Consider the following 57,278-nt stretch of genomic DNA (forward strand, 5'->3'; position numbering starts at 1 on the left):
CCTGCCCAGGGCCGTCCGGCAGATATCCAAGGACCACAAGAACAACGACGACGACATCCGCGACCGCCTCGCCCGCGAACGCAAACAGGACGACGGCACCGGCGGCAAGGACGGCAAGGGCGGGCCGAACAGCAAGGGTCCGCGCACCGACGGACACGGCAAACCGGACTCCCTGAAGGACACCAAGTCCGACGCGCGCGGCAAGGGCGTCGAGATGGGCGACCGTACCTGCGAAGGCGACCCCGTCGACATCGCCTCCGGCGAGATGACGCTGGAGCAGGTCGACCTGTCCCTCGCGGGTGTCCTGCCCCTGGTCCTTCGCCGGACCCACCTCTCGACGTACCGCTACGGTCATTGGTTCGGGCCCAGTTGGGCCTCCACCCTCGACGAGAGGATGGAGCTCGACCCTTCGGGCCAGGGCGTCTTCTGGGCCCGCGAGGACGGATCGATCCTCTGGTTCCCGACGCTTCCCGGCCCCGGCGCCGTGGATCCGGTCCTGGCCGTGGAGGGTCCCCGGTTCGCCCTCCGCCACGGCGGCGAGGAGAACGGGGTGATCACCTACCTCGTCACCGACCCGCGCACCGGTACGACCCGTACCTTCACCGGCAGCCCGTACCGCGAGTCCTCCGCGTACTGGCTCACCGCGATCGAGGACCGTACCCGGAACCGGATCACCGTCTCCCGCCACGGCGACGGCACCCCCACGGCGGTGTCCCACTCCGGCGGCTACCTGGCGACGATCGCCGCCGAGGACGGAAGGCTGCGCGAGCTGACCCTGCGTGCTCCCGAGGGTCCGGTGAGGGTGATGCGGTACGGCTACGACGAGCACGGGCGACTCACCGACGTCGTCAACTCCTCCGACCTGCCGCTGCGCTTCACCTACGACCCGGACGGCCGCATCACCTCGTGGACCGACCGGAAGGGCTCCACGTTCCGTTACGTGTACGACGCCGACGGCCGCGTCGCCCGCACGATCGGCCCGGACGGCTATCTGTCGTCGACGTTCTCCTACGACGTCCATCCCGCCACCGGCGACCGGATGACCCGCTTCACGGACTCCACCGGCGCGTCCAAGGTGTACGTCCTCAACAGCCACCTCCAGGTCCTGTCCGTGACGGACCCGCTGGGCAACACGGTCCGTCAGACGTGGGACCGCTACGACCGGCTGCTGACCCGCACCGATCCGGCCGGGCGGACCACCACGTACACCTACGACGAGCGCGGCAACCTCACGGACATCGCGCACCCGGACGGCACCTCGGCCGGTGTCGAGTACAACGAGTTGAACCAGATCACGGTCGTCACCGGTCCGGACGGCTCGGTGTCCAGGCAGGAGTACGACGAGGACGGAAACCCCGTCCTCTTCACCCGCCCCAACGGGAGCACGACCCGGCTCACCTACGACACACGGGGCCGACTCACCGGCGTGGACGACTCGCTGGGCGCCGTCGACCGGGTGGAGAACGACCCGGCGGGCCTCCCGCTCGCGGTACGCGGCCAGCACGGCGGGGTCACCCGATACGTCCGTGACGCCTTCGGCCGGCCCGTGCGGATCACCGATCCACGGGGCCACAGCACCGAACTCGAGTGGACCGTCGAGGGCCTGCTCGCCCGCCGGACCGACCCCGACGGGGCAACCCAGTCCTGGGCGTACGACGGCGAGGGCAACTGCGTCCTGCACACCGACGCCATGGGCGGCGAGACCCGCTTCGAGTACACCCACTTCGACCTGGTCACCGCTCGGACGACACCGGACGGGGCGCGCCACGAATTCGCGCACGACACCGAACTGCGCATCACGCGCGTCACGAACCCGCAGGGGCTCACCTGGTCCTACACCTACGACCGGGCCGGCCTGCTGACCGCCGAGACCGACTTCGACGGACGCTCGCTCAGCTACACCCACGACGTCCTCGGGCGGCTCGCGTCACGGACCAACGGGGTGGGGCAGACGGTCCGTTACGAGCGGGACGCCGACGGACGGCTGGTCCTGAAGGACGCCGACGGTGCGATCACCCGCTTCGCCTACGACGCCCACGGCCACCTGGCCGGTGCCCATGGCCCCGACACGGAGCTGACCTACCTCCGCGACATCTCGGGCCGGGTGCTCCAGGAGACGGTCGACGGCCGGAGCCTCACTCACACGTACGACGAAGCCGGCCGCCGCGTCCGCCGCATCACGCCCTCCGGAGCGGTCAGCTCCTGGTCGTACCCGGCGGACGCCCACGCCCGTCTGGACACCTCGGGGTACGAGGTCGACTTCGAGTTCGACGAGACCGGCCGGGAGATCACCCGGCGCGTCGGCACGACCCTCACCATGGACCACGTCTACGACGCCGTGGGCCGACTCACCGGCCAGCACATCCGGGGCGCCGGAGCCCGGACCGTCCAGCAGCGCACGTACGCCTATCGCCCGGACGGACACCTCACCTCCGTCGACGACCGGCTGGCCGGCCGCCGGCAGCTCGAACTGACCGGAGAGGGACGGGTCACCGGCGTCACGGCCGAGAACTGGACCGAGCGGTACGCCTACGACGAGGCCGGCAACCAGACCCATGCCTCCTGGCCCGGCGCCGGGACGGCGGAAGGCTCCCGGGAGTACGCGGGCACCCGCATCGGCCGGGCCGGCGCGATCCGCTACGAGCACGACGCACAGGGCCGCGTGGTGCTGCGCCAGAAGGCCCGGCTCTCCCGCAAGCCGGACACCTGGCGCTACGACTGGGACGCCGAGGACCGGCTGATCGCGGTCACCACCCCGGACGGCACCCGCTGGCGGTACCTGTACGACGCGCTGGGCCGCCGGGTCGCCAAACGGCGCCTCGCGGACGACGGGGTCACGGTCGTCGAGGAGACCCTCTTCACCTGGGAAGGCGACGCCCTCTGCGAGCAGACGACCCGCACCCCGGGCACGCCGGAGAGCGTCGCACTCACCTGGGACCACGACGGCCCCAAGCCGATCGCCCAGGTCGAGCGCCGGTTCCTGGACAGCGCGGAGGTGGACCGCCGCTTCTTCGCGATCGTCACGGACCTGGTCGGCACCCCGCGCGAACTCGTCGACGAGTCCGGCGACATCGCCTGGCGCACCCGCGCCACGCTCTGGGGCACCACCACCTGGAACCGCGACGCCACCGCGTACACACCGCTGCGCTTCCCCGGCCAGTACTTCGACCCCGAGTCCCAGCTCCACTACAACCGCCACCGCCACTACGACCCCGCCTCGGGCCGCTACGTCTCCCCGGACCCCTTGGGCCTGATCCCGGCACCGAACTCGGTGACGTACGTGGAGAACCCGACGCGGTGGATCGACCCGCTGGGGCTCGCGGTCGACAACTACGAGACGGGGTGCCCGCACCGTCGCCGCGGCGAACACCGCCACAGCGTGGTTCTGGGCCCGAACCAGAGGCCGGCGACACCGTCCAACGCGTTGGCGCGCTACCTGCGCAACGATCCCGACGACCCCAGGCATGACCCGGACCGCCCTCAGGACCCGGGTGCCCACACCTACAACGGTGAGGACTACAAGTACGGGACACCGCCGACGTGGATGACGAACGTGGCTTCCTCGGTCAGCGACCGCAACACCACCTTGTCGATCACCCTGGACGGCATGCCGAACAGGAACGGCGAAGAGAGGAACTGGGACACTCCCGAAAGCATCGTCGAGGCCTTCCAGAAGGCGGCCGCGTTCGGCGCCGACTTCGACATGGGGCACCGCGACAACTACCCTCCCGCCGGAGTAGGAGGCACGGCCTGGGAGATGAGCCTTGTCGCGGCCGCCGTGAAGAGCCACGACGGCGCCGCCGCCTGGGGCGATCCCGACGAAGAACGCCCCGGACGCCCCTGGGAAGAGATCCACTGGTACACCCGTGACGGGGAGGATTCGTTCAAGAGGATCGACGTTCCCAAGCCGGACATCCCCGAGATCAAGCCCGACCTGTCCAAATTGCCGAAACACCTGAGGTAGCCATCCCATGACCTCCGACGAATCCTCCGCAGCGGCCGACCTCGTGGCCGCGGAGTGGCGCTTCTACACCGAGGAGACCCAGGACCTGGTCGACCCGGCCATGGCGCGTGCCGCGTACGCCCGACCTCGGCTGCGGGAGCTCTTCCCGAGGGTCAGCCACGGTGTCATGTACTTCAGCCGCTGCACCGGCCTGCCCGCCGCCCGCGTCGGGGGCCAGGTGTACACCTCCGCTCCCGGGCAGTACTGGGTCCGGAACCCCGAGGGGAAGAGCATCGGCGACACCGACTCGCTCGACGTGGCCTTCGACCTCGTCGTCCGGACCCTGCCCGAGGACAGCGGTCCCGCCGTTCTCGGAACGGCCAAGGACCTCTGACCGACGGCGGTCGCGACGCCCCCGTGCGCCCGGCGGTCATTCCGCGGCCGGGACTGGCCAGCAGGCCTCCGAGAACGAGCAGCGAGGTCACGGCGTCGTCGGAGAAGCCGCCGAGGTTGGCGGCGATGCCGTGGGCACCGAACGCGGTGGTGAACCCGGCCGCGTACAGGGGCCACATGGACCTCTTCGGCGCGGGGGCGGCCGGGCCGGTGGCGCGGGAGGCGGTGCTCATGTGCGGTCCTCCTGGCTGCTGTGCAGGGCGGGCGGATCGTCGACGGTCACGCGGGGGAATGTAGCGGGTGCCGCATCCGGCGATGTGCGAACCGGCCGGCCTTCCCGTACACCCTCAAGGATGAGCGCCGCCCGGTCCTCGGCTCCGCCTGCGGCCGCGGCGACACCGGTCGGCGGAGAGTGATCGCACCATTCGACGATCACTCCGAGCAGGGAGCCAGATGGGCACTGACCTGGTCCTTCGATGGCGCCGGACGCTGGCCGCACTCGCCCTGACGGCGACCGGCGCGCTGTCGGTGCCGGCCCCGACCCCGTCCATGGCCGCCGATCACCTCTCCACCGGCTCCTCGGCCGCGGCGCCGCCGGCACCCACGAGCCCGCTCGCCGACACCCGCACGAACGCCCTGGCCGACACCCCCGCGAACGCCCTCGCCGGCCCCCGCACGAACACCCCCGCCGGCATCCCAGCGAACGCCTCGGCCGACACCCGCACGAGCACCTCCACCGGCACCCGCACGAACGCCCCCGTCGGCGCCCCCGCCTTCGACCCCGCCCCCGCCCGGGCCGGCCTTGAGCGCCTGCTGGGCTCCCGGGCCGCGCAGTTCACCCTGCTGGCGGTCGAGCGGCCGGCCTCGGGGGACTTCTTCTCGGTCTCCGGGACGCCCGGAGCCGTCCGGGTGCAGGGCACCTCGCCGGCCACGCTGCTCAGGGGAGTCGGCTGGTACCTGGAGCGCATCGCCGGGGTCGACATCGGGTGGCCCGGAGACAGCCTCGGCCGGCTCCCCGCCACGCTCCCCGCGGTCACCGGCACCGTCACCCGCTCGGCGACCGTGCCCCACCGCTACGCCCTGAACGACACCGACGAGGGCTACTCCGGCGCCTACCGCGACTTCGCCTCGTACCGGCACCAGATCGACCTGATGGCCCTGCACGGCGTGAACGAGGTCTTCGTCCCGACCGGGGCCGAGTACCCCTACTACCGGGCGCTCCAGCAGTTCGGCTACAGCGCGGCGGAGTTGCGCGAGTGGATCCCGGGCCCGGCCCATCAGGCCTGGTGGCTGCTGCAGAACGTGTCGGGCTTCGCGGGTCCGGTCTCCACGCAGTTGATCGAGGCCCGGGCCGCGCTGGGGCGCCGGATCGCGGGCCATCTGCGCTCGCTGGGGATGACGCCGGTGCTGCCGGGCTTCTTCGGCACGGTGCCTCCGGACTTCGCCGCCCGGAACCCGGGCGCGGTGACCGTCCCGCAGGGCAGGTGGGTGGGGTTCGACCGCCCCGACTGGCTGGATCCGACCGGACCGGTATTCGACCGGCTGGCCGCCGCCTACTACCGCGCCCAGGAGCGGCAGTTCGGCGACAGCGACATGTTCAAGATGGATCTGCTGCACGAGGGCGGCACGCCGGGCCCCGTCGACGTCCCGAGCGCGGCCGGCGCCGTCCAACGGGCCCTGGAGGCGGCGCATCCCGGCGCCACCTGGGTCATGCTCGGCTGGCAGGCGAACCCGACCGCGACCCTCCTGAGCGGTGTGGACCGCGGCCGGGTGCTGATCGTCGACGGCCTCTCCGACCGCTACGACGGCCTCGACCGCGAGACGCAGTGGGGTGGTACGCCGTACGCCTTCGGTTCGATCCCCAACTTCGGCGGTCACACCAGTCTCGGTGCCAACACCGGCGCGTGGGTGAGCCGTTTCCACGCGTGGCTGGCCAAGCCGAACAGCGCGCTGCGCGGCATCGCCTACCTCCCGGAGGGCACGGGCGGGAACCCCGCCGCCTTCGACCTCTTCACCGAGCTGGCCTGGCAGCCCGAGCCGATCGACCAGCAGGCATGGTTCGCCGCGTACGCGGCCCGCCGCTACGGCGGTGCCGACCCGCATGCGGCCGCCGCGTGGGAGCAACTGCGCCTCGGCCCGTACAGCGCGCGTACCGGTACGTGGAGCGAGCCGCAGGACAGCCTCTTCGCCGCGCGGCCGAGTCTGACGACGACGAAGGCGGCGCGATGGAGCCCGAGCGCCATGCGGTACGGCGCCGCCACGGTGGAGCGGGCGCTCGCGGAGCTGCTGCAGGTGGCACCCGAGCTGCGGACCAACGACGCGTACCGCTTCGACCTCGTGGACGTGGCGCGGCAGGCGCTCACCAACCGCAGCCGGGTGCTCCTGCCGCGCATCAGGTCGGCGTACGAAGCCGAGGATCTGGAGGGTTTCCGGGCTCTGGTGCGCGAGTGGAACGCCGACGAGGAGCTGCTCGGGCGCCTGGTCGGCTCCGATCGTCGCTTCCTGCTCGGTCCGTGGCTCGCCGACGCCCGTTCCTGGGGCGCCGATCCCGCCGAGCGGGACCTGCTGGAGTACGACGCCCGCTCGATCCTGACCACGTGGGGCGACCGGGTGCCGAGTGAGACGGGCGGCCTGCGCGACTACGCCAACCGAGAGTGGGCGGGGCTGGTCCAGGACGTCTACGCGCCGCGCTGGGCTGCGTACTTCGCGAGCCTCGACACCGCGCTGGTGAACGGCACGGATCCGGTCGCGATCGACTGGTTCGCGAGCGACGACGCGTGGGCCCGCGGACACCGGGCCTACCCGACGGCTCCGGCCGGTGACCCCTTCGTTCTGGCGGGCGAGGTACGGGCCGCTCTGGCAATGCCGTCCTACGCTGAACGTTTCGGGGCGCCCGCTCGTACTGACTCCTGACAGGGTGATCGCCTCGATGTGATCGAAAGGCAAGGGGAGCACATGAGTGGAGTGGCACGCCGGACCGTGGTCTCGGCAGCGGGCGGCGCGGGCCTGGTGGCCGTCCTCACCGCATGCGGCGCGGACGCCGACTCGGGCGGCGGCGGCGCGGGCGACGCCGCGAAGGAGGCGGGCGCGCCGTTGGCGAAGACCGCGGACATCCCGGTGGGCGGAGGCAAGGTGCTGGAGGGTCAGGGGGTGGTGATCACCCAGCCGAAGGCCGGTGAGTTCAAGGCGTTCTCGTCCAAGTGCACCCATCAGGGCTGCGCCGTCAGCAAGGTCGCCGACGGGGTCATCACCTGCCCGTGCCACCAGAGTCTGTTCGACGCCTCGGACGGCAGCGTGAAGGGCGGTCCCGCCACGTCCCCGCTGCCGCCGACCCCGATCAAGGTCGACGGGGACTCGATCACGCTCGCGTGACGCGCCGGGGGCTCTTCCAGCAGCCCAGCACCTCCTCGGTGGTGGCGATGGTGGAGACGAGCGCGAGCGTGTGACGGATCATCGCGGGGGTGTAGTCGGCCGGCACCCCCGCGATGGCGTCACCGGGTACGACCACGGTGTAGCCGAGGTTGACCGCGTCGAAGACGGCGTTGGGGATGGCCACGTTGGCGGAGACGCCGGTGACGACGAGTGTGCGGCAGCCGAGGTTGCGCAGCAGCGGGTCGACGTCGGTCCCGGCGAGGGGCGAGAGGCCGTGCAGCCGTCGTACGACCAGGTCCTGGTCGGTGACCTCGATCGGATCGGCGATCCGAACCGCCGTGCTGCCGCTGTGCTGCTGTACGGGGAGCCGGGCGGCGGCGCGGAAGAGCCGGGCGTTGCTGTTGGCGCCGCGGCCGTCCGGCCGGCGCTCGGCGACCGCGTGCAGCACCTGCACATCGGCCTCGTGGGCCGCGGCGACCAGTCGGGCGACGTTCTGGAGCGCGCCCGACGCGCGTGCGGCGGTGGCGAGTTCGGGCAGCGCGCTGCTGCGCCCCACGACGCCCTCCTGGCACTCGACGGTGAGCAGCACCGTGGTTGCCGGGTCGAGCTGCTCCTGGAGCTGTACCCACTGATGTGTGCCGGTCATGGTCCCCCCTGTGTCGCTCTCCGGGCGGGCGAGGTTAGCCACCCTTGCCCCAGGAAGGAAGAGCCTCCATGATTTCTGACACTTCATCAGAATCGTAGAAGGGGGCGGAAGATGACCGTCGCACAGCGCCGGGGACGCCGGATCATGATGACCCCGGCCGAGCTGGACACCTTCCTGACCGAGCAGCGCACCTGCCGGGTGGCGACCGTCTCGGCCGACGGCCGCCCACATGTCGGCGCGCTCTGGTTCGTCTGGGACGGGACCTCGCTCTGGCTCTACTCGATCACCCGGAGCCGCCGCTGGGCCGAGCTGCGCGCGGACCCCCGGATCGCGGTGGTGGTGGACGACGGGGAGGAGTACGGAGAGCTGCGGGGCGCCGAGCTGTCGGGCACGGTGGTCTTCGTCGGCGAAGCCCCGCGCACGGGCGAAGCGTGCCCCGAACTCGACGTTCCCGAACGGCTCTTCGCCGCCAAGAACTTCGGTCTGGACGCGATGCCGCACGACGGCCGCCACGCCTGGCTGAAGCTGACGCCGGACGCGGTGGCCTCGTGGGACTTCCGGAAACTGGCGACACTCTGAGGGGGCGCCTTCCCGCGCTCGGCCCGCTCACCCCGTCTCGGCGCGTCTCGCCCCGGCTCGGCGCGTCCGTCAGCTGCTCAGGGGCTCCCCCGCGCTCCGGAGCGCCTCGACGGCCGCCCGGATCGAGGGCCGCCGGTCGGCGTCGGTGCGCCAGGTCGCGTAGATGTGCCGGCGCATCTTCTGCCGTACGGGGACGAACGCGACCCCCTCCGGAGTCGGGCCCCGCCCGAGCCGTGGCGTGACACAGACGCCGAACCCCGCGGCGACCAGCGCGAGCTGGGTGTGGTGCTCCGCCGCGAAGTGGGCGATGCGCGGCTCCATGCCCTGCGAGCGCAGGGTGAACATCAGCCAGTCGTGACAGAACTCGCCCTCCGGCCAGGAGACCCACTCCTCGTCACCGAAGTCCACGAGGTCCACCTCGTCCCGCGCGGCGAGCGGGTGGTGGGCCGGCATGGCGACGTCCGCGGCGTCGTCGAGGAGATGAGCCCGCTCCAGGCCGCCGGGCACGGGCGCCCGCTTGTTGCTCCAGTCGAGGACGATGGCGAGGTCGGCATCGCCCCGCAGCACCTCGCGGATGCTCTGCTCCGGCTCCAGCTCCGCGGTCCGCACCCGCAGCTCGGGGTGGGCGGTGCGCAGCGCGACGAGGGCGCCGGGCAGCAGCCCGCGCGCGACCGTGGGGAAGGCCGCGATCCGGACCTCGCCCACGACCTGTCCGCGCTGCGCCTCGATGTCGGCCTGCGCGATCTCGACCTGGGAGAGGATGCGCGCGGCATGCTCGGCGAGGAGCAGTCCGGCGTCGGTGAGCCGCACGCCCCGGCCGTTCTTGGCGAGCAGCTGCTGGCCGATCTCCCGCTCCAGCTTGGACAGCTGCTGCGAGACGGCCGAGGTGGTGACGTGCAGTCCGTCGGCGGCTCCGCTGACGGAGCCGTGCCGTGCGACGGCGTCCAGGGTCCGCAAGCGCTCCAGGTTCAACATGTAAGCAATACTAAGCGAACGGATTCAACTAATCTCGCTTGTTCTAAGAGATGCCAGCCGTCACTCTGGATCCCATGACGGTCGATTGGCGGATTCGCTTCGGTGTGCTGGCCCTGATCTGGGGCTTCAGCTTCCTCTTCATCAAGGTCGGTACGGAAGGGTTCGCACCGTTCCAGGTGACCTTCGGCCGTCTCCTGTTCGGTACGGCCGTGCTGGCCGTCGCCATGCTGCTCAAGCGCGAACGGTTGCCGCGCGGCCGCCGGACGTGGCTGCACCTGACGGTCGCCGCGTTCCTGCTGAACGCCCTGCCTTTCTCGCTGTTCTCGTACGCGGAGCTGACGATCCCCTCGACGCTGGCGGGCATCTGCAACGCCACGACGCCGCTGTGGGGCATGCTCCTGTCCCTCGTGGCGCTCTCGGAGGACCGCCCGACGCGAGTACGGGCGGCGGGTCTGGGCATCGGCTTCATCGGCGTGCTGACGGTGCTCGGCGCCTGGCAGGGCTTCTCGGGGCTGGACGTCACGGGCACGATGCTGGCGCTGCTCGCCTCGTTCAGCTACGCGGTGGGCTGGATCTACGTCCGCCGCACGCTGACGGGCACGGGAGCGTCGAACCTCTCCCTCGCCGGGTCCCAGGTGGGCCTGGCGACGCTGCAGCTGGCGGTGGTGACGCCCCTGTTCACCTCGCTTCCGTCGTCGATCGAGATCGTTCCGCTGCTCGCGGTGATCGCCCTGGGGGCGCTGGGCACGGGGTACGCGATGCTGCTCCAGTACGGCGTGGTCTCCGAGGTCGGCCCGACCACGGCGGCGATGGTCACGTACTTCATCCCGGTCATCGCCACGGCGGCGGGCGTCGCCCTCCTCGACGAGCAGCTGAGCTGGAACACCCCGGTGGGCGCCGTCATCGTCCTGGCAGGCGCGGCCCTCACCCAGACCCGCTCCCGTTCCGGCCGCAGCTCCATCCGCGCGGCCGCCACCCCGTCCAAGCCGACCGTTCCCGAGCCGGCGGCCACGGCGGGCCGCCGCCCGTAGGGCACCGCACATGGCCCGGACCGGCGGGGTCCGGGCCGTCCCCCGTCAGCCGTAGCTCCGCGCCGGGGCCGGCCCCGCGGCCCCCGCGACCGCGTCGGCCAGGGACTCGATGTCGGCGGGGGTCAGATCGGAGACGGTCAGCCGGACGGCCGGGCCCGTCGCCAGGCGGAAGCGGGCGCCCGGGGCCGACGCCCAGCCCGCGCCGAGCAGTCGGGTCACCGCGCCCGTCTCGTCCGAGACCGGCACCCATACGTTCATCCCGCTCCGCCCGTGCGCCTCGACGCCCCGCCGCCGCAGCGCGCGCACGAGCCCGTCGCGCCGCTCCGCGTAGGAGCCCGCGACCGTCGCCGCGTCCACGGCGCCCGTCGCCCACAGGTGCGCCACGGTGCGCTGGAGCAGTCTGCTGACCCAACCCGGGCCGAGCCGCTGGCGCCCGAGGACCCGGTCGACGGTCTCCGCGTCGCCGGTGAACGCGGCGATCCGCAGATCCGGGCCGTACGCCTTGGCCACCGAGCGCACGAAGGCCCAGTGGCGGGTCACCCCCGCCAGGGGGTGCAACGGCAGATCGACGATGGCGTGGCCGTGGTCGTCCTCGATGAGCAGCACGTCCGGATGGCCGGCGAGAAGCCTGCGCAAGGCGGCCGCGCGGGTCGCGCCGACGGCCGCACCGGTCGGGTTCTGCGCGCGGTCGGTGACGATCACCGCGCGTACGCCCTCCCGCAGCGCACCCGCCACCGCCTCCGGCGACGGTCCCTCGTCGTCGACCGCGATCGGGACCGCCCGCAGGCCGAGCGCCGGCACCAGGTCGAGCAGGCTCCCCCAGCCCGGATCCTCGACGGCGACGGCGTCCCCCGGCCTGAGGTGGACGGCCAGCACCCGTTCGATGGCGTCGAGCGACCCGGAGGCGACCGCGACGGGCCCGTCGGGAACGCCGTCGGCGTCCAGCGCGGCCCGGGCGAGCCGGGCGAACCCCTCGTCGACGGGGGCTTCCGCGTACATACCGGGCCGCTCCGCCTCGCGCCGCGCCGCCTCGGCGAGCGCCTCGCTCAGCGAGGGCAGCAGCGCCGGGTCCGGATTGCCCCTGCTGACGTCCCGCACGCCTGCCGGGGCCTCCACCCGGATCGACCCACGGGCCGTCGTCGCGGGCCTGGGCCGCACCCGACTGCCCCGCCGCCCGTCCGTCTCGATGACCCCGCGCTCCCGCAGGGTCCGGTACGCGGCCGCGACCGTGTTCGGGTTCACACCGAGCGTGGTCGCCAACTCCCGCATCGGCGGGAGCAGTTGCCCAGGCTCCAGCACCCCGTCCGCCACCCCGCGCTCGACGCTGGCGGCGATCTCCGATGCGCGGCGGCCTTCGATCCGATACTCTCCTAGCACAAAACAGATTATGCACTAGTGCAATGGAGAGCGCAATGACGGATTCCTACGAGCCGACCGAGCGGACCATCCCCACCCGCTCCCGCGACCGCGCCTCGTACGACCGTGCGGCGGTGCACTCGATACTCGACGAGGCGTACGTCTGCCACCTCGGCTTCGTCCGCGACGGCGCCCCCGTCGTACTGCCGACGCTCTACGGCCGGATCGGCGACCGCCTCTACGTCCACGGCTCCACCGGCTCACGCCCGCTCCGCATGGCGGGCACCGGCGGCGAAGCCCCCGGCCTGCCCGTCTGCCTGACGGTGACCCACGTCGACGGCCTGGTCCTGGCCCGGTCCGCCTTCCACCACTCGATCAACTACCGTTCGGTCGTCGTCCACGGCACCGCCCACCAGGTCACCGACCCCGAGGAACTGCGCACCGCCCTCGACGCCCTGGTCGACCACGTCGTGCCCGGCCGCTCCCACGACTCCCGCCCCGCCAACACCAAGGAGCTCGCGGCCACCGCCGTCCTGCGCCTCGACCTCGACGAGGTGTCCGCCAAGGTCCGCACCGGCGGCCCCAACGACGAGCCGGAGGACGCGAACCTCCCGCACTGGAGCGGTGTGATCCCGGTACGGAAGGCGTACGGCACGCCGATCCCGGCCGACGACCACGACCCGGCCGTCGCTCTGCCCGCCTACCTCTCCGCCCTCTGAGGGCCGCGCCATGCTGATCCACCCCTGGGACGCCGCCCACGAGGACGGAGAGTGGCGCGACTGGCTGGCCCTGCACGACTTCGGCCAGCTCGCCGTCAACGGACTGCCCGGCGAGCCGCCGTGGGTGCAGCCGATGCACTTCCGCTACGACTCCGAGCCGGGGCCCCACGGGCAGGTCCTGGCCCACCTCGCCCGCCCCAACCCGCTCTGGCGCGCTCTGGAGCAGAACCCCACGGTCCTGCTCAGCGTGGTCGACGACTACGCCTTCGTGCCCGGCCCATGGGCGGCCCCGGAGGGCGCCCCGGCCGAGCACGGCACCCCCACGTCCTTCTACGCCGCGGTCCAGCTGCGCTGCACGGCGCACGTGGTCGACGACCCGGCGGAGAAGGCGGAGTTGCTGAACCGCCAGGTCGCCCACTTCCAGCCCGGGGGCGGCACTGCCCCGGTCGCCGCGGGCGAGGCCCCCTTCGGCCGGCTCCTGTCGGGGCTGCGGGTGCTGCGCCTCGACGTGACGGAGGTCCGGGCCAAGTTCAAGTACGCGAACCACAAGCCGGAGCCGGTCCAGGACCGCATCGTCGAGGGCCTGACGGCGAGGGCGGGGCGAGGGGACGCCGAAGCGGGGGGGGGCCCCGGGGGCCCCCCCACCCCCTCGCCGCTCTTCCGTCCACCGGTCAGCGCCCGCCGGCCACCCTCAGTACCGTGCCCGTCGCATACGACGCGTCCTCGGACAGCAGCCACGCCACCGCCGCCGCGATCTCCGAGGGGCGGCCCGGGCGGCCCAGGGGGATCGAGGAGGCCGCCTTCGCCGGGCGGTCCGGGTCGCCCATGGCCGCGTGCATGTCGGTCTCGACGATGCCCGGGGCCACGGCGTTGACCCGGATGCCGTCCCGGCCCAGCTCCTTGGACAGGCCCACGGTCAGCGCGTCGGTCGCGGCCTTCGTCGCCGCGTAATGGACGTAGTCGCCGGGGCTGCCGAGCGTCGCGGCGGCGGAGGAGACGTTCACGATCGCGCCCCCGCCGTGCGCGGCCATGTCACGGGCGGCGCGGCGGCAACACAGCAGGTAGCCCAGGAGGTTGACCTCCACCACCCGCCGCAGGTCCTCGGTCGCGGCGTCCGCGAGGCGGCCCAGAGGACCCGTCACGCCCGCGTTGTTGACCAGGCCGGTCACGGGGCCCAGTTCGGCCTCGGCCGTGTCGAAGAGCCGCTCCACGTCCGCCTCGACCGAGGTGTCGGCCCGCACCACGACACATCGCGCGCCCGCCGCCCGCACCGCCCGCGCCGTCTCCCCCGCGGCACCGGCGTCGCGAACGTACCCGAGCACCAGGTCGTGCCCCTCGGTGGCCAGGCGTACACAGGTCGCCGCGCCGATCCCACGGCTTCCGCCGGTGACGACGGTCGTACGGGACATGGTCTTCCACCCTTCTCGCGGTCGCGCCGCCCCCACCGTAATTCGATGGCCGGGGACAAGGCCGCTGGATACTCTCCCGGCCATGGTCGACCTCGTGCGCAGACTCATCGCCGCCCAGTTCCCGCAGTGGGCGGAGCTGCCCGTCGCGCAGGTGGCGTCGGCCGGTACGGACAACGACATGTTCCGGCTCGGCGACGCGATGGTGGTCCGGCTGCCGAAGACCGCCGACAACGCCCGGAGCGTGGTCAAGGAGCAGCGCTGGCTGCCGCACCTCGCCCCGCACCTCCCGCTGCCGGTGCCGGTTCCGTTGGGCGCGGGGGCGCCGGGAGAGGGCTTCGACTCGCCCTGGTCGGTGTACGGCTGGCTGGACGGCGCCAACGCCTTCGACGCGCCGATCGGTGATCTCGCCCATGCCGCCGTGGAGTTGGGCCGGTTCGGCGCCGCGCTGCGCGGCGTGGACGCCGCCGACGGCCCGAAGTCGTTCCGGGGCGGCCACGTCACCGAGTGGACGGGCGACTACATCGACCGCGCCGTCCGCGATCTCGGCGCCGACGGCACGGTCGACGGCGCCGCCGCGGCCGAGGCGTGGGAGTCGGTCCTGCGCCTTCCGCAGTGGGACGGCGCACCTGTCTGGGTCCACGGCGACCTGCTGCCCGGCAACCTGCTCACCCGGGAGGGCCGGCTGAGCGCCGTCATCGACTTCGGCGGCGTCGGCACCGGCGACCCGGCCTGCGACATGATGGCCGGCTGGACGCTCCTCACCGCGGAGACCCGCCCGCTGTACCGCGAGGCCGCCCGCGTCGACGACGCGACCTGGGCGCGCGGCCGGGGCTGGGCGCTGGGCTGGGGCCTGGTGACGGAGCACTACTACCGGGACACCAACCCCGTCCTCGCCGCCGTCGCCCACCGCTCGTGGACCGAGGCGCTCCCGGAGTTCGCATCCGGCGCATGAGGTTCGCGCACGGGGCTGTTCCTCACGACCCGCAGCCCCCGGCGGCGTCCCGCAGGAGACACAAGCAACACGGGCAACACAAACCACACGAGCAACTCGTACAACCTCGTCCCCTCCTCGGGGGTCTGATCGGTCGGTACGCGCTGATGCGCGTACCGCCGGTTCATCAGGAGGAACTTCCTTGGCTTCCGCACGCACCACCCGACGCCGTCTCGGCGCTTCCGTCGCCACCGTTCTCGCCGTGACGGTCGGTGCCGGTGTTCTCACCGCGCCGGGGGCGGTGGCCGTCCCCGCTCCCGCCGCCGTGACCGGAGCCGCCGCCGCCACCGCCGCCGAAGCGGCGAACCTGCCCGTCGACGCCGAGATCGTCAGCACCGGCGACACCGGCTACCTCACGTCCCGGACGGACGAGGCCGGCACCACGGTCCTGGAGTGGCACAAGTACGCCGACGGATCGGTGATCCCGATCGACTCGGGCACCGTGGGTCACGGCAGCAACTCCGACATCGTCGTGACCAGCGACGGGGCCGGCATCGTCGCCCTGCGGGACATGACGCCGGGCGTCACCTGGTCCGCCTCCTTCGACCTCGCGTCCGAGTTCGGCCCCGGGGCGAAGCTCGTCGGCGTGGTCGGCCGGAACCTCTTCGTGAGCGTCCCGACGACCGCCGACTACCACGAGCTGTGGCAGCTCACCCAGGTGGACGGGGTCACCAGGAAGACGATGCGTTCGGCCAACCCCTACAGCCAGAACTTCAAGGTCGTCGCCTCCACGAGCAGCGACCTGCTCGTCCTGCGCAGCAATCGGGTGTTCCCCTCGCCCGCCACGTTCCGGACCGAATTCTGGAACGCGCGCATGGCCCTCGACAGCGACGCGGCCGCCGACGGCGAGGGCGCCTGGTACATGGGCGCCTGGAACCAGGGCTCGACCGGTGCCTACACCGCCGACCACAGGGCGTGGGTCGAGTACAGGGGCGGAGTCACGCACCTTGTCGCGAAGGGCACCGGCTCGAACAAGGACTTCGTCATGGACAGCTCCATGAGCGGCGCCGTCATCGCCGGCATCACCCGGGACACGCTGCTCTACGGGGTCCCCGGCAAGGCGGCCGACGAGACGCCGAGTCCGCTGTACGCCCGGAGCGTCATTTCCGCCGACTCCACGCCGTACAAGCTGCTCGAGCACTTCTCCAGCGTGGCCCAGGCGCCGGACGGCGGTCTGCTCGTGCGCGGCGCCACGGCCGACACCGAGGGCCTGTTCCGGATCTGGGAGGGTGAGGACGGCCGCCCGAGCGCCACGCTCGTGGCGAGCACGGGCCGGGACCTGTCCCTCAAGGTGACCGAGTCGAAGGTCCCCACCGCGGTGGACCTGGAGAAGCCGGGCAGCGCGGTCCCGATGGAGTGGACCCTGTCCCGGGCGAGCGCCACCGTGGACCTCACGCTCACGCACACGGCCACCGGCGCGAAGCTCACCAAGCACCTGCCCCAGCCGATCTCCGACACCCGCTTCGCCTTCGCCTGGGACGGTGTCCTGGACGGCATCAGCGCCCCGAACGGCGCCTACACCTGGGAGATCACCGCCACGCCGGCCAACGGCGGCAGCCCGGCGACCACGTCGGGGAACTTCCAGGTCTCGCGCCAGGCCGACCCGCACGACTTCAACGACAACGGCTCGACGGACGTCCTCGCGCGGGACGCCTCGGGTGCGCTGTGGCGCGACGACCTCTTCGACTGGCCGGGCAGCCAGGTCGCCACCGCCAAGCGGACGGCGATCGGCACCGGCTGGGGCATCTACAACCAGATCGAGGCCACCGGCAACATCGGCGGAGCGCCCGTCGGAGACGTCGTCGCGCGCGATACGGCCGGCGTCCTCTGGCTCCACCTCGGCAAGGGCGACGGCACCTTCGCCAACCGGTACAAGATCGGTTCGGACTGGGGGAGCTACAACAAGATCGCCGGGGGAAGCGACTTCACCGGCGACGGGAAGCCCGACCTCCTGGCCGTCGACACCGCCGGCGCCCCGTGGCTCTTCAAGGGCACCGGCAGTTGGAGCGCCCCCTTCGCCTCCCGGGTGAGTCTCGGCACGGGCTGGGGCGTCTACAACCAGATCACCGCCACCGGCAACATCGCCGGAGGTGCCGCAGGAGACCTCGTCGCCCGCGACAGCGCCGGCGTCCTCTGGCTCCACCTCGGCAACGGCGACGGCACCTTCGCCAACCGCGTCAGGATCGGGACCGGCTGGGGCGGTTACACGCACCTCGTCGGCGCCGGCGACGTCACCGGCGACGGCCGCCCCGATCTGATCGCCTACGGCCCGAACGGCACGCACGTCCACCGCGCCACCGGCTCGTGGTCGGCCCCGTTCAGCCAGCAGTCGACCAGCCTGTACGCGGGTGAGGGAACCAAGTTCAACCACGTCGCCTAGGACGCGCGCGGCCGATCGTGCCGCCGGCCAGGGTGCGAGCGCTCCCAGGAGGAGCGTGAGCACGGACGCCGGCGGCATGATCGGCCCGGGGACGGCACGCCCGCAGTGGGCCCTCAGGCCGCCAACTGGTCGGGCAGCGGCGAGGAATGAAGGATCGTCAGCCCCGACACCGCACGCGTCAGCGCCACGTACAGACGCCGCAGGCCCGTGCGCTCGTCCGGTTCGCCGTCCACCAGGGCCGTCGGGTCGTCCAGGACCACGTAGTCGTACTCCAGGCCCTTGGCCAGCGAGGCCGGGACCAGGGTCAGCCGGGAGTCGGCCGTCGTCTCCTCGCCGGGGGAGAGGTACGCGAGTCCCGCCGCGGTCAGTGCCTCCGCGAGCGGGGCGATCCGGGCGTCGGCGGCGATCAGGCCGATCGAGCCCTCGTGCCGGAGGGACTCGACGCAGGCCGCCACCACCGCCGCGTCGAGCTCCGTCGCCTCCGCCGGGCGGACCGTCAGTGAGCCGGGGTTCTCACGCACCGACTCGACGGCCGCCAGGCCGGGGGACATGTGCGGCAGCAGCCGGGACGCGTACGCGATGACCTCGCGCGGCACACGGAAGCCGGCGGTCAGCTCCTCCACCACGGCCTCCGGCTTCCCCAGGTGCCCCAGCGCCTGGGCCCAGCTCTCCGTCGCCCACGGGGTCGTGCCCTGCGCCAGGTCGCCCAGGATCGTCGCCGAGCCGGTCGTGCAGCGGCGGCCGACGGCGCGGTACTGCATCGGGGACAGGTCCTGCGCCTCGTCCAGGACCACGTGGCCGAGCGAGTGCGTGCGCTCCACCAGGTCCTTCGCCTCGTCGATCAGGACCGCGTCCGCCGCCGACCACTTCGCCGACTTCACCGAGCGCCCCGGCTTCGTCCACAGCAGCAGCTTCTGCTCGTCCGCCGACAGCAGCCCCTCCGCGTGCTCCGCAAGGAAGTCGGCGTCGCCCAGCAGCCGCAGCACCAGCTTCGCCGGGTCGACCGCGGGCCAGACCGCCTTCACGACCGCCTTCACCGCCGCGTTGCGCGCCACCGCGTTCTGCACGCGGTCGTCCGGAGCCTCGCCCGCCTGCTCCATCCGCACCAGGACCAGATGGGCGATGCGCTGCGGGAGAGCCTCGTGCGCGGCGCCGTAGCGGATGTCCCGGTCCAGCAACTCGCGGACGATCTCCTCCAGTTCGTACGCGGGCACCCGCCAGCGGCGGGAGCCGCGCACCACCATCAGCGGCTCGGTGGGCAGCGTGACGTGCGAGCGCACCGCGCGCCGCAGCACCTCCGCCATCCGGGCGTCGCCCTTGACGACCGCCGTCGCCGCCTCGTCCGACCCCCGCACCTCGACATGGGCCACGAGGTCGTCGACGGTCGCCTGCTTGACCTCCAACTCGCCCAGCGCGGGCAGGACCTGCTCGATGTAGTGCAGGAAGGACCGGTTCGGACCGATGACCAGCGTGCCGGTGCGGGCCAGCCGCTCCCGGTGGGCGTAGAGGAGGTACGCGACCCGGTGCAGACCCACGGCCGTCTTGCCGGTGCCCGGGCCCCCCTGCACACAGACCGTGCCGGAGAGCCCGGACCGGACGATCTCGTCCTGCTCGGGCTGGATGGTGGCGACGATGTCCCGCATCGGACCCACGCGCGGCCGCTCGATCTCCGCCTGGAGCAGCCTGCTCGTCCGCTGCAGCTCGCCGGGGTCGGAGAGGTGCTCGTCCTCGTACGCGGTGAGCTCGCCGCCCGTGTATCCGAACCGGCGCCGCAGCCCGACGTCCTGCGGGTCCTGCTTCGACGCCCGGTAGAACGGCTGGGAGACCGGCGCGCGCCAGTCGATCACCATCGGGTCGCCCTGGGCGTCGTGGACGTGCCGTCGGCCGATGTAGAAGCGCTGGCCCTCCTGCGTGGTGTGCAGGTAGTCGAGCCGGCCGAAGAACAGCGGGGTGTGGGAGAGGTCCGCCAGTGCCTTGATCCGCTCGTCGATCTGCGCCTGCAGCACGACGGCGTTGACCCAGTTCGCGGTGACGTCCCTGATGTCGAGCGCCTCGGCGTCCTCGCGCATCGCGCGCAGCGCGGCGCGGGAGCCGGCGAGATGGGCGCGCTCACGCGCGAGCGGGTCCAGCTGGTCGAGAGGGGCGTCCTGAGCGGACATGGCGGTGCCTCCGAGTGCGCGTACAGACATGACCGGGCGGCCGCCGGTTTCCGGCCGGGCGGAACCAGGGAACTGCCCGAAGGGCATCGATTGAGGGTGGTGGCGGGAGACGGGCGGGCGCTCCACTCCACGGAGGGAGGCGGGGAAGTCGGAGATTGTAGCTTCCGGCCGCGGTCGCGGGCCAATGGATTTCCCGGAGGACCGACGGAGGAGGGACCCGTAGGGGACGAGGTCCGACCGGAGGGGGACCCAGGTTCCACCCTCGGGCCGATGTGTTCGGAATGTCCGAAATCCATGATGGATGCATGACCACAGCGACCCTCACCCCCAGCATCCCGCACTCCCGCCGCCTCACCCTCGCCGCACGCGCGATACGCGCCTTCGGCGGCGCCGCGGTGAACGTCGTCCTGCTCGGCGTGTACGAGGAGGAGGCGGGCGTACGCAACCCGCGTCCCCAGTACGCGGGAAGGGCGGGCTGAGCGTCCGGACACCCCCCTCGCGGCGTACAACTTTCACCCGCCCCCGTCGGTCTCCTCTTCGCACCGCCGTCTCCCCACGGAGCACAGAGGAACAGAGGAGATCATGAGAATGCCTTCCGCCGGCCGCTTCGCCCGGCTCGGCGCGGCCGTCACCGCAGCGGGTCTGGTCACGGTCGGGATGGCCGCCACCCCGGCCCTCGCCGACAGCGACACGCTGTGGATCGCGGCACCGTACGAACTCGCGCTGCCCAAGGGCCTCGACGGCGGGCAGGGCCCTGCCGCCACCGTCGCCCTCGGCCTGTACCACGACAACGCCGACCACCGCGTGACCGACGGCCGCCTCACCGTCGACGCCTCCGCGCTGACCGGCATCGCCGAGATCACCTGGCCCGAGAACTGCGCGCCGGCCGGCGCCACCGCCGTCTGCTCCTTCCCCGAGGTGCCGCTGACCGGTGGGACGGTGGAGCTGAAGATCCGTGCCGCTTCCGGGGCGGAAGCCGGTGTCACCGGCCGGATCACCTACCAGGCGACGGCCACGACGGACGCGGGCGGCGCTCTCGGCGGGCCCGAGAGCTCGACCGACATCCGGGTCGTCTCCGGTCCCGACCTCGTCCTGAACCAGCCCGCGCCCGTGACCGGCGTGAAGCCGCTCAGCACCGTGCCCGTGCCGTTCTCCGTCGTCAACAACGGCAACGAACCCGCGAACGGCGTCCAGGTCACCTTCTACGTCACGCGCGGGCTCGACATCGGCACCGTCGCGCCGCAGTGCACCAGCACGCCGCTGGGCGAGGGCGCGATCAAGCCGTTCACCCAGGTGGACTGCGCCTTCGACGACGTCGTCGAGCCGGGCGGTTCCTTCACGCTGCCGTCGCCGCTGCGGGCGAAGGTGGCCCCCTACGCGCTCGGCGAGCGCATCGACATCGGCGTGGCGACCCGCGGCGGCGTCGAGGACGTGTCGCCGGAGAGCAACGGCGCCGTCGCCTCGATAGGCGTCAGGAACACGGCGGACTTCGCGGTCCGCGGCGCTCGGGTGAGCGGCGCCGCCGGTGAGACCGTGAAGGCCGAGCTGACGTTCCGCAACCGGGGCCCTGCCTGGGTCGCCAACCTCGGCTCCGGCGACCCCGTCGCCGCCGTCGACCTGACCGTCCCCGCGGGCGCCACCGTCACGACCGTCCCGGAGAACTGCGAGCCCCGTACCCTGGACGGCGGCTGGTGGGAGAACGAGGTCCGCACCGGTGCTCCGCGGTACCTGTGCCAGCTCCCGATGTGGGTGGCCGAGAAGCAGACCGTGACGTTCCCCTTCGAGCTGCGGATCGACACCGTCGTCCGTGGCGCCAAGGGCGCGGTGACGCTGAAGCCCCCGTACGGCGACGCGCCCTTCGCGTTCGACCCGAACGTCGCGAACAACGACGCGAAGCTGGTCCTGAACCCGGCCGCCTGACGGCGCACCGGCCCGACGGCACACCTCTGGGGCCCCGTCCGTATCGGACGGGGCCCCAGGGCGTTCGGACGGCCCGGTTACGCCGGCGGAGCCTCGCCCGCCATCAGCTCGTCGGCGTCGATGATCCGGTACGCGTACCCCTGCTCGGCCAGGAACCGCTGGCGGTGCGCCGCGAAGTCCTGGTCGATGGTGTCCCGCGCGACCACCGAGTAGAAGTGCGCCTGGTGGCCGTCGGCCTTCGGCCGCAGCACCCGGCCGAGGCGCTGCGCCTCCTCCTGGCGCGAGCCGAACGTGCCCGAGACCTGGATGGCGACCGTCGCCTCGGGCAGGTCGATCGAGAAGTTCGCGACCTTCGAGACGACCAGCACGCTGATCTCGCCCTCACGGAACGCGTCGAAGAGCTTCTCGCGCTGCGCGTTCGACGTCTCGCCCTTGATGACCGGCGCGTTCAGATGTTCGCCGAGCTCGTCGAGCTGGTCGATGTACTGGCCGATGACGAGGATCTGCTGCCCGGCGAACTTCTTCACCAGGGCCTCCGTCACCTTCCGCTTCGTCGCCGTCGTGGCGCAGAAGCGGTACTTCTCCTCCGGCTCCGCCGTCGCGTACGCGAGCCGCTCGGAGTCCGTGAGGTTGACCCGGACCTCGACGCAGTCGGCGGGCGCGATGTACCCCTGCGCCTCGATCTCCTTCCACGGAGCGTCGAACCGCTTCGGGCCGATCAGCGAGAACACGTCCGACTCGCGCCCGTCCTCCCGGACCAGGGTCGCCGTGAGCCCGAGCCTGCGCCGGGCCTGGAGGTCGGCGGTGAACTTGAAGACCGGCGCCGGCAGCAGGTGCACCTCGTCGTAGACGATCAGGCCCCAGTCGCGGGAGTCGAAGAGCTCCAGGTGCGGGTAGATGCCCTTCCGCTTGGTCGTCAGGACCTGGTACGTGGCGATGGTGACCGGCCGGATCTCCTTCTTCGTACCGGAGTACTCACCGATCTCGTCCTCGGTCAGCGAGGTCCGCTTCACCAGCTCGTGCTTCCACTGCCGGGCCGAGACGGTGTTCGTCACCAGGATCAGCGTGGTGGCCTTCGCCTGCGCCATCGCACCGGCTCCGACCAGCGTCTTTCCCGCGCCACAGGGCAGCACGACGACCCCGGAGCCGCCGTGCCAGAAGCCCTCGACGGCCTGCTTCTGGTACGGGCGAAGCGCCCAGCCGTCCTCGGCGAGGTCGATGGGGTGCGCCTCGCCGTCGACGTAACCGGCGAGGTCCTCGGCCGGCCAGCCCAGCTTCAGGAGCGTCTGCTTGATCTGCCCGCGCTCGGAGGGGTGCACGGCGACGGTGTCCGGGTCGATCCGGTTGCCGACCAGCGGCTGGACCTTCTTGGAGCGGAGGATCTCCTCCAGGACGGGCCGGTCGGTGGTGGTGAGGACGAGGCCGTGGGTGGGGTGCTTGGAGAGCGTCAGCCGGCCGTAGCGGGCCATGGTCTCGGCGACGTCCACGAGGAGCGCGTGCGGCACGGGGTAGCGGGAGAACTCGACCAGCGCGTCGACGACCTGCTCGGCGTCGTGCCCGGCCGCGCGGGCGTTCCACAGGCCGAGCGGCGTCACGCGGTACGTGTGGATGTGCTCGGGCGCCCGCTCCAGCTCGGCGAAGGGCGCGATGGCACGACGGCAGGCCTCGGCCTGCTCGTGGTCGACTTCCAGAAGCAGCGTCTTGTCGCTCTGGACGATGAGTGGTCCGTTCACGCCTGATCAGGTCCTTCCCGCCGTACCGCGCCGGGGATTCCGCAGCGGCCAAACATCCAGTGTGCCTGAGGCGCGGCCACCGGCGCCGGGATGCGTCGGCGGGCGATCCCGGGGACAGCGCCCCCGGGGCGGCCCGATGGCGCCCCGAGGCGGTCAGACCTGGTCGTCCGCCAGCTCGGCGACGCCCGTGATGCGGTGCAGGGGATACGTGCGGACCTCGTCCGCCGTGTGGTCGTAGCCCGTCACGAAGCCGCCCTCCACCCGGACCGGGGCGATGACGCGCTGGCTCGCCGCGCCCTCCGCGTTCACGTAGCCGATCCAGACGGCGGAACCGGTCATCGCGGCGGCCTGGACCGTGGCCAGGGTCTCGGCCGGGGAGGTCCGGGGGAGTTCGCCGGCCACGGCCGGGGCGCCCTCGGGGCGCTCCTTGCGGACGGCCGTCGAGGCGAGGTCTCCGGCCCGGATCGCGCGGACCGCCGCGCCGAGCAGGGTCGCGTCCGGTGCGGGCGGGCCGTCCGGGACGGGGACGGGAGCGGTACGGGCGCCCGTGCGGTAGGCGTCGGCGCGGGTGATCAGGACGTCGCCCTCCGCGGACTCGGCGGCCGGGGCGAACCCCATCGACCGCAGGCCGTCGAGCAGCGCCGCCGGGTCCGTCTGCGAGGCGAGCACGGTCGGCGCGAGGCGGCGCAGCCGCAGCGACGCCGAGCGCTTGTCGGCCAGGATCTCGCCGAGGAGCGCGTCGTCGTCGCAGCGTACGTAGGCGGAGGCGGCGCCGATCCGCAGGTGGCCGTGTTTCCGCGCCACGTCGTCGATGAGATACGCGAGGGGCTGCGGAACCGGCGTACGGGAGTGCGCCGTCAGGAAGTCGTGCAGGTCGGAGGCGGTGCGTCCGGCGTCCAGCGCGCGGCGCACCGAGCCGGGCGTGAACCGGTAGACCGTCGCGCCACCCTTCGATTCCACGTCCGCGAGCACCGAGAGCATGTGGGCGAGCGGCCGCTGGAGCGGCCCGGGGGCGACCGCGGTGAGGTCGGCCTGGAGGAGGACGTGGTCGACGGGCTCGGGGAGCAGCGGGGCGAGCAGGGTCGCGGCCCGGGAGGCGGCGAGGGACAGCTCGACGCCGTGGACGGCCACGGGCTCGGCCGCGGCCTCGGCGAGAGGCAGGTTCAGCAGCGCCCGGGCGGGGGAGGCGAGGGCCCCGCGGCCGGTGATCCCGAGCATCTCGGCCTCGGAGAGCGTCCACAGGGCGATCCGCGAGCGGAGGTCGGCGGGGGCGTGGGAGCCGGGCCCGGACGGGGCGCCCATGGCGGCGCTGCGGCCGCCGGAGGCGCCCGTACCGTGTGCGGCGCCGGTGCCCGTGGAGTACGCGGCGGACGTGCCCGTGCCGTACGCGGTGCCGGAGCCGCTGCTCACGCCCCGCCCCGCCTCCGCCTCCCCGGGAGAACCGGTACGGCCCGCGCCCCGCAGCGGTCGTTCCCACCGCAGCCGTGCCAGCAGCGCCTCCGGGTCCGCCGCCGAGCCCGGCGGGAGCGTGGCCTGCAGGGTCAGGACCCGCCGCCGGACCTCCGGCGCCGCGCCCCGGTCGAGGTCCGGGCCCAGCGTGGAAAGCGCACGGCCCTTCGCGTCCTGGCCGCCGACCAGGCCGGAGGCGCGCGTCCCCATCAGCCAGGCCGTGACGAGCCCGGCCCAGCGCTCGGCCGCCGGCAGGTCGAGCCAGTCGTCGTACGCGGGCGTCGGCGCGTACCGCTCGTCCGCCTCGCCGTCCGAGGCGAGCAGCCCCGCCCCGTAACAGAGCTCCAGCCAGAACGCCGCGACCGGCTCCGGCACGTCCAGCGCCCCGGCCGTCCGCTTGAGGTCCCGTACCGAAAGACCGCCCGAGCGCAGAACGGCGGGACCGCCCTGGTCCCAGCCCTTCAGCAGCTCCTCGACCGTCGCGAGCGCCGTGTACGCCTGGCCGGCCGCCGCGCTGTCCACAACCTGGGGACGGTATTCGCGCAGCACGGACAGCTCCGGTGCGTGCGGCTCCGGCGCGCGGTGGGCCCGCCCGCCCCGCAGATGCAGCGCCGCCTCGCGCGGCAGCACCACCGTCCGCGTCGAGGCGGGCAGCAGCAGACCGCGGTCGCGCAGCCAGCGCACCGGCGGGGCCGGGTTCGCCGTCACCTCTCCGTACGGCGGACCCCACACCAGCCGGTCGAGGACCGCCAGCGCGTCGGGCGGCGCCGTGTCGAGCAGCGCGCCCATCCGGTCCCGGTCGGTGAACAGCTCCGTCAGCGCGGCCACCGCGGAGACCGGGTCGTGCGTCGCGGGCAGCCCGGCCGCCGCGATGATCTCCTGGATCCGGCCCGGCGACATCCCGGCCGTGGCCTCGGAGACGGTCGGGCCGAGACCGGTCGGGGACGGGTGCTGCGGGGAGGGCGCGAGCAGCTCACGCGCGGTCCGAACCAGCCGCAGCCGGTCGTCGTCACCCCAGACCAGGGCCTGTTCGCGCAGCGCCGCCACCGCGCGCGGCAGCGCCGCCTCGATGTCCGGGTCGCCGTCGTCCCCGGAGAGCAGGGCGAGGAGTACGGGGTACGGGGCGGGGTCCGGGGCCACCGCCAGCGCCTCTGCGGTCTGGAGCGTGAACCGGTCGAGCCGTTCGAGCGCGCGGACGACGGAACCGCGGGTGCCGGCCCGGGTGGCGAGCTGGGTCAGATCGTTCGGTACGGGGGAGAGCAGATCCGGGCGCGCCCGCAGCAACGCGGCGAGCCCCTCGTCGCCCCGCGCGCGCAGCGCCTCCGCAAGCGTGCGCGGCGCTGCGGCGGCGCCAGTTCCTCCGGGCACGTGCGCCTCCCGATCGAGCTCACCGATCCCCATCCGCCCCACGTTAGCCCCTGCGCGGGCGCTAACGTCGGGGCGTACCGGCTGTGGAGGGGCACTGTGGGGATCGAGAGCGACCAGTTGGTCTTCGACTATCTGAGCCGGGTCGGCGATCTGGCGCAGCAGCGGCAGCTTCCGTCGAGCGCGAGGATGCGGCTCGTGTCGTCGCTGCGGAGCGAGATCGACCGTCGGCGCGCCACGTTCGGCCAGGAGAGTCCGACCGCGATCCGCGGCATCCTCCAGGAGCTGGGCACGCCGGACGAGGTGGTGGACGGGGCGGCGGGGAACGCGTCGGCACCGAAGCTGCCGGAGCAGCAGGACGGCCGGCCGCGGAAGAGGAGCGAGGCGCCGAAGCCGGTACCGGGCGCGGCCCCTCCCCATCTGGCGGGCATGGACGAGGTCGGGACGGCCGACACCGAACCGGATTGGTGGCGCCTGGACGACGACACACCGGAGCCGCGGCCGGGGGACGACCTGGTGCCGGGGTTCAGGGGCGGGGTGGAGATCCCGGAGCTGCTGAAGCCGCCGGTGGAGGACGAGGAGGAGCCGGAGGAGCCGGAGCAGCCGAGGCGCGGTTGGCGCCGCGTGCTGCGCCGCGCGCCGGTGGAGGCGGAGGAGGCGGAGGAGGGTACCGAAGAGGTCGTACGGGTTCGCCGCCTCCGCCTGGGCAGCCCTCTCCTGCTCCTGGCCGCCCTCCTCCTGATCGGCGGGGCCGTCTTCGGCTCCCTGATCCCCCTGGCGCTGGGCTGGCTCCTGGCCTACGCCTCCCGCCGCCTCTCCCGCGCCGAGATCCGATGGGCCGTCATCATCCTCCCGGCCCTGGCGGCCACGGCGGGCGCGGTCTGGCTCTGGGGCCGGGTGGAGGGCCGCTGGGGCGCCCCGGTCGCCCGCGGAGGCGAGGCGATGGGCGCGGCGATCTCGGAGACATGGCCCTGGACCCTGAAGAGCGCGGCCATAGCCTCGGCCCTGTTCCTACTGTGGCGCTCGCGGCGCCACCAGGGCTGACCCGTCGCCTGCGTCACCCCCTGGGCGCCGGCACCGCGCCCCACGGCGCCCCCGGGACCACCAGTGGAGACCCCGTCACCGGGTCCGGGACGACGACCGATTGCAGGCCGAAGACGTCGTGGACCAGGTCCGCCGTCACCACGTCGGCCGGTGCGCCCTCCGCCACCACGCGGCCCGCCTTCATCGCGACCAGGTGGTCCGCGTACCGCGCCGCCTGGTTCAGGTCGTGGAGGACCACGACGACCGTCCGGCCCCGCGCCACGTTCAGGCGGCGGACCAGGTCCAGGACCTCCACCTGGTGGGCGATGTCCAGATACGTCGTCGGCTCGTCCAGCAGCAGCAGGTCCGTCTCCTGTGCCAGCGCCATCGCGATCCAGACCCGCTGCCGCTGACCGCCCGACAGCTCGTCCACCGACCGCTCGGCCAGCTCGGCCACGTCCGTCGAGGCCATGGCCTCGACGACCGCCCGCTCGTCCGCCTCCGACCACTGCTTCCACCACGCCTGGTGCGGCTGACGCCCCCGCGACACCAGGTCCGCCACCGTGATCGCCTCCGGTGCGACAGGGGTCTGCGGCAGCAGGCCGATCGACTGCGCGATCCGCTTCGTCGGCAGCTTCGCCAGCGACTCACCGTCGAGCAGCACCGCGCCGCCCGCGGGCTTGAGCAGCCGCCCCAGCGCCCGCAGCGTCGTCGACTTCCCGCACGCGTTCGGGCCGACGATCACGGTCACCTTGCCGTCCGGGACGGCGAGGTCCAGGTCCTTCACGACCGTACGGTCCTCGTACGCGAGCGTCAGCTCGCGCGCGGTCAGCCGACTCACGACTTTCCTCCCACGCTTCGGCTCCGGACGATGAGCCAGATCAGATACGGGGCGCCGACCGCCGCCGTCAGGACGCCCACCGGCAGCTCGGTCGGCGAGAAGAGCCGCCGCCCCAGCAGATCGGCGAGCACCACGACGAACGCGCCCATCAGCGCCGAGGACAACAGCGGGACCTGCGCCGTACGCGTCATCCGCCGGGCGATCTGCGGTGCCAGCAGCGCCACGAAGTCGACCGGACCGGCCACCCCCGTGGCCACCGACGCGAGCACGACGCCGACGAACACGAGCCCCAGCCGGACCCGTCCGAGCGAGACCCCCAGCGCCGTCGCCGTGTCGTCGTCCAGCGACACCGTGCGCTGCGCCCGCGCCGCCCAGAGGATCGCCGGCAGCAGCGCGAGCAGCGTCCAGCGGATCGGGGCCGCCTCGTCCCAGCCGCGCCCGTTGAGCGACCCGGTCATCCAGATCTGGGCCTGCTGGGCGACCAGGTAGTCGCCCTTGGTCATGAACAGGGTGATCAGCGAGCGCAGCGCGATCGCGAACCCGATCCCGATGAGCACGAACCGCGTCGCATGCAGCCCGCCGCGCCAGGCGAAGACGTACACGAGCGCCGCGGCCGCGATGCCGCCGACGATCGAGAGGTACGGCAGGACGGTGTACGAGGTCAGGCCGAAGGTCATCGCGCCGACCGTCAGCGCCCCCGCACCCTGGCTGATGCCGATGATGTCGGGGCTGGCGAGCGGGTTGCGGGCGACGGTCTGGATGAGGGCGCCCGCGATCCCGAACGCGGCGCCGACCATCAGCCCGACCGCGAGCCGCGGCATCCGCAGCTCCTCGACCACGAACGTGGACCGGGACTCCTGCCCGAAGACCACCTTGAGGACCTCGGCCGGTGCCACGAACTTCTCGCCGACGCAGAGGTACGCGACACAGACCGCCGCGAGGAGCGTCACCAGGCTCAGGGCCACGAGCGCGGAGCGCCGGTGGAGCAGGAACGATCCGCCCCCGGCGCGCACGACCCCGTACCCCGCGGGACGCACGGACGTCGTCGTCATGCCGGCACCGCCTTCCGCCGCACCAGGGTCACCAGGAACGGCACCCCGATGAGCGCCGTCATCACACCCGCCGGGACCTCGCCCGGCGGGAAGAGCACGCGCCCGATCACGTCCGACACCAGCAGCATCACCGGCCCCACGAGCGCCGCCATCGGCAGCACCCAGCGGTGGTCGCTGCCCACGATCGCGCGGGCGATGTGCGGGACCGCGAGACCGACGAACGCGATCGGGCCGGCCGCCGCCACCCCCGCGCCGGTCAGCACGGTCGCCCCGACGCCGCCCACGATCCGTACCGTCGCGACTCGCTGGCCGAGCCCCTTCGCCACGTCCTCGCCCAGCGCCAGCGCGTCCAGGCCGCGGGCCACCGAGACCACGAGCACCGCGCCGACCAGCAGGAACGGCCAGATCTGCCCGACGACCTCGGCGTCCCGGCCGTCCAGCGAACCGATCTGCCAGAACCGGAACTCGTCCAGCGCCGACGCCCTGGTCGTCAGGATGCCGGTCGTCACGGACAGCAGCAGCGCGTTGATCGCGGCGCCGCCGAGCGCCAGCTTCACGGGAGTCGCCCCGCCGCGCCCGCTGGAGGCGATGGCGTACACCGCGACCGAGGCGAGGGCCGCGCCCGCGAAGGCGAACCACACGTACCCCGTCAGCGTGTGCACCCCGGCGAAGGCGATCGCGAAGACCACGCCCACCGAGGCGCCCTGGCTGATGCCGAGGATGCCGGGGTCGGCGATCGGGTTGCGGGTGATGCCCTGCAGCGCGGTACCGGCCAGGGCCAGCGCGGCGCCGACCATCAGCCCGATCACGGTCCTGGGCACCCGCATCTGCCGTACGACCTCGGCGTCGTCGCTCGTCCCGCCGTGCAGCAGCGCGTCGAGGACCGTGGACGGGGCGATGGCCCGGGCGCCCACGGCGAGGCTCAGCAGGACCGCGAGGAGGAGGGCGATGACGGCGGCGACGGTGGCGAGGACGCGTCTGGAACGGAATGCGGCTGTCATCGAGGCCCATCGGGAGGTGCGGGTGTCACGTCGACGTCGGCGAGGCGACTTCGGTAAGGCTTGGCTCAGTCTAAGCAGCGGCCCGATTCGAACACCCGGGCACAATGTCACCCATGACTCTCTCGCGACCTCCGCTGACCGTCGGCTTCGACCTGGACATGACGCTGATCGACTCGCGCCCCGGCATCAAGGCCACCTACGAGGCCTTCTCCGCCCAGGTCGGCGTCCCGATCGACGCCGACCTGGCCGTCTCCCGGCTCGGACCGCCGCTGGAGCACGAGCTGGCGCACTGGTTCCCGGAGGCGGAGATCGAGGAGCGGGTCGCCCAGTACCGCGCGCTCTACCCGGCGCATGCGATCGAGCCGTCGCTCGCGATGGCCGGCGCGCGGGATGCGATTCAAGCCGTTCGTGAGGCGGGCGGCCGGGCGATCGTCGTCACCGCGAAGAACGAGCCGCACGCCAAGCTGCACCTCACCCACCTCGGCATCGACCCCGACGCCGTCATCGGCGGCCTGTGGGCCGAGGGCAAGGCGGAGGCGCTGCGCGAGCACTCCGCGGGTGTGTACGTCGGCGACCACACCGGAGACGTACGCGGCGCCGCGCACGCGGGCGCCGTGTCGGTGGCCGTGGCGACCGGACCGTGCGACGAGGCGGAGCTGCGGGCGGCCGGCGCGGACGTCGTGCTGCCCGACCTGACAGAGTTCCGTGCCTGGTGGGAGGCGTACTGCGGCTAGCTGCCGCCGGCCGCGGCCGTCTTCGCCTGGCGACGCTGCGCCGCGATCGAGCGCAGCACACCGGCGCCCGCGACGAGGAATCCGACGCCCATCAACATGCACACGGCGTACGCGACCGGCGGGAACGGGTCGGTGCCCAGGAACAGCGGGGCGACCGTGACCAGCGTGGCCACCGCGCCGACGATGAAGACGATCGCACCGGCCCGGACGAGACCGTCACCCGGCTGGGAGTCGTCCGACGGGGCGGAAGGGGTTTCACTACGCATTCGGCCAGGGTAGTTCCCAGGCCGGAGGAACAAACCGGCGACGTCTTGTCACCAGCCCGAAGCCCATTAGCCTTGGTGCCCGGGGGTCCCCCTGCTCGAGCGGAGGCGAGAGCTCGGGGGAGGGTCGGGCGCCCGCTGTAGTTGGTCCCCAGAGCCGGAATCCCGGCGCATCCATCGAGTACGAGGACAAGGACAGACGTGCCTACCGGCAAGGTCAAATGGTTCAACAGCGAGAAGGGCTTCGGCTTTCTCTCCCGGGACGACGGCGGCGACGTGTTCGTCCACTCGTCGGTGCTCCCTGCCGGAGTCGACGCCCTCAAGCCGGGGCAGCGCGTGGAGTTCGGGGTGGTCGCGGGACAGCGCGGCGACCAGGCGCTGTCGGTGACGGTCCTCGACCCGACGCCCTCCGTCGCCGCGGCGCAGCGCCGTAAGCCCGACGAACTGGCGTCCATCGTGCAGGACCTGACGACGCTCCTGGAGAACATCACTCCGATGCTCGAGCGGGGGCGCTACCCCGACAAGGCGCAGGGCGCCAAGATCGCCGGCCTGCTGCGGGCGGTGGCGGACCAGCTCGACGTCTGACCCGTCCGATCCACCGCGTTACGGGAACGCCAGTGCGTCCGGGCCGAGGGGCGGTACCAGCCCCTCGGCCGCGGCGCGCGTGAGCAGCCCGCGGACCGCGGCGTAGCCGGCCTCTCCGAGGTCGGCCGTGAACTCGTTGACGTAGAGGCCGATGTGCTGGTCGGCGACCTTGGGGTCCATCTCCTGCGCGTGCTCGAGCACGTACGGGCGTGAGGCGGCCGGGTCGTCCCAGGCCATCCGTACGGACGTACGAGCCGCGTCGGCGAGGCGCAGCAGCATGTCCGGGCCGAGCGAGCGCCGGGCGACGATCGCACCCAGCGGGATCGGCAGGCCGGTGGTGTCCTCCCAGTGCGCGCCCATGTCGGCCAGCGCGTGCAGGCCGTAGTTCTGATAGGTGAACCGGGCCTCGTGGATGACGAGCCCCGCGTCGACCTTCCCGTCGCGCACGGCGGGCATGATCTCGTGGAACGGCATCACGACGACGTTCCCGACGCCTCCCGGGACGACGTCGGCGGCCCAGAGCCGGAAGAGGAGGTACGCGGTCGAGCGCTCGCTCGGCACCGCGACCGTCTTCCCGGTGAGTCCCTCGAAGCCTTCGGCCCGGGAGGCGCCCTCGCCGGCACCCGGCTCCCGCGTCAGCACCAGGGGGCCGCAGCCGCGGCCCAGCGCGCCGCCGCAGGGCAGCAGCGCGTACCTGTCGAGGATCCACGGCAGCGCCGCGTACGAGACCTTCAGGACGTCGTACGCGGTGTCGTCGCGCTCGGCCCAGCCGTTGGTGAGGTCGATGTCGGCGAACGTCACGTCGAGGCGCGGGGCGCCGGGCACGCGGCCGTGGGCCCAGGCGTCGAAGACGAAGGTGTCGTTCGGGCAGGGCGAGTACGCGATCTTGAGCTTGGGCGTCATGGGGCGGGCTCCACGAAGACGGAGGTGCTGAGCAGCTGGAACGTGTGCCGCAGTGAGTCCAGGGCCTCGCCGATGCGCCAGGCGGCGCGGTCGCGGGGGCCCACGGCGTTGGAGACGGCGCGGATCTCGACCACGGGCAGGCCGTACGCGGCGGCGGCCTCGGCCACGCCGAACCCCTCCATCGCCTCGGCGGCGGCGCGCGGGTGACGCCGTGCCAGCTCGTCGGCGCGCTCGGCGGTGCCGGTGACGGTGGAGACGGTGAGCACGGGTGCGACGGTGTGGGGCCGGGCGCCCTGGGTGAGCGCGGCGGAGATCCGCCGGGTGAGGGTGGCGCCCACGGCGTGCGAGGACCGCCCGAAGCCGAGCTCCTCGACGGTCAGATAGCCGTCGGGGGTCTGCGCGCCGAGGTCGGCGGAGACGATGGCGTCGGAGACGACGACGGAGCCGAGGGGAGCGAGCGGCTGGAACCCGCCCGCGATGCCGGCCGAGACCACGAGGTCGTAGGGCGGCGTGGGCGGGGCGGCGGGGTCGTGCGCGGCGGCGTGCGCGAGGGCCGTGGCGGTCGCGGCGGCCACCGAGGCGGGGCCGACACCGCCGACGAGCACGTCGACCACCGGGGCTCGCCCCTCGGGCCCCGTACCCGCGCGGCGGCGCAGCACGAAGCCGCCGGGCAGCGGGTACTCGCCCGAGCCCGGCCCGCCGAACGTGATGCCCCGGGCGACGGAGTCCGCCTCCGCCGCCACGGCCGTCACGATCAGGATCCGGAGGGCCACCGGAGGATCAGGCGTCCTTCTTCAGCTGGAAGTGCCAGATGCCGGTCAGCTTCTTGCCGTCGTTCTCGACGATGGTGACCTGCGTGGAGTCGGAGGCCTCGCCGGTCTGGGTGGAGAAGAAGGCGCTGGCCGGGATGGTCCGGTACGTCTTCTTGTACGGCTCCGGCTCGGCGTTCTGGCCGCCGAGGAAGATCGTCCAGCCGTTCTCGGCGATCGACGGGTCGACACCGAAGCGGATCTTGTCGTCCGCGGAGACCGTGATGGTCTTCTCGGCCTTCTTGTTGAGGCACTGCTGGATCTGCGACTCCTTGATGGCGTCGCCGTCGTTGTAGCAGGCGGCCTCGGAGTGGATCGACTCGGTCCCGACCGTCAGGGTCGCGAGCGGAGTCGGCTTGTCGCAGGCGGAGAGTACGAGGAGCCCGGCGGAGACGGCCCCGAGGGCGACGGCGGCCCGGCGGCGCGAGCCGGTGAAGAACGCAACGGTCATGGCCCGAAGGCTATCGGGCGTACCGAACTCCGCCACGCGGGGGTGCGGCGCGCCGCGTTTTCGGTGGGCCGCGGCGGGGGGCGTGCCTGCCCCTCGCTACTTCACCTCGGCCTTCCTGCCGCCCGGGGCGCGCGCGGCCGTCAGGAGGCCGCGGACCGCCAGGAGCGCGCCCAGGCCCAGGATGGCCGCGGCCACCCACATGCCCACCTGGCCGCTCAGGGGGAGCGAGATGCCGATCCCGCCACCCACCACCCACGCCATCTGCAGCAGCGTCTCCGAGCGGGCGAACGCCGACGTGCGGACCAGCTCCGGCACGTCCCGTTGGATCAGCGCGTCCAGCGACAGCTTCGACAGCGCCTGCGTCAGGCCCGCCACCGCTCCCAGCACCGCCACCATCGCCCCGCTGAAGAACAGCGCCGCCAGGACCGCCGCCCCGCAGACGGTCATGATCATGGTGGCGATGATCACTTCCGGCGCGTGGCCGCGCTCCTTCAGGAGCGAGCCCACCGCCGTCCCGCAGGCGTTCCCGACGCCCGCCGCCACCGCCACCATCGCCAGCGACACCGCCGCGCTCTGCCCCGGCAGCGGATGCTCGCGCAGCAGGAACGCCAGGAAGAAGATCAGGAACCCCGACAGCATCCGCTGCGCCGCGTTCGCCTGCAGCCCGTGCAGTACCGAAGGCCCCACCGTCCGCAGGCTGGGTTTCTTCTCCCCGTGCGTCAGCAGGTGAGCCCGCCGCTCGCCCTTCGCCGAGTCGACCTTGTGCGGCATCCGGAACGCCCAGTACCCGCCCAGCAGGAACAGCGCACACGCCCCGTACAACGGCCATGCCGGCCCGATCTGCTGCAGCCCCGCCCCGATCGGCGCGGCGATGCCGGTGGCCAGCAGGCCCGCGAGGGTGACCCGGGAGTTCGCCTTGACCAGCGAGAAGCCGTGCGGCAGCAGACGCGGTACGACGGCGCTGCGCACCACCCCGTACGCCTTCGACGCCACCAGCACGCCGAGCGCCGCCGGATACAGCTCCAGGCCGCCCGTGGACACCGCCGCCGACATGGTGATCGCCAGCACCGCCCGGGTCAGCATCGCCCCGGCCATCGCGGCGCGGCGGCCGTGCGGGATGCGGTCCAGGAGCGGGCCGATCACGGGGGCGAGGAGCGTGAACGGGAGCATCGTGATCGCCAGGTAGAGCGCGACCCGGCCGCGCGCCTCCTCGGTCGGTACGGAGAAGAAGACCGTGGAGGCGAGCGCGATGGTGATCATGACGTCGCCGGCGCCGTTCACGGCATGCAGCTCGATCAGTTTTCCCAGGCCCGACTCGCCCGCGCCGTGCGCGTGTGTCGCCTTTCGAATCCCCTTCGCCGTGCCGGTGAACGGCAGGTGAAGGGCGCGCCCGACCGCCCGGCCCGCTCGGCTGAGCGGCCCGGCATGATCGTGGGATCCTGCGGACGACCGTGCGGCTGCCACTCCGTCATAGTGCCCCACGCCCGTCCCATACGAACCGTTGGCGCGGCGCGGCGGCCCTTCTCGACCCTGCGCGGATGCGGTCCGGGCGTCCGCGATACGGGCCACTTGGGGCGGGCAGGTGGGCGGCGGGCGGCAGAGGGGGTAGCGTGCGTAGCGCGCCACCGGCGGAAGTTCTCGGCCGCGCGCCTCTTCGGCATCCCGCAGAATGGATGACGATAGGTGTGCCCGAGACACGCGAGACATGTCGGGTGCGGACGTCGATGCGGCCCCCTGGTCCGCTCCGCCCGCCGCCCGTAGCTTTCGCTCCCGCTCCTCGGCCCGGCGCACCCGTGAGACGGCGTAGGAGAGAAGCGAGACCTGTGAGTGCTGCGACGACGCGAAGCCGTACTGCGCGTACCCCGCGTACCCCCGACCGCCTGTGCGCCGAGGCGGTAGACCTGGCGCGGGCGGCCGCCGAGGAGGCGGCCGCACCCGGCATCGTCGGGGCGCACGTGGATGCCGTCGCCGAGGGCGACCGGGTGGTCACGCACTTCTTCGAGTGCAAGGAGCCCGGTTACCGCGGCTGGCGCTGGGCCGTGACGGTCACGCGCGCCTCCCGGGCGAAGACCGTCACCCTCGACGAGACCGTCCTGCTGCCCGGCTCCGAGGCGCTCCTCGCCCCCGAGTGGGTGCCGTGGAGCGAGCGGCTGCGGCCGGGCGACATGGGACCGGGTGACCTGCTGCCGACGGAGCAGGACGACCTGCGGCTGGAGCCGGGGTACACCGGGGAGGACGCGCCGCCGCCGAACTCCGCGGTATCGGAGGAGATGGCGGACCATCTCGACGTCGAGGACGCCGAGATCGTCTCCCGTACGCCGTCCCGGGGCGCGATCGCCTCGGTCGCCGAGGAGCTCGGGATGCGGCGGGCACGGGTGCTGTCGCGGTACGGGCTGCATGTCGCGGCGGACCGGTGGGACGAGTCGTTCGGGGCGAAGACGCCGATGGCGCAGGCCGCGCCGGCGTCGTGCGAGTCCTGTGCGTTCCTGGTGCCGCTGGCCGGTTCGCTGAAGCAGGCGTTCGGTGTGTGCGCGAACGAGTTCTCGCCGGCGGACGGGCGGGTCGTGTCGCTCGCGTACGGCTGCGGGGGGCACTCGGAGGCGGCGGTCATGCCGAAGCCGCCGCGGCCGGCGCCGCCGGTGCTGGACTCGATGGGTGCGGACGAGTTCCCGCTGCGGCCGGCGAAGGACTCGGGCTCGACGACGGAACCGGACGACACGTCGGAAGACCTGGGCCACTCGTAACGGGCGGGGGGCGGCCCCCCCGGCCACACGGGGGTGGGGCAGCGGGACGCGAGCGCCCACACGGGGGCGGGCCCCGGGTGAATGGGCTCGGTGGGCTCGGGTAGTCGGGATGGCGGGCGTCGGGCACCCCGTGGCGCCCGGGGACTCGCAGGTCGCGGTACCTTCGGGCCCCGGCACAATCCCGCCCCGCAGAGTGGAGTCAGACGTGAGCGTCAGCGTCAGGACGTCGACCGACGGAGCCGACCCCTTCGGTACCGCCCGGCTGCGGCGAGGCGTGCTCGATGCCTGGGGTGCCGGGCCCGCCCGGTTCCGGGAGGACGCCAACGCCGAGGAGGACCTCGCCCTCGGCGGCTACCGCGACCGTCTCGTCGTCGAGCTCGCCCAGAACGCCGCCGACGCCGCCCGCCGCTCCGGGGTGACGGGAAGGCTCCGGCTCACCCTGCATGCGGCAGGCCCCGACGCCCCCGCCGTCCTCGCCGCCGCCAACACCGGCGCCCCGCTGGACGCCACCGGTGTCGAGTCCCTGTCCACGCTGCGCGCCTCCGCGAAGCGGGGCGAGCAGGACATGACCGCCGTCGGCCGTTTCGGCGTCGGCTTCGCCGCCGTCCTCGCCGTCTCCGACGAGCCCGCCGTCCTGGGCCGCCACGGCGGTGTCCGCTGGTCCCTCGCCGAGGCTCGCGAGCTGGCAGCCGAGGTCGCCCGGCACAGCCCCGGCCTCGGGGACGAACTGCGCCGCCGCGACGGCCATGTCCCGCTGCTGCGTCTCCCGCTGCCCGCCGAGGGCACCGCCCCCGACGGCTACGACACCGTGGTCGTGCTCCCGCTGCGCGACTCCGCCGCCGTCGACCTCGCCGAGCGGCTCCTCGACTCCATCGACGACGCCCTGCTCCTCACCCTCCCCGGCCTCGCCGAGATCGTGGTCGAGACCTCGGAGGGCGTACGGACGCTCCGCCGCTCCGAGCGGGACGGTTACGTCCAGATCGCCGACTCCGCCACCGGAACGCACCGCTGGCGGACCGTCAGCCACGGCGGCCCCCTCGACCCCGCGCTCCTCAAGGACCGGCCGGTCGAGGAGCGGCTTCGCCCCCACTGGTCGGTGACCTGGGCCGTCCCCGTCGACGGCGAGGGCGCGCCGCTGCGCCCCCGTACCGCGCCCGTCGTCCACGCCCCCACCCCCACCGACGAACCGCTCGGCCTGCCCGCCCTCCTCATCGCCTCGCTGCCGCTCGACACCGCCCGCCGCCACCCCGCGCCCGGGCCGCTCACCGACTTCCTGGTCCAGCGGTCGGCCGACGCGTACGCCGAACTCCTCGCGGACTGGCAGCCGGTGACCGTGGCCACGATCGACCTGGTGCCGGGTCTGCTCGGCAAGGGCGTCCTGGACGGGGCGTTGCGCGCCGCGATCCTGGAGCGACTGCCGCGGGTGGCGTTCCTGGCTCCCGAGGCGCCGTCCGAGGACGTGCCCGCGCTGCGGCCCGTGGAGGCGGAGGTGGTGGAGGGCGCGGGCGCCGAGACGGTCGCCGTCCTGGCGGAGGTCTTCCCGACCCTGCTGCCCGCGGGGCTGGAACGGCGGCCTGAGCTGCGCACGCTGGGGATCGGACGGGTGCCGCTGACGGAGGCGATCGACCGGCTGGCCGGGGTGGACCGGGCGCCGTCGTGGTGGTGGCAGCTGTACGACTCTCTGGCCGGGGTGGACCCGGACCGGCTGACGGGCCTGCCGGTCCCGCTGGCGGGCGGGGAGGAGGCGCGTCCGTACGACGACGCTCTCGACGAGGACCGAGAGGAGCAGCCCGGCTCCCGGATCCGGACCACCATCGGGCCCCGGCACGTCCTGCTGCCCCAGGACCACACCCCCACCGATCTGACCCGGCTCGGTCTCAAGGTCGCCCACCCGGACGCCGCCCACCCCCTCCTGGAGAAGCTGGGCGCCCTGCCCGCCACGCCCCGCGCCGTGCTGACGACTCCGCAGGTCAGGGCGGCGGTCGCGGGTTCCCTCGACGCGGGGGAGATCTGGGACGAGGACGCGGACACCCTGGACGCCGACGAGCTCGCCGAGACCGTCCTCTCGCTCGTGCGGGACGCGGAGCTGGAGCCCGGCGACGAGCCGTGGCTCGGAGCCCTCGCCCTGCCCGACGAGGACGGCGAACTCGCGCCCGCCGGTGAGCTGGTCCTTCCCGGCAGCGCCTTCGCGGCCGTGATGCGCGAGGACGAGCTGGCGCTCTGCGACGCCGAACTGGCCGAGCGGTGGGGCGAGCAGCCGCTCGCCGCCTGCGGGGTGCTCGCCAACTTCGCCCTGGTCCGAGCCACCGACCTCGTCCTCGACCCGGACGAACTGGAGCCCCGGGAGAGCGACTTCGCCGAGTCCGACGACGCCGGGCTCCTCGACGCGGTCGACGTGTGGTGCGAGGACGTCCTCGACCGGCTGCCGGAGGCGCCGGTGCCGCCGGTGGCGACCGAGATCGTCGCCGTGCGGGACCTGGACCTCGTCGACGACGACGCCTGGCCGCAGGCGCTGGCCCTGCTGGCGCAGCCCCCGCTGCGGGACGCCCTCACCCAGCCCGTACGGATCCTGATGCCGGACGGGACGACCGAGACCGTACGGTCCTACACCGCCTGGTGGCTCCGCGACCACCCCGTCCTCGACGGCCGCCGTCCGGCCGGTCTGCGGGCGGCCGGCACGGACCCGCTGCTCAGCGGCCTGTACGACTCCGCGGACGCGACCGGCTTCGAGGACGAGCAGGTCCTGCGGGCCCTGGGCGTACGCACCTCGGTCACCGCTCTCCTCGACGAGCCGGGCGGCGCGGCCGAGCTCCTGGCGCGGCTCGCCTCCCCGGAGCGCGAGGTGACCGGCGCCCAGCTGCACGCGCTGTACACCGCGCTCGCCGATCTGGACCCCGAGCAGGTCACCCTCCCCGACGAGCTGCGCGCGGTCGTGGACGGGGAACTGCTGGTGGTCGACGCGTCGGAGGCGCTGGTCGCGGACGCGCCCGACCTCCTCCCGCTGGCCGGCGGGCTGCCCCTGCTGCCGGTCTCCCCGTCGCGGGCGGCCGATCTGGCGGAGCTGTTCCAGGTCCGGCGGCTGAGCGAGTCCGTGGAGGCCGAGGTCACCACGGTCGGCGAGGAGCACGACGTACCGCCTTCGGTGCACGCCCTCCTCGGGCCGGCGACCCCGGACTCGTACACCGAGCACGAGGAGCTCCGCGCCGCGGGCGTCGAACTCGACTGGCGCCGCACCCCCGACGGCACGATCCACGCCGCCACGCTGGAGGGCGTCGCCGCCGGCCTTGCCTGGGCGGCCGGCCAGTGGCCCCGCCGCTTCGAGGTCGCGGCCCTGCTGGAGGACCCGTCGAGGACGGCGGAGCTGGCCAGGGACCGGTGGTTCGACTAGCCGGACACCCCTGGGCCGTACGCGGTTGCGGTGGCGGCGGCCGGGCGCGGCCTGACGGCCGGAGGCTCGCCCGGCTCCCTCCGCAGGGGCCGCCCTCTGGGGGACGTGTGCCGGGACCTGCGGTTCGTTCCGGGAGATAGCGGTCATATCGGTCTACATTCCGATCCATGACGCAGCAGAAGGCCGGCCTTCTGGGCGGCGCTCCTCCCGAGGAGGGCCCGGACCCGGCCACCTCCGACCCGGCCGTCCCCCCTCAGCAGGAAGACCGTGCCGGCGGCCGGGGTGCGGCGGCGCGCGCCCTGGACAGGGCGGCGCGGCGCGCGGACGCCTGGGCCGCGACCTGGACCACCGGGAAGTCGCTCGCGGCGATCGGGACGGTCTGGGTCCTGACCCGCATCGTCATGGTGTACCTGCTGGTCCAGGACGACATCGGCGTCAGCAACGTCTCCTCCGAGGTGGCGTTCCTCTACCCGCGGTGGTCCCAGCAGCTGGCCGACGGCTCCTTCCCGGTCGGCGACGTCACCTGGCAGTACCCTCCGGGCGCCGGACTGCTGTTCCTCTCCCCGTCGCTGCTGCCCTTCCTCGACTACTTCGCCGCGTTCCTCGTGCTCACGCTCGTCGCCGACGCCGTGGTGATGGCGGCCCTGGCCCGCCCCGGCCGCAGGCTCGCAGGGGCCTGGCTGTGGACCGCCGGGCTGCCCATGCTCCTGAACCTGCCGCACGGGCGGTTCGACATCCAGGTGACGGCCCTCGCCGTCCTCGCGCTGCTCGCCGGCCGTCGCCGGCCGCGCCTCGGCGGGGCGCTGACCGCGTTCGGCGCCCTGATCAAGGTGTGGCCGCTGCTGACCCTGGTGGGCATGGAGCGGGGCCGTACCACCAGGGACGCCTGGATCTCCGCCGCCGCGGCCGCGGCGGCGCTGCTGACCGTCCTCGCCGTCGCCTTCCGGCACAGCTTCGACTTCCTGCAGCAGCAGGGCGCCCGCGGCGTCCAGATCGAGTCTCTGGGCGGCACGGTGCTGTCGCTGATGCGGGCGTCGGGGATGCCGATCTGGGTCGAAACGCGCTACGGAGCGCTGGAGTTCGCCGGTGAGCACGTGGCGACGGTGGCGCAGCTGTCGCTGATGACGACGGCCGCCGCGTTCGGCTGGCTGATGTTCTGGCGGGGCCGGGCCTCGCGCTGGACGGAGGCGACACCGTTCGACGCGGCGCTCACCGCGATCCTGCTGTTCACGGTCACCAGCCGGGTGATCAGCCCGCAGTACATGGTCTGGCTGCTGGGCCTGGCGGCGGTCTGCCTCACCTCCCGGCTCACCACTCAGCGTCCGGTGGCGTGGGTCCTGCTCGCCGCGACCGCCGTGACGGCGTTCGCGTACCCGCTCCACTACCTGGAGGTCATGCACGGCTCGGCCCTGGGCAACTCCCTGATGGTCGCCCGCAACGGCCTCCTCCTCGCGGCGGCGGTCCTCTCCTGCCGCCGCCTGTGGACGGCGACAGCCAGGGATTCGGCCTAGGGAGTGCCTACACTGCCGGGCATGGCATGCCGCATCAGTGAACTGGTCATCGACTGCGCCGATCCCGAACGGCTCGCCGCGTTCTGGAGCGAGGTCCTCGGCTACGTCGAACTCGGCCGGGAGGACGACGGATCCATCGCGATCGGGCCGCCCGACGCCGACTTCGGCGGCCCGCAGCCCATCCTCGTCCTCAGCCGCAGCAGCGACCCGCGGACCGGGAAGCTCCGACTGCACATCGACGTCAACGCCACCGACCGCGACCAGGACGCCGAACTGGAGCGGCTGCTCTCCCTCGGCGCAAAGCCCGCCGACGTCGGCCAGACCGGCGAAGAGAGCTGGCACACCCTGGCCGACCCGGAAGGCAACGAGTTCTGCCTCCTGCACACCCGCCTCCAGCCCCTCTGACCCCCCGCGTCGCGACGATCCCCGGCCCGTACACTCCTCGCACCATCATGATCCGGCCGGGGGGCCGGATTTCGTCGTACGAGTCCCAGGGGGACCTCATGCGCCTGCGCGCGCTCTTCCGTACCGGCCTGGCGGCCACTCTGGCCGTCGGCGGTCTGGCCGCCGCCGCCCTCGTCGCGCCGGCCGCCCAGGCCGCCACCGGCAATCTGCGGATCACCGGCGTCGTCGTCAACGGCGGCAAGGACATCGTTCTCGGCACGGCGGCGAAGAAGGTGACGGTCACCGCCACCGTCAGCGAGGACTCCCCGCTGACGGAGGTGTGGCTGGACCTGGAGCAGCAGTTCGGCGACGACCTGAAGTTCCACGTCCATGGCCTGGCCACCTGCTCCGGCACGGGCATGGTGAAGACCTGCTCCCGCAGCTTCACCCTCGACCCGCGCTCGGACATGATCGCCAACACGTCGGCGGGCCCCAACGGCTGGCGGGCCTACGCCCAGGTGGAGGCCAAGGACGGGGACTTCCAGAGCGGGTACTTCCCGTCCGTCGGCCTGCGCCGGCAGACGGTCGTGACCATGGACGCCGGCCCCGAGCCGGTGCGCAAGGGCGCCACCCTCACCGCCTACGGCCGGCTCACCGCGGCCAACTGGAACACCAACACCTGGACCGGTCTGTCCGGGCAGTCGGTGCAGCTGCAGTACTGCGCGTACCCGTGCAAGGCGTACACCACCGTGCGGACCGTGAAGACGAACTCCACCGGTCATCTGAAGAGCTCGCTCACGGCCTCCGCGGACGGCTACTGGCGTTGGTACTACCCGGCCACGACCTGGGCGCAGCCCTACGTCTCGAACGCCGACTTCATCGACGTGCGCTAGCGGGTTCGCGGAAGTCGATCAGCTGTGTGCATCTCCCCTGGAACAATGGGGTGTTCGTCCGAGGACACGAGTTCGCAGGGGGATGCATGGCCGAGGAGCCGGTGGAGACTTCGGTGGAGAGCGGTGAGGTCGCCGAGCGTCTGCCGGAGGCCCTCGTCAAGGAGATGGACCGGGAGATGCGGCGCTGGCGCGTCGCGACCTTCAACTACGGGCTCACGTACTACCTGAGCCGGATCCTGCTCATCCTCACCAGCGCCATCGTGGCCGCCGACGCGAACCTGGGTGGTGCGCACGGGAGCTGGCTGATCACCTGGGTCCCCGCCCTTGCGTTGATCGTCGCGGTGATGACCGCGGTGGACACCTGGCTGAAGCCGCAGCAGAAGTGGCGCGGCTTCATGGAGTCCCGGGACGCCCTGGCCGATCTGATGATCCAGGCCGACGGCGGGGTACCGGCCGACCAGGTGCGCACCAAGTTCCTCAAGCTGCGTCAGCAGCACCGGGAGCGGAACATCTTCTGACCGGGACCCCGGCTACACGGCGCTCCGCAGCCGTTCCACGGCCCGCCGCTCCGCAGCCTCCACGTCCAGTCGCCCCGACGGGTTGCCGCCGCGGGCGATGACAGCCTTGCGGACGAGGGCCAGGTAGAAGAGGGCGGGCCCGCAGGGGGTCCACGCCTTCTGGGAGCCCTTCTCCAGGATGAAGTCGAGCACGCTGTCGGGGTCCGCCGGAACGAAACGGAACTGGTCGTGCTCCCACTTGTCCTCGACGCCCTTGCTCCGACGGGCGACGAGGTCCTCGGAGCCGAGCTCGGGGAGTACGGCCCGGTAGAAGGCGGCCCACTGGTGGTTCCGCAGGTCGAGCGCGAAGGCGAGCAGCTCCAACTCGACCTCGTCCCCGTCCTGGACGGCCAGCTCCTCCCGCAGCGCGCGGTGCGCCACGGAGGCCAGGCTGATGGGCCTGCCGTCCTCGGGGATGTCGTGGATCGCGGCGAGCCCCTCGTTGACGGAGGAGTTCCAGCGCTCCTTGTTGTGGCCCTCCACCGTGATGCTTCGCCTGGCGAAGACCATCTTCCCGTCCCGGCCCGTCTCGACGGCGACGTTGACGCCGAAGCTGCAGGAGAGGAACGAGGGCGCGTCCACCGGGTCGGCGTTCGTCAGGTACTGGGAGCGCAGGGTGGCGGACTCCCCGTCGCGCAACGGCCTGTCCAGGTTGATGGAGGTGGCGAGGAAGTCGTAGTAGTCCGCGTCGCACAGGCTCATCCGCACCAGGGGCGCCTCGTCCTCGTCGGTCCGCGTGACGAGCACGCTCTCGACCGCGAACCGCGGGTTGTTCCAGGCGTAGCGCTCACCCGCCGCCTGCCGGCGCTTCTGCTCCGCCTCGATGTCCTGGCGCCACTGCTGGACCTCCACGGGGAGATTCACCCGGCGGAGACCCGGCTCGTAGATGATCGTCACGTTCTCCTCGCGGATCGGGCGGGTGCCGTCTCCTTCGAAGATGTGACAGTCCGTCGCCAAGTCTCCGATGGTGATCCCATCGCGGGTCATTCGGCCTCCTTTTGCCTGACGTCGAGCAGCGTGGGGCGGCACACTGTTCCTGGGGCGGGACGTCAGGTTGCCACAAGTCGCTTCGCCTGTGGGTGCGGATGTGTGGATGAACTCTTGGAGGGGGAGAGTTCGGATGGATCACGCACAGCGGATGGATCACGCGCAGCAGCGCGACGGCGTGGTCGCCACCGTCGTCGTCGACCGGTACCGAGGGGACGTACGGAGGGTCAGGGAGCGCCCGCAGCTGAGACCCACGGCGTCACGCTTCGTCGAACAGGCGAGACGGCTCGGGTTCGCCGCCCCCACGCTGCACGTCGCGAGCGCGGAGCGGGACGCGCCGGCGCCCCGCCTGACCGCGGGGCGCGAGCAGATACGTGATCTGGTGCTGCGGCTCGGGCAGCAGGCGGCGGACCGGAAGATCCTCTACTGGACCGGGCACGGCGAAGTCGTGGCGGGCGCCTTCTACCTGGCCTGCGAGGACAGTTACGAGGAAGGCCGGTTCGACCCCGCGCGTGCGGTCTCGGCCGAGGAGCTCGTCTCCTGGCTCGCCGAGGACGCCACGGACACCCTGCTCGTCCTGGACGCCTGCTTCGCCGGGGAGGCGGTGGGAGCGGTGAGCATCCAGGTCGAGGGCGCGCGCGACCGGCTGAAGGGGTCCCGTGCCGGGTTCGCCGTCGTCGCCACCGCCGACTCCGAGCAGGAGGCGATGGAGGGCCATTGGGTCGACTGCCTGGAACAGGTGCTGTCGACGCCGGGGCTGCTCGTCGACGGCAGAGCGAGGATCTTCCGCCGGGACGAGGACAGCGTGTTCTTTCAGCACCTCATGCTCGCCGTGAGCAACCGGACGCGGGGGCAGGTCCCGCGCTGGCGCGAGGTGCGGACCCTGAGGCCAGGGTTCCTGCTCAATCCGCACTGGTCCCCGCGCGTCGGTTCCGCGCTGCGGCCGGAGGACGACGAGTCCTGGATAGGGAAGGAGTTCCGGAGCGGGGAACTGCCCGTGTTCTCCGAGGCGGGCGACAGCTGGCACCTGCGGGACTTCGCCTCACGGGACCGGGTGGTCGCCGAACTGGTCGACTGGCTGCGCGTACGCGAGTCGGGGATGTTCACGGTGACGGGCGCGTCGGGGGCGGGCAAGTCCACGCTCCTGGCCTATGTGGCGCATCTGACCGTCGACAGCTTCGTGGCCTCCCTCCCGACGGACCGCCGTCCAAGCGCCGTGCCCGAACTCCGGTCGGTGAACGCGGCGATCCACTGCCGGGGCAAGACCCTGGCCGGGCTCTGCGAGGAGTTGGCCGCGTGTCTGCGGCCCCTCGACCTGCGGGCCGGGCCCGGGAGGTTATCCGCGTACACCTGTGTGGAGGCGGTCGGGAACCTCGCGGAACGCAAGGGCAGCCTCACCCTGATGTTCGACGGTCTCGACGAGGCCGCCGCCGGGCACTCCTTCGACATCGCGCGGGGCCTGCTCAATCCGCTGGCGGCGCGGCCGCGGGTGCGGGTGGTGGTCGCCACCCGGCCGAACGCGCGCCGCAACCTCCCGGGCGATCTCCCCGTCGAGACGCTGCTGGAGGTCCTGCACTGCGTGCAGCCGCTGGAGCTGGACCGGACGCCCGAGGTCGAGCAGGACATCGCCCGGCACGTCGAACGGCTCCTCGGCGAGGAGGACTCCCCGTACAACCTGCTGCCGGACGCGGCGCAGACGCGCGGCGCCGTCGCCCGGTACATCGCGGACCGCAGCAAGGGGCTCTTTCTCGTGGCCACCCTGTGGGCCCGTCATCTCGCCCAGCTGTCCACGCCGCCCGACGTGACCAGGCTGGACAGGGAGCTCCGGCCCGGCACGGCCGTCCTGGACTCCCTGCTGGCGGACGAACTGGACCGGCTCGACCCGCAAGACCCCTTCCGTGTCCGGGACTTCATGCGGGCGCTCGCGCTGGCGCAAGGTGTCGGACTGCCCCAGCCCCGGGTGTGGCTCGATGTCACCAACACGGTGCGAGGCCCGGACAGCAGGCGGTACGACGTCGACGATCTGAGGGCCGTGATCCGTGCGGCCACGGGCGTGACGATCGCCAAGGACAGCGAGTTCGGTACGGAGGTCTACCGCCTCCACCACCCCAGTTTCGGCGCCCATCTGGTGGAGGGCGAGGCGGAACAGCGGCGGCAGCACCGGGCGGTGTACCGGACCCTGACGCCCGGGGGAGGCGAGGACTGGCAGGACGCGGAACCGTACGTCGCCCACTATCTCGCCGCGCATGCCGCCCTGGCCGGTGACGACGCCCTGGAGGAACTGGTCGAGGACCACCACTTCCTGGTCGCGGCCGAGCCCGACCTGCTCGAACCGCTGGTGGCCGCCCGGCTGGCGATCACCCGGCAGAGCGCCCTCTATCTACGGGTGGCCGACCACTTCCGCAGGCACCCGGCGCCGGCCCCCCGATGGGCGATGCTGCGGGCCACCGCCCTGGCGATGTTCTCCCCCCGGTTCCTCGCGACGGTTCCGAAGCCGTCGTTCGTGTTCTGGGACGACGTCTGGAGCAGCGCCGAGAGGCTGCCGCTGCGCAGGAGCCGGCCCGCTCCCAGCGGGGGCGCCCTGGCGGTGCACTGGGAGGCACAGGGCGACGGGATCATCCATGTCGCGGGCGCCGGTGAGATCACGTCGTGGACCGCGGACGGGCGCGAGACCCGGAGCAGGACCACGGGGCCCGCCACCTGGGCCTCGCCCCCCACACAGCGCGGGGTGACGGCGTCCGGGCGGGGCGAGAGCCGGGTGATCGCCGCGCACGACAGCCAGTGCGTGCGGATGTGGCACGGCCGGAGCCGCTACCCGGTGGAGGAGCTGTACTGGGGAGGGTCGCCGGTCGCTCTCGATTCGGTGCGGCGGGGCGGCGAGGTCTTCCTCGCCGTGGTCGACGCCGACGGGTTGTGGGTGTGGCGGTGGGACAGCACCGTGGAGTACGCCCGGAAGCGGATCCATCCGTACCGCGTCTCCGCGCCCGAGCGCTTCCGCTGCGTGGCCCTCGTCGTCTGCGGAGGGCGGGTCGCCGTGGTCGCGGGCGGCGCCGGGGGAGTGACGGTGTGGGAGGTGCTGGGGCTGAAGACGGGGCAGGACCGGCTCGTTCGCGTACGGTCCCTCGACGACGGCGCCGAGGTGGTCAGGGCGGTGTCGGCGCTGGTCCCCGAGGACGGACCGGGGGCCGTGATCGCGGCCCTGGACGGCCACACGCTGCGGCGCTGGCACCTGGACGACCTCTTCGGCGGCGAGGCGGAGCTCCGGTTCGGCACGGGGACCGCCGGAGGGGGCGTGACGCTCGGGCGCGGCCCCCGGGGCCTGCTGACCGCCGTCCGCGAGGACGCCGCGGTCCGGGTCTGGGACGAGGCCGGCAGGGAGTACGTGCCCCTGCCGTGCAACCACAGTCACATGTCGTTGGCCTTCGACCCCGCCGGGACGGGGCGTCTGGCGGTCGCGGACGACAATCAGCTCCAGGTCTGGGAGCCGCACGCTCCCGACGGGGACGGTGGGGCCGCCGCCCTGGCCGTACACGCTCGGGGGAGGCAGGCCGACGGGCCGCAGCTGCGGGCGACGGGCGGTCCCGACGGGTCCCTGCTCCTCGCCCGCTCGCAGGGCTCCGACGTACTGCTCGGCCTGCACACGGCCTCCGGGCAGGCCGTCGACGGCCCGCGACTCGCGCACCCGTCCCGGGAGGTGGGCGCGCTCGCGACCACGCGGGTCGGTGACGGGTGGCTGACCGCGGCGGTCGGGCGCCGGCGCGTCGTGCTCCGCAGGCTCGGCCCGCGGCTGGAGCTTCTGGAATCCGAGGAGTTCGAGCTGCCGGGCGCCTCCGACCTGCGCGTGACCTCGATCGCCCTCGGCGTCACCGACACCGGCCGGATACGGCTGATGTGGCCGTCCGGCCAGAGCGTGGTCACGTGGGAGCGCGACGGCACGGGGCGCGGCGCGTGGAGCGAGGGCCGGACGTACTGGATGGGCGGCGCGGGCGCCGTGCAGCAGGTGGAGCTGGTGGACGTCCCCGGCGGGTCGACCCGGCTGTCGCTCTGGGGCGGTCACGCGGTACGGGTCTGGGATCTGGGCGAATCCGACGGGCGGCCGGAACCGGTCACCGTGCCCGGCGCGACGGCCGTCGCCACCGGAGTGCTCAGACGCGTGGCCCGGGCGGTCCCGCTGGTCGCCTTCGCGACCCGGTACACGGTGGAGTTCGCCGAGTGCGACGGCGGGATCGACGTGTCGACCCCGCTCCCCGAGCAGCCCGGTGGACCGCTCGACGGACTCGCTCTCGCCGGTCCGCCGGAGCGCCCCCTGCTCATCGGCTGGAGCAGGAAGTCGGGACGCCTCCGGCTCTGGGACGTCAGGCGGGAGCGGAGCCTGGATCCGATGGAGTCCCGTGGCTACGACGTGACGAACGTGGACTCCGTCTACGACGGGCGCCGCATCACGCTGATGATCCAGGGCATCGCGCAGAACCGGCTCCGCTGCGACCAGGTGGTCCTGCCCTGGCAGATGGACGAGGGGAGGCCCGCGCCGCGGGTCGTCCGGCAGCGGGCGGCGGAGGCCGCCCGAGTGGAGAGGGGGAGCGTGGGGTGAAAGACGATCTCGTCGTCGTGGTTCCGGGCATCATGGGCACGGCTCTGACCCGGGACGGGCTCGACGTCTGGGACCTGACTCCGCAGGCGGTCGGCGGCGTTCTCGGCCCCCGGCGGACGAGCGAGCTGCTGAGGCTGCAGGAGGGCATCGGCGACGGGGATCCGGAGCCGCCGCACGCCCTGGAGGTGGGACGGGCCATCGAGGGCGCGCGCCTCCTGCCTGGTCTGATCTCCGACACCGGATGCGCCGGCCTCCAGCGGCGACTGGGCATCGAGCCGGAGAGGTTCGCGGTCTTCCCGTACGACTGGCGTCTGAGCAACCGCAATTCGGCCCGGAGGCTGAAGCGATTCGTCGACGAACGGCTGGACCGCTGGCAGGAGACGGCCGACCCGGCGCGGTATCCGCGGGCCCGGGACGCCAAGGTGATCTTCCTGTGCCGTTCCATGGGCGGTCTGGTGGTGCGGTACTACGCCGAGGTCCTCGGCGGATGGGAACGCACGCGCTCGGTCGCCACCCTGGGCACGCCCTTCTCCGGGAGCGTCAAGGCGCTGCGGTTCCTCACGGGGCGGGCCCGGTGGCTGCCGGGGTCCCTCAACGAGTGGCTGCACGGGATCTGTTCGTCGTATCCCTCGCTCGGTCAGCTCATCCCCACGTACCGGGTCGTGCTCGACGAGGAGCGGGGCAGGGACCGTCTGAGCAGCCGCACGCCGGTCGAGGGGGTCGAGCCGTGGATGATCGCGGACTCCGCCGCGTACTTCGTGGAGATCAACAACGCCATCCGCGCGAACGACGCCGCCCACGGACGTGACCGCTACAGCCTGTTCGCCTTCGGGGGCGACAAGCACCGGACCGATCAGGCGGTCTCCTTCTCCGCGGAGGGCAGGGCGAGCTTCCACTCCGACTTCTCGAAGTCGACCGACCCCGAGGACCGGTACGTGCAGATCCTCGGTGACGGCACGGTGGCCCATATCGCGCAGACCCCGCCCGAATGGCCGTCGACGGGCCGGACGCTCTGGCTGGAGAGCAGGCACGCGGACCTCATCAACGCGGACGCGGCCATCCACCAACTGAAGCGGATGTGCAACGACCTGGAGCCCGCCCGGGCCCTGAGCTCCGAGCACCCCGTCGGCGTGGAACTGCCCGATGTCGCCGCGGCCGGAGAGCCGTTCGAGGTGTGGGCGACGAACGCCGACGCGGCGATGCGCCTACGGGTGCGGCGGCTCGCCGAGGACGGCACCTGCGTCGGGGACGACACGATGCACCCGTGCGGCGACGGAACGTTCCGCGCGGAGCTACGGGCCGAGGCGGGGCGCTGGACGCTGGAGGTCTGCTCGACGGCGGCCGACTACGCGTGCCGGGACGTGATCCTCGTGATGTGAGCACCGCGCACCGTCCGTGGCCCCTAAGCCGGGAATCTCCGGTCCACCCAGCGCCACGCCACCTCGAGGAGCAGCGCTCCGACCGCCGCGATCGCGACCGCCGTCCAGGGCATCGTGACGCCCACCAGCTTCAGGGCGAAGAAGTCCTGGAGCCAGGGGACGACGAGGACCAGGAGGAAGGCGCCGCCCATCGTGGCGACCAGGGCGATGCGCCACCAGGTGTAGGGGCGGGCGACGATCGCCAGGACCCACATGGAGACCAGGAAGAGCGTCAGGGTGGCGGCGCTCGTCTCCGCGTCGAGGGCGCCCGGGCCGCTGTAGTGGGAGCGGGCGATGAGGTACGTGGTGAAGGTGGCCGCCGCCGCCACGATGCCGCCCGGGATCGCGTACCGCATCACCCGTCTCACGAAGTTCGGCTTCGCGCGCTCCTTGTTGGGGGCGAGGGCGAGGAAGAACGCGGGGACGCCGATGGTGAGGGTGGACAGCAGGGTCAGGTGCCTGGGCAGGAAGGGGTACTCGACCTGGGAGCAGACCACCAGGATGGCGAGGAGGACGGAGTAGACCGTCTTGGTCAGGAAGAGGGTCGCCACCCGGGTGATGTTGCCGATGACCCGGCGGCCCTCCGCGACCACCGACGGCAGGGTCGCGAAGGAGTTGTTCAGGAGGACGATCTGGGCGACGGCCCGGGTCGCCTCGGAACCCGAGCCCATCGAGACGCCGATGTCGGCGTCCTTGAGGGCGAGGACGTCGTTGACGCCGTCGCCGGTCATGGCGACCGTGTGCCCGTGGGACTGGAGCGCGCCGACCATGTCCCGCTTCTGCTGCGGGGTGACGCGGCCGAAGACCGCGTTGCGGTCGAGTTCGTCGGCCATCGCGGCCTGCTCGGTGGGCAGGTGGCGGGCGTCGACGGTGTTCTCGTACCCCGGCAGGCCGAGCTTCCCGGCCACGGCTCCGACGGAGACCGCGTTGTCGCCGGAGATGACCTTGGCGGCCACGTTCTGGTCGGCGAAGTAGGAGAGGGTGTCGGCGGCGTCCGGGCGCAGCCGCTGTTCGAGGACGACGAGCGCGGTCGGGGCGGCGTCCTGCGCCACGTCGGGGGAGTCGAGCTCGCGGGTCGTCCGGGCGAGGAGGAGGACCCGGAGGCCCTGTTCGTTGAGGTGGTCGATCTCGCCGAGCGTCGGGTCGCCGGCCTTCAGGAGGACGTCGGGGGCGCCGAGGAGCCAGGCGGAGCTCTCGCCGTCGCCCTCGCTGAACGTCGCGCCGCTGTACTTGCGGGCGGAGGAGAACGGCAGCGACTCGGTGCAGCGCCAGTCCTCCGCATCGGGGTAGGCGTCGATGATGGCCTGGAGCGAGGCGTTGGGGTGCGGGTCGGACTCGCCGAGGGCGCCCAGGACCTTCCGTACGTACTCCTCGTCGCTTCCGTCGAGGGCCCGCAGCTCGGTGATGTCCATGCCGCCCTCGGTCAGCGTGCCCGTCTTGTCGAGGCAGACGACGTCGACGCGGGCCAGGCCCTCGATGGCCGGCAGCTCCTGCACGAGGCACTGCTTGCGGCCGAGCCGGATCACGCCGATCGCGAAGGCGACGGAGGTGAGGAGGACGAGGCCCTCGGGGATCATCGGGACGATGCCGCCGACGGTCCGGGCGACGGAGTCCTTGAAGTCGGTGTCCTTGACGACGAGCTGGCTGACGATGAGGCCGATCGCGGTCGGGACCATCATCCAGGTCACGTACTTGAGGATCGTGGAGATGCCGGAGCGCAGCTCGGAGTGGACGAGGGTGAAGCGGGACGCCTCCTCGGCGAGCTGGGCCGCGTACGCCTCGCGCCCGACCTTGGTGGCGGTGAACGCGCCGCCGCCCGCGACCACGAAGGAGCCCGACATCATCTTGTCGCCGGGCTTCTTCACCACCGGGTCGGCCTCGCCGGTCAGCAGAGACTCGTCGATCTCCAGGCTGTCGGCCTCGGCGACCTCGCCGTCGACGACCACCTTGTCGCCGGGTCCGAGTTCGATGAGGTCGCCGAGGACGATCCCGGAGGTGGAGACCTCGGCCGAGACCCCGTCGCGCCGGACCGTCGGTTTCGCCTCGCCGATGACGGCCAGACTGTCGAGGGTCTTCTTGGCGCGCAGCTCCTGGATGATGCCGATGCCGGTGTTGGCGACGATCACGAAGCCGAAGAGGCTGTCCTGGATCGGCGCGACGAAGAACATGATCACCCAGAGCACGCCGATGATCGCGTTGAAGCGGGTGAAGACGTTGCCGCGGACGATGTCGACGGTGGAGCGCGAGGAGCGGACCGGGACGTCGTTGACCTCGCCACGGGCGACGCGTTCCGCGACCTCGGCGGAGGTCAGTCCGGCGACGCGGTGGACGACAGGGGGCTCGTCCGCGATCTCACTGCCGCCCGTGTCGATCTTCGCCCGCTGAGTCATGTTTTCGACGGTACGACCGGAAGCGGCCGTTCACCCGCCGAGAAGGGTGAACATCAGACCGCGGGAGGACGGAAATCGTCCCGCGGTACTACGGGAGATCGAGGAGAGGGCCAGGGGGCGGGATCAGGCGGTGGGCGAGGCGTTCCGCTCGGCCTCGTGCCGCTTGATCGCGGCGTCGCGCTTGCGCACGTACCAGATGCCGATGAGCCCGAGGCCGGCGCCGGCCAGGCAGGTCCACACCCACCAGGTCAGATCCCGGTCGTCGAACCAGCCGTAGAAGGGGACCTGGACGAGGAAGAGTACGAACCAGAGGATCGTGCCGCCGGTGATGGTGGCGACGACGGGCCCCTCCAGGGGCTCGGGTGCCTCGTGCTTGGGGGTCCACTTCGCCATGCGGTCAGTCTAGGCGGCGGGAAAAGGGGTCTACGCGCGGAGATAGACGCTCGCTCGTTCATGTGTTCATACTGAAACGGTTTGCCTCTGGCGGGTTTCTCTCGTATGAACCGCCAAATTGGACGCCCCGAAGAGGAACCACCCCATGAGCACCACGGCCACCGCCACGGCCACGTCCCCCGAGCCCGCGCCCGAGTCGCCGCAGCGACCGACCTCCGGACTCGACCGCTTCTTCAAGATCTCCGAGCGCGGCTCCACCGTCGCCCGCGAGGTCCGAGGCGGCTTCGCCACCTTCTTCGCGATGGCCTACATCATCGTGCTGAACCCGATCATCCTCGGCAGCGCCAAGGACATGTACGGGCACCAGCTCGACGGCGGCCAGCTGGTCACCGCGACCGTGCTCACCGCGGCCTTCTCGACGCTGCTCATGGGTGTCATCGGCAACGTCCCGATCGCTCTCGCGGCCGGACTCGGCGTCAACACCGTCGTCGCCCTCCAGCTCGCGCCGAAGATGTCCTGGCCGGACGCCATGGGCATGGTCGTCCTCGCAGGTCTCGTCGTGATGCTGCTGGTCGCGACGGGCCTGCGCGAGCGCGTGATGAACGCCGTCCCGGTCGGCCTGCGCAAGGGCATCGCGATCGGCATCGGTCTCTTCATCATGCTCATCGGCCTCGTCGACTCGGGCTTCGTCTCCCGTATCCCCGACGCCGCGCACACCACCGTCCCGCTCCAGCTCGGCGGCGACGGTCACCTTAACGGCTGGCCGGTCCTGGTCTTCATCCTCGGCACGCTGCTCACCCTCGCGCTGATCATCCGCAAGGTGCCGGGCGCCATCCTGATCTCCATCGTCGTGATGACGATCGTCGCGATGGTGATCAACGCGGTCGCCACCATCCCGTCCTGGGGTCTGACCACCCCGACCTGGCCCGGGAACCCGGTGGCCTCGCCCGACTTCGGTCTGGTCGGCGAGGTGAGCCTGGTCGGCGGCTTCGAGAAGGTCGGGATGCTGACCGGCGTCCTCTTCGTCTTCACCGTGCTGCTGTCCTGCTTCTTCGACGCGATGGGCACGATCCTCGGCGTCGGCGACGAGGCGAAGCTGATCGACAAGAACGGCGACTTCCCCGGCATCAACAAGGTGCTGCTCGTGGACGGTCTGGCCGTCGCCTCCGGCGGCGCCACCTCCTCCTCGGCCACCACCTGCTTCGTGGAGTCCACGGCGGGCGTCGGTGAGGGGGCGCGCACCGGCCTCGCCTCGGTGGTCACCGGTGGTCTGTTCTCGGTCGCGCTGTTCCTGACGCCGCTTGCCACGATGGTCCCGTCCCAGGCGGCGACGCCCGCGCTGCTCGCGGTCGGCTTCCTGATCCTGGCCGGTTCGATCAAGGAGATCGACTGGAGCGACTTCACCATCGCGGTGCCGGCGTTCCTGGCGATGGTGATGATGCCGTTCACGTACTCGATCACGAACGGCATCGGCATCGGCTTCATCGCCTTCAGCGTTCTGCGGCTCGCGACGGGCCGGGGCCGCGAGGTCCCGGTGGCGATGTACGTCGTGTCGGCGGTGTTCGTCTTCTACTACGCGATGCCGGCCCTCGGCCTCACGTGACCCACACGGTCATGACGGAGCGTTCGTGGGCTTGAGCCCGTAGAACTTCTCCGTCTCGTCGACGGCGGTCTGGAACCGATCGTCGAAGTCAGCGCGGATGAGCGTCCGGACGACATAGTCCTGGACGCTCATTCCGCGTTTGGCGGCATGTCCCTTGAGACGGTCGAGCAGCTCACCGTCGATGCGCAGGCTGAGCACGGTCGATCCCATGCCCGTCAGGGTCGCGGCAGGAACGGGCCCCGTGCGTCACTTTCCGGATCCATCTCACTCGTTTGGGTGACAGATTCGGTCACGGGCATTCCGGGTGGTATTTAGAATGGGTAATGAGTTATGCTAACGAACATGCCTGACCTGTCCCACGGCACCGCCGACGACGTCGCCGCCGTGAACGAGCTGCGCTCCGCCGTCATGCGACTGAGCCGACGCCTCAAGCACCAGCGAGTCGACGAGTCGCTGAGCCCGACCGAGATGTCGGTGCTCGGCACCCTCAAGCTCTGCGGCTCCGCCACCCCCGGTGAGCTGGCCCGCAAGGAGCATGTCCAGCCGCCGTCGATGACCCGCATCGTCGCGCTGCTCGAAGCCAAGGGGCTGGTCCGGCTGGAGCCGCATCCCGACGACCGTCGACAGAAGGTCGTCAGCCAGACCGAGCGGGCCGAGGCCATGCTCGAGGAGTCCCGCCGCAAGCGGAACGCCTGGCTGGCGTCCCTCGCCGAGGGTCTGGACGAGGACGAATGGGCCAAGCTGCGCGCGGCCGCCCCCGTCCTGGAGAAGCTCGCCCACCTCTAGACCCCGACGCCGAGGAGGCGACGCACTTTGAGTACGGGACCCGGAGCAGACTCCGCACCCGTCCATAAACCCGACACCCACACCCCCGGGCGAGGCGGCACGTTCTCCTCGCTCAGGATCCGGAACTACCGGCTGTTCTTCACCGGTGCCATCGTCTCGAACACCGGCACCTGGATGGCCCGTATCACCCAGGACTGGCTGGTCCTGAGCCTCACCGGATCCGCTGCCGCCGTCGGCATCACCACGGCGCTGCAGTTCCTCCCGATGCTGCTCTTCGGCCTGTACGGCGGTGTCCTCGCGGACCGCTACCCGAAGCGGCGCATCCTGCTGATCAGCCAGGCCGCGCTCGGTCTCTGCGGGCTCGCGCTGGCCGTCCTGACGCTCTCCGGACACATCCAGGTCTGGCACGTCTACCTGATCGCCTTCCTGCTCGGCATGGTCACCGTGGTCGACAACCCGGCCCGGCAGTCCTTCGTCTCCGAGATGGTGGGCCCCGCCCAGCTGCGCAACGCCGTCTCGCTGAACTCCGCGAACTTCCAGTCCGCCCGGCTCGTCGGTCCGGCGGTCGCCGGTCTGCTGATCGCCACCGTCGGCAGCGGCTGGTCGTTCCTGTTCAACGGCCTGTTCTTCCTGGCCCCGCTGGCCGGGCTGCTGATGATGCGGCCCGCCGAGTTCCACAAGGTGGAGCGCGCACCGCGGGGCAAGGGCCAGCTGAGGGAGGGCCTGCGGTACGTGGCCGGCCGGCCGGACCTGATCTGGCCGATCGTCCTCGTCGGTTTCGTCGGCACCTTCGGGTTCAACTTCCCGATCTGGCTCACGGCCTTCGCCGACGACATCTTCCACGTGGGCGCGGGGACGTACGGCTTCCTGAACACCCTCATGGCGGCCGGCTCGCTCGCCGGCGCGCTCCTGGCGGCGCGGCGCGGCTCCACACGGCTGCGGATGCTGGTGGTCGCGGCGGTGGTCTTCGGCGTGCTGGAGATCGCGGCGGCGCTCTCGCCGTCGTTCTGGCTGTTCGCGCTGCTGCTCGTCCCGATCGGCATGTTCGGCCTCACGGTCAACATCACCGCGAACTCGGCGGTCCAGCTGGCGACGGACCCGGTCATGCGGGGGCGGGTCATGAGCCTCTACATGATGGTCTTCGCGGGCGGCACCCCGATCGGCGCGCCGCTGCTCGGCTGGATCACCGACACGTACGGCCCACGGGTGGGCTTCGCGACGGGGGGCCTGGTCTCGCTCGTGGCGGCGGGCGTGGTGGGCCTGGTGCTCGCGCGGGTGGGCGGCCTGAAGATGGCGTTCGGCTGGCACCACGGGCATCCGCGGGTCCGGTTCGTCGAACGCGAGCGCTTGGCGACGGCGGCGTAGGCCGCCAGGGGGGACGGGTCCCGGGGGACGGGGCCCGCCCTTGGTGTCGTCGGACGCGCGGGGCCCGCCCCCGGTGTCGTCAGACGCGCCGCTCCAGCACCTGGCCCGGCCAGTCGCCCACCGTGAACGGGTCCGTCCGTGTGAAGCCCTGGCTCTCGTAGTACGACACCAGCCGGCCCTCGCTGC

At 72.5% G+C, this 57,278-nt stretch carries 45 protein-coding genes and 2 pseudogenes (1 of these 47 running past the window's edge); 26 read left to right on the top strand and 21 right to left on the bottom strand.

The window, feature by feature from the left end; all coding sequences use genetic code 11:
- Together ACFQ7Q_RS01665 and ACFQ7Q_RS01670 are read left to right on the top strand one after the other, a co-directional pair.
- Positions 1-3,964 (top strand): RHS repeat-associated core domain-containing protein (locus ACFQ7Q_RS01665; protein WP_383548322.1); only part of this gene is annotated, 3,964 nt, incomplete at its 5' end.
- A gap of 7 nt (positions 3,965-3,971) precedes the next feature.
- Positions 3,972-4,337: a DUF6193 family natural product biosynthesis protein gene (locus tag ACFQ7Q_RS01670; RefSeq protein WP_383548324.1), complete on the top strand. Its 366-nt coding sequence runs from the start codon at positions 3,972-3,974 to the stop codon at positions 4,335-4,337.
- A 16-nt stretch (positions 4,338-4,353) separates the two neighbouring features.
- Here the strand turns inward: ACFQ7Q_RS01670 and ACFQ7Q_RS01675 are convergent.
- A pseudogene (locus tag ACFQ7Q_RS01675) lies at positions 4,354-4,515 on the bottom strand (MFS transporter); the annotation flags it as partial.
- Between the two features lie 274 nt (positions 4,516-4,789).
- Between ACFQ7Q_RS01675 and ACFQ7Q_RS01680 the strand changes: the two are divergent.
- Both ACFQ7Q_RS01680 and ACFQ7Q_RS01685 read left to right on the top strand, forming a co-directional pair.
- Positions 4,790-7,249: an alpha-N-acetylglucosaminidase gene (locus tag ACFQ7Q_RS01680; protein WP_383548327.1), complete on the top strand. Its 2,460-nt coding sequence runs from the start codon at positions 4,790-4,792 to the stop codon at positions 7,247-7,249.
- A 42-nt stretch (positions 7,250-7,291) separates the two neighbouring features.
- Entirely contained in the window at positions 7,292-7,708 is a 417-nt protein-coding gene (locus ACFQ7Q_RS01685; RefSeq protein ID WP_383548330.1) for a Rieske (2Fe-2S) protein, read from the top strand.
- On the opposite strand, the gene ACFQ7Q_RS01690 is transcribed toward ACFQ7Q_RS01685, so the two are convergent.
- The gene (locus ACFQ7Q_RS01690) at positions 7,695-8,354 is read right to left on the bottom strand and encodes a cysteine hydrolase (RefSeq protein ID WP_383548332.1); all 660 of its coding nucleotides are present in this window, start codon (positions 8,352-8,354) and stop codon (positions 7,695-7,697) included. The genes ACFQ7Q_RS01685 and ACFQ7Q_RS01690 overlap by 14 nt on opposite strands.
- A 111-nt stretch (positions 8,355-8,465) precedes the next feature.
- Between ACFQ7Q_RS01690 and ACFQ7Q_RS01695 the strand changes: the two genes are divergently transcribed.
- Positions 8,466-8,933 carry a pyridoxamine 5'-phosphate oxidase family protein gene (locus ACFQ7Q_RS01695; RefSeq protein WP_383548335.1) on the top strand — a complete coding sequence of 156 codons (468 nt, stop codon included), beginning with the start codon at positions 8,466-8,468 and terminating at the stop codon, positions 8,931-8,933.
- A 69-nt stretch (positions 8,934-9,002) separates the two neighbouring features.
- Here ACFQ7Q_RS01695 and ACFQ7Q_RS01700 read toward each other — a convergent pair whose 3' ends face one another.
- The gene (locus ACFQ7Q_RS01700; RefSeq protein ID WP_383548337.1) at positions 9,003-9,908 is read right to left on the bottom strand and encodes a LysR family transcriptional regulator; all 906 of its coding nucleotides are present in this window, start codon (positions 9,906-9,908) and stop codon (positions 9,003-9,005) included.
- 74 nt (positions 9,909-9,982) lie between these two features.
- Between ACFQ7Q_RS01700 and ACFQ7Q_RS01705 the strand changes: the two genes are divergently transcribed.
- Positions 9,983-10,939, top strand: a complete 957-nt coding sequence (locus tag ACFQ7Q_RS01705) for a DMT family transporter (protein WP_383548340.1) — start codon at positions 9,983-9,985, stop codon at positions 10,937-10,939.
- A 45-nt stretch (positions 10,940-10,984) separates the two neighbouring features.
- Here the strand turns inward: ACFQ7Q_RS01705 and ACFQ7Q_RS01710 are convergent, their stop codons facing one another.
- A complete protein-coding gene (locus ACFQ7Q_RS01710) occupies positions 10,985-12,316 on the bottom strand; it encodes an aminotransferase class I/II-fold pyridoxal phosphate-dependent enzyme (protein WP_383548342.1) in 1,332 nt (443 codons plus the stop codon).
- Between the two features lie 35 nt (positions 12,317-12,351).
- On the opposite strand from ACFQ7Q_RS01710, the gene ACFQ7Q_RS01715 reads away from it, so the two are divergent.
- Entirely contained in the window at positions 12,352-13,014 is a 663-nt protein-coding gene (locus ACFQ7Q_RS01715) for a pyridoxamine 5'-phosphate oxidase family protein (RefSeq protein ID WP_383548344.1), read from the top strand.
- 10 nt (positions 13,015-13,024) lie between these two features.
- A pseudogene (locus ACFQ7Q_RS01720) lies at positions 13,025-13,633 on the top strand (FMN-binding negative transcriptional regulator); the annotation flags it as partial.
- Between the two features lie 52 nt (positions 13,634-13,685).
- Here ACFQ7Q_RS01720 and ACFQ7Q_RS01725 read toward each other — a convergent pair.
- Entirely contained in the window at positions 13,686-14,423 is a 738-nt protein-coding gene (locus ACFQ7Q_RS01725; protein WP_383548346.1) for an SDR family NAD(P)-dependent oxidoreductase, read from the bottom strand.
- Positions 14,424-14,505: 82 nt separating this feature from the next.
- On the opposite strand from ACFQ7Q_RS01725, the gene ACFQ7Q_RS01730 reads away from it, so the two are divergent.
- The gene (locus ACFQ7Q_RS01730) at positions 14,506-15,375 is read left to right on the top strand and encodes an aminoglycoside phosphotransferase family protein (protein ID WP_383548349.1); all 870 of its coding nucleotides are present in this window, start codon (positions 14,506-14,508) and stop codon (positions 15,373-15,375) included.
- A 181-nt stretch (positions 15,376-15,556) separates the two neighbouring features.
- Entirely contained in the window at positions 15,557-17,794 is a 2,238-nt protein-coding gene (locus tag ACFQ7Q_RS01735) for an FG-GAP repeat domain-containing protein (RefSeq protein WP_383548352.1), read from the top strand.
- Between the two features lie 113 nt (positions 17,795-17,907).
- Here ACFQ7Q_RS01735 and ACFQ7Q_RS01740 read toward each other — a convergent pair whose 3' ends face one another.
- Positions 17,908-19,953: a HelD family protein gene (locus ACFQ7Q_RS01740; protein ID WP_383548355.1), complete on the bottom strand. Its 2,046-nt coding sequence runs from the start codon at positions 19,951-19,953 to the stop codon at positions 17,908-17,910.
- A gap of 305 nt (positions 19,954-20,258) precedes the next feature.
- Between ACFQ7Q_RS01740 and ACFQ7Q_RS01745 the strand changes: the two genes are divergently transcribed.
- A complete protein-coding gene (locus ACFQ7Q_RS01745; protein ID WP_383548357.1) occupies positions 20,259-20,432 on the top strand; it encodes a hypothetical protein in 174 nt (57 codons plus the stop codon).
- 103 nt (positions 20,433-20,535) lie between these two features.
- Complete coding sequence (locus ACFQ7Q_RS01750; protein ID WP_383548360.1) at positions 20,536-21,873, top strand: hypothetical protein; 1,338 nt, start codon at positions 20,536-20,538, stop codon at positions 21,871-21,873.
- A gap of 77 nt (positions 21,874-21,950) precedes the next feature.
- Here ACFQ7Q_RS01750 and ACFQ7Q_RS01755 read toward each other — a convergent pair whose 3' ends face one another.
- Positions 21,951-23,606: a DNA repair helicase XPB gene (locus tag ACFQ7Q_RS01755; RefSeq protein WP_383548363.1), complete on the bottom strand. Its 1,656-nt coding sequence runs from the start codon at positions 23,604-23,606 to the stop codon at positions 21,951-21,953.
- A 153-nt stretch (positions 23,607-23,759) separates the two neighbouring features.
- Complete coding sequence (locus ACFQ7Q_RS01760; protein WP_383548366.1) at positions 23,760-26,456, bottom strand: helicase-associated domain-containing protein; 2,697 nt, start codon at positions 26,454-26,456, stop codon at positions 23,760-23,762.
- A 63-nt stretch (positions 26,457-26,519) separates the two neighbouring features.
- On the opposite strand from ACFQ7Q_RS01760, the gene ACFQ7Q_RS01765 reads away from it, so the two are divergent.
- Positions 26,520-27,464, top strand: a complete 945-nt coding sequence (locus ACFQ7Q_RS01765) for a hypothetical protein (RefSeq protein ID WP_383548368.1) — start codon at positions 26,520-26,522, stop codon at positions 27,462-27,464.
- Positions 27,465-27,477: 13 nt separating this feature from the next.
- On the opposite strand, the gene ACFQ7Q_RS01770 is transcribed toward ACFQ7Q_RS01765, so the two are convergent.
- The 3 genes from ACFQ7Q_RS01770 to ACFQ7Q_RS01780 are packed head-to-tail and all read right to left on the bottom strand — an operon-like array spanning position 27,478 to position 30,337.
- A complete protein-coding gene (locus ACFQ7Q_RS01770; protein WP_383548370.1) occupies positions 27,478-28,284 on the bottom strand; it encodes an ABC transporter ATP-binding protein in 807 nt (268 codons plus the stop codon).
- The gene (locus ACFQ7Q_RS01775; protein WP_383548372.1) at positions 28,281-29,336 is read right to left on the bottom strand and encodes a FecCD family ABC transporter permease; all 1,056 of its coding nucleotides are present in this window, start codon (positions 29,334-29,336) and stop codon (positions 28,281-28,283) included. Before ACFQ7Q_RS01775 ends, ACFQ7Q_RS01770 begins: the two co-directional genes overlap by 4 nt.
- On the bottom strand, positions 29,333-30,337 hold the full coding sequence (locus ACFQ7Q_RS01780) for a FecCD family ABC transporter permease (protein WP_383548374.1): 1,005 nt from the start codon (positions 30,335-30,337) through the stop codon (positions 29,333-29,335). The genes ACFQ7Q_RS01775 and ACFQ7Q_RS01780 overlap by 4 nt, the downstream gene beginning before the upstream one ends.
- A gap of 104 nt (positions 30,338-30,441) precedes the next feature.
- Here ACFQ7Q_RS01780 and ACFQ7Q_RS01785 point away from each other — a divergent pair, with 104 nt between their 5' ends.
- The gene (locus ACFQ7Q_RS01785) at positions 30,442-31,071 is read left to right on the top strand and encodes an HAD family hydrolase (RefSeq protein WP_383548377.1); all 630 of its coding nucleotides are present in this window, start codon (positions 30,442-30,444) and stop codon (positions 31,069-31,071) included.
- Here the strand turns inward: ACFQ7Q_RS01785 and ACFQ7Q_RS01790 are convergent.
- Positions 31,068-31,337 carry a hypothetical protein gene (locus ACFQ7Q_RS01790; protein WP_383548380.1) on the bottom strand — a complete coding sequence of 90 codons (270 nt, stop codon included), beginning with the start codon at positions 31,335-31,337 and terminating at the stop codon, positions 31,068-31,070. The genes ACFQ7Q_RS01785 and ACFQ7Q_RS01790 overlap by 4 nt on opposite strands.
- A gap of 198 nt (positions 31,338-31,535) precedes the next feature.
- On the opposite strand from ACFQ7Q_RS01790, the gene ACFQ7Q_RS01795 reads away from it, so the two are divergent.
- Entirely contained in the window at positions 31,536-31,919 is a 384-nt protein-coding gene (locus ACFQ7Q_RS01795; protein WP_308354918.1) for a cold-shock protein, read from the top strand.
- An 18-nt stretch (positions 31,920-31,937) separates the two neighbouring features.
- On the opposite strand, the gene ACFQ7Q_RS01800 is transcribed toward ACFQ7Q_RS01795, so the two are convergent.
- The 4 genes from ACFQ7Q_RS01800 to ACFQ7Q_RS01815 all read right to left on the bottom strand — a co-directional run bounded on the left by ACFQ7Q_RS01800 (position 31,938) and on the right by ACFQ7Q_RS01815 (position 35,546).
- Positions 31,938-32,822: a 1,4-dihydroxy-6-naphthoate synthase gene (locus ACFQ7Q_RS01800; protein ID WP_383548386.1), complete on the bottom strand. Its 885-nt coding sequence runs from the start codon at positions 32,820-32,822 to the stop codon at positions 31,938-31,940.
- Entirely contained in the window at positions 32,819-33,595 is a 777-nt protein-coding gene (locus ACFQ7Q_RS01805; RefSeq protein WP_383548388.1) for a futalosine hydrolase, read from the bottom strand. Before ACFQ7Q_RS01805 ends, ACFQ7Q_RS01800 begins: the two co-directional genes overlap by 4 nt.
- Positions 33,596-33,602: 7 nt before the next feature.
- Positions 33,603-34,082 carry a DUF2771 domain-containing protein gene (locus tag ACFQ7Q_RS01810; protein ID WP_383548391.1) on the bottom strand — a complete coding sequence of 160 codons (480 nt, stop codon included), beginning with the start codon at positions 34,080-34,082 and terminating at the stop codon, positions 33,603-33,605.
- A gap of 96 nt (positions 34,083-34,178) precedes the next feature.
- Complete coding sequence (locus ACFQ7Q_RS01815) at positions 34,179-35,546, bottom strand: MFS transporter (RefSeq protein ID WP_383548394.1); 1,368 nt, start codon at positions 35,544-35,546, stop codon at positions 34,179-34,181.
- A gap of 359 nt (positions 35,547-35,905) precedes the next feature.
- Here ACFQ7Q_RS01815 and ACFQ7Q_RS01820 point away from each other — a divergent pair, with 359 nt between their 5' ends.
- From ACFQ7Q_RS01820 to ACFQ7Q_RS01845, 6 genes are all read left to right on the top strand, one after another.
- Positions 35,906-36,826, top strand: coding sequence for a DUF3027 domain-containing protein (locus ACFQ7Q_RS01820; protein WP_383548397.1), 921 nt, complete (start codon positions 35,906-35,908; stop codon positions 36,824-36,826).
- A 193-nt stretch (positions 36,827-37,019) separates the two neighbouring features.
- Complete coding sequence (locus tag ACFQ7Q_RS01825; RefSeq protein WP_383548400.1) at positions 37,020-40,214, top strand: sacsin N-terminal ATP-binding-like domain-containing protein; 3,195 nt, start codon at positions 37,020-37,022, stop codon at positions 40,212-40,214.
- A gap of 167 nt (positions 40,215-40,381) precedes the next feature.
- Positions 40,382-41,725 (top strand): glycosyltransferase 87 family protein, encoded by a 1,344-nt coding sequence (locus tag ACFQ7Q_RS01830; RefSeq protein WP_383548402.1) that lies wholly within the window; start codon positions 40,382-40,384, stop codon positions 41,723-41,725.
- Positions 41,726-41,746: 21 nt separating this feature from the next.
- Entirely contained in the window at positions 41,747-42,130 is a 384-nt protein-coding gene (locus ACFQ7Q_RS01835; RefSeq protein ID WP_383548405.1) for a VOC family protein, read from the top strand.
- Between the two features lie 47 nt (positions 42,131-42,177).
- Positions 42,178-43,002, top strand: a complete 825-nt coding sequence (locus ACFQ7Q_RS01840; RefSeq protein ID WP_383548408.1) for a calcium-binding protein — start codon at positions 42,178-42,180, stop codon at positions 43,000-43,002.
- An 86-nt stretch (positions 43,003-43,088) separates the two neighbouring features.
- Entirely contained in the window at positions 43,089-43,520 is a 432-nt protein-coding gene (locus ACFQ7Q_RS01845; protein WP_383548410.1) for a hypothetical protein, read from the top strand.
- A gap of 12 nt (positions 43,521-43,532) precedes the next feature.
- Here the strand turns inward: ACFQ7Q_RS01845 and ACFQ7Q_RS01850 are convergent, their stop codons facing one another.
- Positions 43,533-44,546: a translation initiation factor 2 gene (locus ACFQ7Q_RS01850; protein ID WP_383548413.1), complete on the bottom strand. Its 1,014-nt coding sequence runs from the start codon at positions 44,544-44,546 to the stop codon at positions 43,533-43,535.
- A 133-nt stretch (positions 44,547-44,679) separates the two neighbouring features.
- On the opposite strand from ACFQ7Q_RS01850, the gene ACFQ7Q_RS01855 reads away from it, so the two are divergent.
- Positions 44,680-49,137, top strand: coding sequence for an NACHT domain-containing protein (locus tag ACFQ7Q_RS01855; protein WP_383548416.1), 4,458 nt, complete (start codon positions 44,680-44,682; stop codon positions 49,135-49,137).
- On the top strand, positions 49,134-50,516 hold the full coding sequence (locus ACFQ7Q_RS01860; protein WP_383548419.1) for an esterase/lipase family protein: 1,383 nt from the start codon (positions 49,134-49,136) through the stop codon (positions 50,514-50,516). The genes ACFQ7Q_RS01855 and ACFQ7Q_RS01860 overlap by 4 nt, the downstream gene beginning before the upstream one ends.
- A gap of 23 nt (positions 50,517-50,539) precedes the next feature.
- Here ACFQ7Q_RS01860 and ACFQ7Q_RS01865 read toward each other — a convergent pair whose 3' ends face one another.
- Positions 50,540-52,945, bottom strand: coding sequence for a cation-translocating P-type ATPase (locus ACFQ7Q_RS01865; RefSeq protein WP_383548422.1), 2,406 nt, complete (start codon positions 52,943-52,945; stop codon positions 50,540-50,542).
- Between the two features lie 123 nt (positions 52,946-53,068).
- The gene (locus tag ACFQ7Q_RS01870) at positions 53,069-53,338 is read right to left on the bottom strand and encodes a DUF2530 domain-containing protein (protein ID WP_383548425.1); all 270 of its coding nucleotides are present in this window, start codon (positions 53,336-53,338) and stop codon (positions 53,069-53,071) included.
- A 145-nt stretch (positions 53,339-53,483) separates the two neighbouring features.
- On the opposite strand from ACFQ7Q_RS01870, the gene ACFQ7Q_RS01875 reads away from it, so the two are divergent.
- A complete protein-coding gene (locus ACFQ7Q_RS01875; protein ID WP_383548428.1) occupies positions 53,484-54,941 on the top strand; it encodes an NCS2 family permease in 1,458 nt (485 codons plus the stop codon).
- 9 nt (positions 54,942-54,950) lie between these two features.
- On the opposite strand, the gene ACFQ7Q_RS01880 is transcribed toward ACFQ7Q_RS01875, so the two are convergent.
- A complete protein-coding gene (locus ACFQ7Q_RS01880) occupies positions 54,951-55,151 on the bottom strand; it encodes a ribbon-helix-helix protein, CopG family (protein ID WP_362369521.1) in 201 nt (66 codons plus the stop codon).
- A 132-nt stretch (positions 55,152-55,283) separates the two neighbouring features.
- On the opposite strand from ACFQ7Q_RS01880, the gene ACFQ7Q_RS01885 reads away from it, so the two are divergent.
- Positions 55,284-55,727: a MarR family transcriptional regulator gene (locus ACFQ7Q_RS01885; protein WP_329117645.1), complete on the top strand. Its 444-nt coding sequence runs from the start codon at positions 55,284-55,286 to the stop codon at positions 55,725-55,727.
- Between the two features lie 27 nt (positions 55,728-55,754).
- Complete coding sequence (locus ACFQ7Q_RS01890) at positions 55,755-57,092, top strand: MFS transporter (RefSeq protein WP_383548431.1); 1,338 nt, start codon at positions 55,755-55,757, stop codon at positions 57,090-57,092.
- A gap of 79 nt (positions 57,093-57,171) precedes the next feature.
- Here the strand turns inward: ACFQ7Q_RS01890 and ACFQ7Q_RS01895 are convergent, their stop codons facing one another.
- On the bottom strand, positions 57,172-57,278 hold the end of the coding sequence (locus ACFQ7Q_RS01895; protein WP_383548434.1) for a GNAT family N-acetyltransferase. It continues 400 nt past the right edge of the window; the window shows 107 of its 507 coding nt (coding positions 401-507); its start codon lies off the right edge, out of view — the gene reads right to left on this strand; it ends in the stop codon at positions 57,172-57,174.

This window comes from Streptomyces sp. NPDC056527 (genome assembly GCF_042794475.1).
GTDB lineage: Bacteria > Actinomycetota > Actinomycetes > Streptomycetales > Streptomycetaceae > Streptomyces.

What these genes read in the sequence shown, in the direction of transcription:
- ACFQ7Q_RS01760 (WP_383548366.1), bottom strand. Translation starts at nt 26,456, where the DNA reads ATGGGGATCGGTGAGCTCGATCGGGAGGCGCACGTGCCCGGAGGAACT.
- ACFQ7Q_RS01865 (WP_383548422.1), bottom strand. Translation starts at nt 52,945, where the DNA reads ATGACTCAGCGGGCGAAGATCGACACGGGCGGCAGTGAGATCGCGGAC.
- ACFQ7Q_RS01790 (WP_383548380.1), bottom strand. Translation starts at nt 31,337, where the DNA reads ATGCGTAGTGAAACCCCTTCCGCCCCGTCGGACGACTCCCAGCCGGGT.
- ACFQ7Q_RS01705 (WP_383548340.1), top strand. Translation starts at nt 9,983, where the DNA reads ATGACGGTCGATTGGCGGATTCGCTTCGGTGTGCTGGCCCTGATCTGG.
- ACFQ7Q_RS01850 (WP_383548413.1), bottom strand. Translation starts at nt 44,546, where the DNA reads ATGACCCGCGATGGGATCACCATCGGAGACTTGGCGACGGACTGTCAC.
- ACFQ7Q_RS01810 (WP_383548391.1), bottom strand. Translation starts at nt 34,082, where the DNA reads ATGACCGTTGCGTTCTTCACCGGCTCGCGCCGCCGGGCCGCCGTCGCC.
- ACFQ7Q_RS01880 (WP_362369521.1), bottom strand. Translation starts at nt 55,151, where the DNA reads ATGGGATCGACCGTGCTCAGCCTGCGCATCGACGGTGAGCTGCTCGAC.
- ACFQ7Q_RS01725 (WP_383548346.1), bottom strand. Translation starts at nt 14,423, where the DNA reads ATGTCCCGTACGACCGTCGTCACCGGCGGAAGCCGTGGGATCGGCGCG.
- ACFQ7Q_RS01745 (WP_383548357.1), top strand. Translation starts at nt 20,259, where the DNA reads ATGACCACAGCGACCCTCACCCCCAGCATCCCGCACTCCCGCCGCCTC.
- ACFQ7Q_RS01875 (WP_383548428.1), top strand. Translation starts at nt 53,484, where the DNA reads ATGAGCACCACGGCCACCGCCACGGCCACGTCCCCCGAGCCCGCGCCC.
- ACFQ7Q_RS01715 (WP_383548344.1), top strand. Translation starts at nt 12,352, where the DNA reads ATGACGGATTCCTACGAGCCGACCGAGCGGACCATCCCCACCCGCTCC.
- ACFQ7Q_RS01730 (WP_383548349.1), top strand. Translation starts at nt 14,506, where the DNA reads ATGGTCGACCTCGTGCGCAGACTCATCGCCGCCCAGTTCCCGCAGTGG.
- ACFQ7Q_RS01840 (WP_383548408.1), top strand. Translation starts at nt 42,178, where the DNA reads ATGATCCGGCCGGGGGGCCGGATTTCGTCGTACGAGTCCCAGGGGGAC.
- ACFQ7Q_RS01700 (WP_383548337.1), bottom strand. Translation starts at nt 9,908, where the DNA reads ATGTTGAACCTGGAGCGCTTGCGGACCCTGGACGCCGTCGCACGGCAC.
- ACFQ7Q_RS01775 (WP_383548372.1), bottom strand. Translation starts at nt 29,336, where the DNA reads ATGACGACGACGTCCGTGCGTCCCGCGGGGTACGGGGTCGTGCGCGCC.
- ACFQ7Q_RS01830 (WP_383548402.1), top strand. Translation starts at nt 40,382, where the DNA reads ATGACGCAGCAGAAGGCCGGCCTTCTGGGCGGCGCTCCTCCCGAGGAG.
- ACFQ7Q_RS01690 (WP_383548332.1), bottom strand. Translation starts at nt 8,354, where the DNA reads ATGACCGGCACACATCAGTGGGTACAGCTCCAGGAGCAGCTCGACCCG.
- ACFQ7Q_RS01870 (WP_383548425.1), bottom strand. Translation starts at nt 53,338, where the DNA reads ATGGCGAAGTGGACCCCCAAGCACGAGGCACCCGAGCCCCTGGAGGGG.
- ACFQ7Q_RS01885 (WP_329117645.1), top strand. Translation starts at nt 55,284, where the DNA reads ATGCCTGACCTGTCCCACGGCACCGCCGACGACGTCGCCGCCGTGAAC.
- ACFQ7Q_RS01835 (WP_383548405.1), top strand. Translation starts at nt 41,747, where the DNA reads ATGGCATGCCGCATCAGTGAACTGGTCATCGACTGCGCCGATCCCGAA.
- ACFQ7Q_RS01855 (WP_383548416.1), top strand. Translation starts at nt 44,680, where the DNA reads ATGGATCACGCACAGCGGATGGATCACGCGCAGCAGCGCGACGGCGTG.
- ACFQ7Q_RS01680 (WP_383548327.1), top strand. Translation starts at nt 4,790, where the DNA reads ATGGGCACTGACCTGGTCCTTCGATGGCGCCGGACGCTGGCCGCACTC.
- ACFQ7Q_RS01750 (WP_383548360.1), top strand. Translation starts at nt 20,536, where the DNA reads ATGAGAATGCCTTCCGCCGGCCGCTTCGCCCGGCTCGGCGCGGCCGTC.
- ACFQ7Q_RS01685 (WP_383548330.1), top strand. Translation starts at nt 7,292, where the DNA reads ATGAGTGGAGTGGCACGCCGGACCGTGGTCTCGGCAGCGGGCGGCGCG.
- ACFQ7Q_RS01845 (WP_383548410.1), top strand. Translation starts at nt 43,089, where the DNA reads ATGGCCGAGGAGCCGGTGGAGACTTCGGTGGAGAGCGGTGAGGTCGCC.
- ACFQ7Q_RS01695 (WP_383548335.1), top strand. Translation starts at nt 8,466, where the DNA reads ATGACCGTCGCACAGCGCCGGGGACGCCGGATCATGATGACCCCGGCC.
- ACFQ7Q_RS01740 (WP_383548355.1), bottom strand. Translation starts at nt 19,953, where the DNA reads ATGTCCGCTCAGGACGCCCCTCTCGACCAGCTGGACCCGCTCGCGCGT.
- ACFQ7Q_RS01670 (WP_383548324.1), top strand. Translation starts at nt 3,972, where the DNA reads ATGACCTCCGACGAATCCTCCGCAGCGGCCGACCTCGTGGCCGCGGAG.
- ACFQ7Q_RS01785 (WP_383548377.1), top strand. Translation starts at nt 30,442, where the DNA reads ATGTCACCCATGACTCTCTCGCGACCTCCGCTGACCGTCGGCTTCGAC.
- ACFQ7Q_RS01780 (WP_383548374.1), bottom strand. Translation starts at nt 30,337, where the DNA reads ATGACAGCCGCATTCCGTTCCAGACGCGTCCTCGCCACCGTCGCCGCC.
- ACFQ7Q_RS01800 (WP_383548386.1), bottom strand. Translation starts at nt 32,822, where the DNA reads ATGACGCCCAAGCTCAAGATCGCGTACTCGCCCTGCCCGAACGACACC.